The organism is Burkholderia sp. SRS-25 (genome assembly GCF_004343765.1).
Classification (GTDB): Bacteria; Pseudomonadota; Gammaproteobacteria; order Burkholderiales; family Burkholderiaceae; genus Burkholderia; species Burkholderia contaminans.
Genome location: NZ_PTXM01000014.1, coordinates 1 through 55,332 on the forward strand (window position 1 = coordinate 1; position 55,332 = coordinate 55,332).

54 protein-coding genes and 2 pseudogenes are annotated in these 55,332 nt (G+C 66.9%); 31 read left to right on the forward strand and 25 right to left on the reverse strand.

What is annotated here, in order from left to right:
- Positions 1-24: 24 nt before the first annotated feature.
- The 6 genes from C5O79_RS19400 to C5O79_RS19425 all read right to left on the reverse strand — a co-directional run bounded on the left by C5O79_RS19400 (position 25) and on the right by C5O79_RS19425 (position 7,328).
- Positions 25-237 (reverse strand): hypothetical protein, encoded by a 213-nt coding sequence (locus tag C5O79_RS19400; RefSeq protein WP_034180511.1) that lies wholly within the window; start codon positions 235-237, stop codon positions 25-27.
- Positions 238-378: 141 nt separating this feature from the next.
- A complete protein-coding gene (gene sctD, locus C5O79_RS19405) occupies positions 379-1,743 on the reverse strand; it encodes a type III secretion system inner membrane ring subunit SctD (RefSeq protein ID WP_131931574.1) in 1,365 nt (454 codons plus the stop codon).
- A complete protein-coding gene (gene sctC / locus C5O79_RS19410) occupies positions 1,724-3,763 on the reverse strand; it encodes a type III secretion system outer membrane ring subunit SctC (RefSeq protein ID WP_047849646.1) in 2,040 nt (679 codons plus the stop codon). The genes sctD and sctC overlap by 20 nt, the downstream gene beginning before the upstream one ends.
- On the reverse strand, positions 3,763-4,041 hold the full coding sequence (gene sctS, locus C5O79_RS19415; RefSeq protein ID WP_006480854.1) for a type III secretion system export apparatus subunit SctS: 279 nt from the start codon (positions 4,039-4,041) through the stop codon (positions 3,763-3,765). Before sctS ends, sctC begins: the two co-directional genes overlap by 1 nt.
- A complete protein-coding gene (gene sctV / locus C5O79_RS19420) occupies positions 4,038-6,245 on the reverse strand; it encodes a type III secretion system export apparatus subunit SctV (protein WP_122476388.1) in 2,208 nt (735 codons plus the stop codon). The genes sctS and sctV overlap by 4 nt, the downstream gene beginning before the upstream one ends.
- A 234-nt stretch (positions 6,246-6,479) precedes the next feature.
- Positions 6,480-7,328, reverse strand: coding sequence for an autoinducer binding domain-containing protein (locus tag C5O79_RS19425; protein WP_039360863.1), 849 nt, complete (start codon positions 7,326-7,328; stop codon positions 6,480-6,482).
- A gap of 283 nt (positions 7,329-7,611) precedes the next feature.
- Here C5O79_RS19425 and C5O79_RS19430 point away from each other — a divergent pair, with 283 nt between their 5' ends.
- Positions 7,612-8,517, forward strand: a complete 906-nt coding sequence (locus tag C5O79_RS19430) for a LuxR family transcriptional regulator (protein WP_046548602.1) — start codon at positions 7,612-7,614, stop codon at positions 8,515-8,517.
- Between the two features lie 127 nt (positions 8,518-8,644).
- Here C5O79_RS19430 and C5O79_RS19435 read toward each other — a convergent pair whose 3' ends face one another.
- Both C5O79_RS19435 and C5O79_RS38150 read right to left on the reverse strand, forming a co-directional pair.
- Complete coding sequence (locus tag C5O79_RS19435) at positions 8,645-10,291, reverse strand: Nramp family divalent metal transporter (protein ID WP_131931576.1); 1,647 nt, start codon at positions 10,289-10,291, stop codon at positions 8,645-8,647.
- Positions 10,292-10,412: 121 nt separating this feature from the next.
- Positions 10,413-10,550 (reverse strand): hypothetical protein, encoded by a 138-nt coding sequence (locus C5O79_RS38150; RefSeq protein WP_165935644.1) that lies wholly within the window; start codon positions 10,548-10,550, stop codon positions 10,413-10,415.
- Between the two features lie 1,069 nt (positions 10,551-11,619).
- Here C5O79_RS38150 and C5O79_RS19445 point away from each other — a divergent pair.
- Together C5O79_RS19445 and C5O79_RS19450 are read left to right on the forward strand one after the other, a co-directional pair.
- Complete coding sequence (locus tag C5O79_RS19445; protein ID WP_047849644.1) at positions 11,620-11,889, forward strand: hypothetical protein; 270 nt, start codon at positions 11,620-11,622, stop codon at positions 11,887-11,889.
- Positions 11,890-12,013: 124 nt separating this feature from the next.
- The gene (locus tag C5O79_RS19450) at positions 12,014-13,501 is read left to right on the forward strand and encodes a carbohydrate porin (protein WP_122476390.1); all 1,488 of its coding nucleotides are present in this window, start codon (positions 12,014-12,016) and stop codon (positions 13,499-13,501) included.
- A 97-nt stretch (positions 13,502-13,598) separates the two neighbouring features.
- Here C5O79_RS19450 and treA read toward each other — a convergent pair whose 3' ends face one another.
- Positions 13,599-15,350, reverse strand: coding sequence for an alpha,alpha-trehalase TreA (treA, locus tag C5O79_RS19455; RefSeq protein WP_046548335.1), 1,752 nt, complete (start codon positions 15,348-15,350; stop codon positions 13,599-13,601).
- A 469-nt stretch (positions 15,351-15,819) separates the two neighbouring features.
- Between treA and C5O79_RS19460 the strand changes: the two genes are divergently transcribed.
- The 4 genes from C5O79_RS19460 (at position 15,820) to C5O79_RS19475 (ending at position 21,041) form a co-directional block, all read left to right on the forward strand.
- Positions 15,820-17,208 carry an MFS transporter gene (locus C5O79_RS19460; RefSeq protein WP_046196566.1) on the forward strand — a complete coding sequence of 463 codons (1,389 nt, stop codon included), beginning with the start codon at positions 15,820-15,822 and terminating at the stop codon, positions 17,206-17,208.
- A gap of 390 nt (positions 17,209-17,598) precedes the next feature.
- The gene (uppS, locus tag C5O79_RS19465; protein ID WP_047849641.1) at positions 17,599-18,369 is read left to right on the forward strand and encodes a polyprenyl diphosphate synthase; all 771 of its coding nucleotides are present in this window, start codon (positions 17,599-17,601) and stop codon (positions 18,367-18,369) included.
- A gap of 53 nt (positions 18,370-18,422) precedes the next feature.
- Complete coding sequence (locus C5O79_RS19470; protein WP_122476392.1) at positions 18,423-19,493, forward strand: terpene synthase; 1,071 nt, start codon at positions 18,423-18,425, stop codon at positions 19,491-19,493.
- A 333-nt stretch (positions 19,494-19,826) separates the two neighbouring features.
- Positions 19,827-21,041 carry a crosslink repair DNA glycosylase YcaQ family protein gene (locus tag C5O79_RS19475; RefSeq protein ID WP_122476394.1) on the forward strand — a complete coding sequence of 405 codons (1,215 nt, stop codon included), beginning with the start codon at positions 19,827-19,829 and terminating at the stop codon, positions 21,039-21,041.
- A 51-nt stretch (positions 21,042-21,092) separates the two neighbouring features.
- On the opposite strand, the gene C5O79_RS19480 is transcribed toward C5O79_RS19475, so the two are convergent.
- Positions 21,093-21,311 carry a DUF1653 domain-containing protein gene (locus C5O79_RS19480; protein ID WP_006480837.1) on the reverse strand — a complete coding sequence of 73 codons (219 nt, stop codon included), beginning with the start codon at positions 21,309-21,311 and terminating at the stop codon, positions 21,093-21,095.
- Between the two features lie 57 nt (positions 21,312-21,368).
- Entirely contained in the window at positions 21,369-21,812 is a 444-nt protein-coding gene (locus C5O79_RS19485) for a GNAT family N-acetyltransferase (protein WP_039360818.1), read from the reverse strand.
- A 69-nt stretch (positions 21,813-21,881) separates the two neighbouring features.
- Here C5O79_RS19485 and C5O79_RS38595 point away from each other — a divergent pair.
- The 3 genes and pseudogenes from C5O79_RS38595 to C5O79_RS19500 form a co-directional block, all read left to right on the forward strand.
- Positions 21,882-21,998: pseudogene (locus C5O79_RS38595) on the forward strand (ABC transporter substrate-binding protein); the annotation flags it as partial.
- Positions 21,999-22,015: 17 nt separating this feature from the next.
- Complete coding sequence (locus C5O79_RS19495) at positions 22,016-22,639, forward strand: HAD hydrolase-like protein (protein WP_122476396.1); 624 nt, start codon at positions 22,016-22,018, stop codon at positions 22,637-22,639.
- Between the two features lie 394 nt (positions 22,640-23,033).
- The gene (locus C5O79_RS19500) at positions 23,034-23,612 is read left to right on the forward strand and encodes a DUF4142 domain-containing protein (protein WP_039360813.1); all 579 of its coding nucleotides are present in this window, start codon (positions 23,034-23,036) and stop codon (positions 23,610-23,612) included.
- A gap of 111 nt (positions 23,613-23,723) precedes the next feature.
- On the opposite strand, the gene C5O79_RS19505 is transcribed toward C5O79_RS19500, so the two are convergent.
- Entirely contained in the window at positions 23,724-24,323 is a 600-nt protein-coding gene (locus C5O79_RS19505; protein WP_122476399.1) for a GNAT family protein, read from the reverse strand.
- A 68-nt stretch (positions 24,324-24,391) separates the two neighbouring features.
- The gene (locus C5O79_RS19510) at positions 24,392-25,306 is read right to left on the reverse strand and encodes a LysR family transcriptional regulator (protein ID WP_046548342.1); all 915 of its coding nucleotides are present in this window, start codon (positions 25,304-25,306) and stop codon (positions 24,392-24,394) included.
- Between the two features lie 109 nt (positions 25,307-25,415).
- Here C5O79_RS19510 and lysA point away from each other — a divergent pair, with 109 nt between their 5' ends.
- The 6 genes from lysA to C5O79_RS19540 all read left to right on the forward strand — a co-directional run bounded on the left by lysA (position 25,416) and on the right by C5O79_RS19540 (position 31,200).
- A complete protein-coding gene (lysA, locus tag C5O79_RS19515; RefSeq protein WP_046548343.1) occupies positions 25,416-26,654 on the forward strand; it encodes a diaminopimelate decarboxylase in 1,239 nt (412 codons plus the stop codon).
- A gap of 589 nt (positions 26,655-27,243) precedes the next feature.
- Complete coding sequence (locus C5O79_RS19520) at positions 27,244-28,044, forward strand: transporter substrate-binding domain-containing protein (RefSeq protein WP_122476401.1); 801 nt, start codon at positions 27,244-27,246, stop codon at positions 28,042-28,044.
- A gap of 76 nt (positions 28,045-28,120) precedes the next feature.
- On the forward strand, positions 28,121-28,780 hold the full coding sequence (locus tag C5O79_RS19525) for an amino acid ABC transporter permease (protein ID WP_122476403.1): 660 nt from the start codon (positions 28,121-28,123) through the stop codon (positions 28,778-28,780).
- A 41-nt stretch (positions 28,781-28,821) separates the two neighbouring features.
- Entirely contained in the window at positions 28,822-29,547 is a 726-nt protein-coding gene (locus C5O79_RS19530) for an amino acid ABC transporter ATP-binding protein (protein WP_122477484.1), read from the forward strand.
- A gap of 50 nt (positions 29,548-29,597) precedes the next feature.
- Positions 29,598-30,779: a cystathionine beta-lyase gene (gene metC / locus C5O79_RS19535; RefSeq protein ID WP_122476406.1), complete on the forward strand. Its 1,182-nt coding sequence runs from the start codon at positions 29,598-29,600 to the stop codon at positions 30,777-30,779.
- A 76-nt stretch (positions 30,780-30,855) separates the two neighbouring features.
- A complete protein-coding gene (locus C5O79_RS19540; protein WP_122476409.1) occupies positions 30,856-31,200 on the forward strand; it encodes a DUF3088 domain-containing protein in 345 nt (114 codons plus the stop codon).
- 86 nt (positions 31,201-31,286) lie between these two features.
- Here C5O79_RS19540 and C5O79_RS19545 read toward each other — a convergent pair whose 3' ends face one another.
- The gene (locus C5O79_RS19545) at positions 31,287-31,988 is read right to left on the reverse strand and encodes a YafY family protein (RefSeq protein ID WP_122476411.1); all 702 of its coding nucleotides are present in this window, start codon (positions 31,986-31,988) and stop codon (positions 31,287-31,289) included.
- 77 nt (positions 31,989-32,065) lie between these two features.
- On the opposite strand from C5O79_RS19545, the gene C5O79_RS19550 reads away from it, so the two are divergent.
- Positions 32,066-32,434 (forward strand): VOC family protein, encoded by a 369-nt coding sequence (locus C5O79_RS19550; RefSeq protein WP_122476413.1) that lies wholly within the window; start codon positions 32,066-32,068, stop codon positions 32,432-32,434.
- A 58-nt stretch (positions 32,435-32,492) separates the two neighbouring features.
- Here C5O79_RS19550 and C5O79_RS19555 read toward each other — a convergent pair whose 3' ends face one another.
- Positions 32,493-33,380, reverse strand: a complete 888-nt coding sequence (locus tag C5O79_RS19555) for a DMT family transporter (RefSeq protein ID WP_047849637.1) — start codon at positions 33,378-33,380, stop codon at positions 32,493-32,495.
- Between the two features lie 126 nt (positions 33,381-33,506).
- Here C5O79_RS19555 and C5O79_RS19560 point away from each other — a divergent pair, with 126 nt between their 5' ends.
- A complete protein-coding gene (locus C5O79_RS19560) occupies positions 33,507-34,964 on the forward strand; it encodes a PLP-dependent aminotransferase family protein (RefSeq protein ID WP_122476415.1) in 1,458 nt (485 codons plus the stop codon).
- Between the two features lie 13 nt (positions 34,965-34,977).
- Here C5O79_RS19560 and C5O79_RS19565 read toward each other — a convergent pair whose 3' ends face one another.
- A complete protein-coding gene (locus C5O79_RS19565) occupies positions 34,978-35,886 on the reverse strand; it encodes a LysR family transcriptional regulator (RefSeq protein ID WP_071333576.1) in 909 nt (302 codons plus the stop codon).
- A 154-nt stretch (positions 35,887-36,040) separates the two neighbouring features.
- Between C5O79_RS19565 and C5O79_RS19570 the strand changes: the two genes are divergently transcribed.
- The 4 genes and pseudogenes from C5O79_RS19570 to C5O79_RS19585 all read left to right on the forward strand — a co-directional run bounded on the left by C5O79_RS19570 (position 36,041) and on the right by C5O79_RS19585 (position 38,734).
- Positions 36,041-36,907 carry an NmrA family NAD(P)-binding protein gene (locus tag C5O79_RS19570; RefSeq protein ID WP_122476418.1) on the forward strand — a complete coding sequence of 289 codons (867 nt, stop codon included), beginning with the start codon at positions 36,041-36,043 and terminating at the stop codon, positions 36,905-36,907.
- Between the two features lie 38 nt (positions 36,908-36,945).
- A pseudogene (locus C5O79_RS19575) lies at positions 36,946-37,323 on the forward strand (aminotransferase class I/II-fold pyridoxal phosphate-dependent enzyme); the annotation flags it as partial.
- 233 nt (positions 37,324-37,556) lie between these two features.
- Entirely contained in the window at positions 37,557-38,261 is a 705-nt protein-coding gene (locus tag C5O79_RS19580; protein WP_046548349.1) for a M35 family metallo-endopeptidase, read from the forward strand.
- Positions 38,258-38,734, forward strand: a complete 477-nt coding sequence (locus C5O79_RS19585) for a hypothetical protein (protein ID WP_046548350.1) — start codon at positions 38,258-38,260, stop codon at positions 38,732-38,734. The genes C5O79_RS19580 and C5O79_RS19585 overlap by 4 nt, the downstream gene beginning before the upstream one ends.
- An 84-nt stretch (positions 38,735-38,818) precedes the next feature.
- Here C5O79_RS19585 and C5O79_RS19590 read toward each other — a convergent pair whose 3' ends face one another.
- Entirely contained in the window at positions 38,819-40,252 is a 1,434-nt protein-coding gene (locus C5O79_RS19590) for a nicotinate phosphoribosyltransferase (RefSeq protein ID WP_122476424.1), read from the reverse strand.
- Between the two features lie 73 nt (positions 40,253-40,325).
- Complete coding sequence (locus tag C5O79_RS19595) at positions 40,326-41,366, reverse strand: bifunctional nicotinamide-nucleotide adenylyltransferase/Nudix hydroxylase (protein ID WP_122476426.1); 1,041 nt, start codon at positions 41,364-41,366, stop codon at positions 40,326-40,328.
- 191 nt (positions 41,367-41,557) lie between these two features.
- Between C5O79_RS19595 and C5O79_RS19600 the strand changes: the two genes are divergently transcribed.
- The 3 genes from C5O79_RS19600 to C5O79_RS19610 all read left to right on the forward strand — a co-directional run bounded on the left by C5O79_RS19600 (position 41,558) and on the right by C5O79_RS19610 (position 44,020).
- On the forward strand, positions 41,558-42,010 hold the full coding sequence (locus tag C5O79_RS19600) for an SRPBCC family protein (RefSeq protein ID WP_122477487.1): 453 nt from the start codon (positions 41,558-41,560) through the stop codon (positions 42,008-42,010).
- A gap of 214 nt (positions 42,011-42,224) precedes the next feature.
- Entirely contained in the window at positions 42,225-43,112 is an 888-nt protein-coding gene (locus tag C5O79_RS19605) for a DUF4261 domain-containing protein (protein WP_122476429.1), read from the forward strand.
- A 119-nt stretch (positions 43,113-43,231) separates the two neighbouring features.
- Positions 43,232-44,020: a lysozyme inhibitor LprI family protein gene (locus tag C5O79_RS19610; RefSeq protein ID WP_052759329.1), complete on the forward strand. Its 789-nt coding sequence runs from the start codon at positions 43,232-43,234 to the stop codon at positions 44,018-44,020.
- Positions 44,021-44,187: 167 nt separating this feature from the next.
- Here C5O79_RS19610 and C5O79_RS19615 read toward each other — a convergent pair whose 3' ends face one another.
- The 6 genes from C5O79_RS19615 to C5O79_RS19635 are packed head-to-tail and all read right to left on the reverse strand — an operon-like array spanning position 44,188 to position 48,120.
- Positions 44,188-44,574: a hypothetical protein gene (locus C5O79_RS19615; protein ID WP_122476432.1), complete on the reverse strand. Its 387-nt coding sequence runs from the start codon at positions 44,572-44,574 to the stop codon at positions 44,188-44,190.
- 26 nt (positions 44,575-44,600) lie between these two features.
- Positions 44,601-44,984 carry an adenosylmethionine decarboxylase gene (speD, locus tag C5O79_RS19620; protein WP_046548355.1) on the reverse strand — a complete coding sequence of 128 codons (384 nt, stop codon included), beginning with the start codon at positions 44,982-44,984 and terminating at the stop codon, positions 44,601-44,603.
- Entirely contained in the window at positions 44,981-45,130 is a 150-nt protein-coding gene (locus tag C5O79_RS38155) for a hypothetical protein (RefSeq protein ID WP_155291822.1), read from the reverse strand. The genes speD and C5O79_RS38155 overlap by 4 nt, the downstream gene beginning before the upstream one ends.
- Positions 45,127-46,644 (reverse strand): DUF4178 domain-containing protein, encoded by a 1,518-nt coding sequence (locus C5O79_RS19625; RefSeq protein WP_122476434.1) that lies wholly within the window; start codon positions 46,642-46,644, stop codon positions 45,127-45,129. The genes C5O79_RS38155 and C5O79_RS19625 overlap by 4 nt, the downstream gene beginning before the upstream one ends.
- Before the next feature lie 9 nt (positions 46,645-46,653).
- Complete coding sequence (locus C5O79_RS19630) at positions 46,654-47,706, reverse strand: SPFH domain-containing protein (RefSeq protein WP_047849628.1); 1,053 nt, start codon at positions 47,704-47,706, stop codon at positions 46,654-46,656.
- Positions 47,707-47,733: 27 nt separating this feature from the next.
- A complete protein-coding gene (locus C5O79_RS19635) occupies positions 47,734-48,120 on the reverse strand; it encodes a DUF350 domain-containing protein (RefSeq protein WP_011354425.1) in 387 nt (128 codons plus the stop codon).
- Positions 48,121-48,241: 121 nt separating this feature from the next.
- Between C5O79_RS19635 and C5O79_RS19640 the strand changes: the two genes are divergently transcribed.
- The 6 genes from C5O79_RS19640 to C5O79_RS19665 all read left to right on the forward strand — a co-directional run bounded on the left by C5O79_RS19640 (position 48,242) and on the right by C5O79_RS19665 (position 53,956).
- Positions 48,242-49,756 carry a polyamine aminopropyltransferase gene (locus C5O79_RS19640; RefSeq protein WP_046548358.1) on the forward strand — a complete coding sequence of 505 codons (1,515 nt, stop codon included), beginning with the start codon at positions 48,242-48,244 and terminating at the stop codon, positions 49,754-49,756.
- Positions 49,756-51,375, forward strand: coding sequence for an FAD-dependent oxidoreductase (locus C5O79_RS19645; protein ID WP_047849627.1), 1,620 nt, complete (start codon positions 49,756-49,758; stop codon positions 51,373-51,375). Before C5O79_RS19640 ends, C5O79_RS19645 begins: the two co-directional genes overlap by 1 nt.
- A 119-nt stretch (positions 51,376-51,494) precedes the next feature.
- Positions 51,495-52,259, forward strand: a complete 765-nt coding sequence (locus C5O79_RS19650; RefSeq protein WP_122476436.1) for an N-acetylmuramoyl-L-alanine amidase — start codon at positions 51,495-51,497, stop codon at positions 52,257-52,259.
- Between the two features lie 54 nt (positions 52,260-52,313).
- Positions 52,314-52,703 (forward strand): lysozyme inhibitor LprI family protein, encoded by a 390-nt coding sequence (locus C5O79_RS19655; protein ID WP_047849625.1) that lies wholly within the window; start codon positions 52,314-52,316, stop codon positions 52,701-52,703.
- 60 nt (positions 52,704-52,763) lie between these two features.
- Positions 52,764-53,375 (forward strand): hypothetical protein, encoded by a 612-nt coding sequence (locus C5O79_RS19660; RefSeq protein ID WP_236862338.1) that lies wholly within the window; start codon positions 52,764-52,766, stop codon positions 53,373-53,375.
- 50 nt (positions 53,376-53,425) lie between these two features.
- Positions 53,426-53,956 carry a GNAT family N-acetyltransferase gene (locus C5O79_RS19665; RefSeq protein ID WP_122477492.1) on the forward strand — a complete coding sequence of 177 codons (531 nt, stop codon included), beginning with the start codon at positions 53,426-53,428 and terminating at the stop codon, positions 53,954-53,956.
- Between the two features lie 21 nt (positions 53,957-53,977).
- Here the strand turns inward: C5O79_RS19665 and C5O79_RS19670 are convergent, their stop codons facing one another.
- Positions 53,978-55,324 carry a glutamine synthetase family protein gene (locus C5O79_RS19670; RefSeq protein ID WP_046548367.1) on the reverse strand — a complete coding sequence of 449 codons (1,347 nt, stop codon included), beginning with the start codon at positions 55,322-55,324 and terminating at the stop codon, positions 53,978-53,980.
- Positions 55,325-55,332 lie beyond the last annotated feature (8 nt).

Sequence of the window (55,332 nt, forward strand, 5' to 3'; positions counted from 1 at the left end):
CGCAACACCTGAGCTCGGCCGGCGTCATGCGCGGCCGGCCGAGCTCAGGTGTTGCGCGACCTGGGCGTTCGCCGTCCCCTCCTGCGCGGTCACGGCGTTGCTGGTTTCGAACGTCGCGGTCGACTGCTGGACCTGGAAGTTGATCTTCGTCAGTTCGAGCTGCGTCTTCGTCAGGTCGTCCGCCTGTTGCTGGACCTGGTTCGTGTTGGTTGCACCACCTGCTGCCTGCGTACCCATGTTGCGCTCCTTTACGTGAACTGCATCCACCCGGCGACGGGAGCCCCATGCTCCGCCGTCGACGTGAGCCGCCGCAAGTTCGCGACGCCCCGCGTACTGCGCGCACCGCGCGCCGCGCGATGCGCATGACCTGTCGCGGCGCTAGTGCGCCGCGTCCTTCGATGCGCGTGCCGCCATGGCACCGGCCGCCGAGGCACCGGTCGCCGAACCATCCGTCAACTGCATCGGCACCGGCTGCGCGATCCCGGCCGCCGCACCGCTCGCGAGCGGCGCCACGGGCGGCGCCGGCACCGGCTCGGGCGCATTCGCCTGCGGCCCGCCGAGCGGCATCGTGATGCGCTGGCCGTTGCGCTCGAACACGACTTCGTCAGGGCCGATCGACACGACCGTCGCGCCTTCCTTCAGCCGTGCACCTTCGAAATAGCGGCTGCCGTCGGCCGTCTCGATGTAGCGCTGGTCGCCGTCTCCGGCGAACACGGTCGTGATCTCCGGAATCCCGGCCGTCCCGCCCAGCGTCGTCGCCGTGCGCGGTGCGGCCGGATCGGCATCGCGCACGTGATCGACCACTTCGAGCGCCGGACGCGCGTCCTTCATGTAGTTGCGGATGCGCGGCTCGATCTGCGCGCGCGCGGCCGTGCCGGTCACCTCGATCCGGCCGCGGCCGAGATACGCGACCGTCAGTGCCGTGTCGCTGAAATAGGTCTGCGCGGTCGCGACCAGGTCGCTGACCACGTAGATATTGCCGAGCGCCGCGTTGTCGACGCCTGCGACGATCTGCGCGACGCGTTCGCGCGCGGCCGGATCGCTCACGTAGCCCGACACGATCACGCCGTCGTCGCGCGGCGCGACGGCCAGCTCCGGGTACGCGCGCAGCAGTTGCTGCAGCCGGTGCGTGCGCGCGAGCACCGATTCGTGCTGCCACGGCAGGCGCCCCGACCAGGTGACGAAGCCGTAGCCGAGCGCGCCGAGCAGCACGCCGAGCCACAGCGCCACCAGCGCGATCACGAGCCGCCGGCTGCCGAGGCGGCGCAGCCCGCCCGCGAGCCAGCCGAGCCACGCGGCCTCGCGCGCGGTGTCCGGCGCGCCGGCTTCATCCGGCAGCGCGACGCTCGCCTGCGCATGCCGCGCGATGCCGAGCCGGATCGAGCCGACCGTCACGACGTCCTGCGGCGTCAGCGAGCGGCGGCCCGCGCCGAGCGGCTCGTCGTTGAACAGCACCGGCGCGCCGGCGTCGCCGCCGTGGTTCTGCACCGTCACCGCGAGCGCACCGACCTGCAGGCACACCTGTTTCGCGCCGATCTCGCGATCGGGCAGGATCACCTCGCAGTCGGCCGCGGTGCCGACCCAGTTCGCGCCGCGCGCGAGCGACATCGTGCGGCCGTACATCGGCCCGCTCAGGAAGCACAGGTTCCACGGCGACGCGGGCGCGGCCGAACCGGCCCCGGCGCCTCCCGCGCCGCCGGGCAATGCGCCGTCGCCGTGCGGATCAATGATGCTCGTCGACATGCGTGGTGGCTCCTGCGGTCGTCGCCGCCGGCCGCGCCGCCGAATCGGACGGCGGCGGCAATGCGGGCGGCCCGAACTTCGTGCCGGGCAGCGGCTTCGGCGTCAGCGGCACCGCGACGTCGTTGTCCGGCGGGCGGTACATCGACATCCCTTCCGGGTTGGCCGGCCCGTCGGCGCCCGGGTTCACCGGCGAGCCGTCGGGCGCATACATCGACGCGGTCGTCACCACGCGCGGCGTCAACAGGTAGAACCGCTCCATGTGGTTGCCCGACTTGTCGGTGTACTTGAACAGGTTGCCGATCAGCGGAATGTCGGACAGCCAGGGCACGCCGCTCTTGTTCAGCCTCACCTCATCGTCGTTGAAGCCCGCGATCAGCAGGCTCTTGCCTTCGTCGATCATCGTCTTGGTGACGATGTTGCGCTGCTGGATCACCGGCACGTTCGACACGGCCTGCCCCGGCACGATGTTGCCGTCCTGGATGTCGATCGACATCATCACGCTCTGCGGATTGCCGGACACGGCGGCCGCGTTGCGGATCGCCTCGTCGACGATCATCGGCGTCACCTTGATGCTGGTGCCGGTCGTCACACTGTACAGCGACGAATCCTGGTAGCCGGGCACCTGCACGTAGAACTGCGTGAGGTTCTCGAGGATCGCCTCGGTATTGTCGAGCGCGAGCACCTTCGGCTTCGATCGCAGTTGCGCCTGCCCTTTCTGCGCGAGCGCGTTCACGCGCGTGAGCAGGTAGTTGCGCAGCGACCCGCCGATCGACGCGGTGAGCGCGATGCCGGTCGGCATGAAGGTGCCCGTCTGCCCGGTTTCCGACGTGCCGATCCCGAACGTCAGCGGCGGATTGCCGGTGCCGTTGTACTGCGTGTTGCCGTTCAGCGGGTTCTGGCCGTTGCCGATCTGCACGTCGCCGTGCGTCGTGTGCAGCCGCCAGTCGATCCCGAGGCTGTCGAGCGAATCCTCGTTGATGTCGATGATCGTCACGTTGATCTCGACGATGCGCGGCCGCTCGTCGAGCTGGCTGATCAGCGACTGGTAGCGGTACATGTTCTCCGGCAGGTCGCGCACGATCACCGCGTTGATCGCCGGGTCGGCGACGATCTGCGGCAGCGTGTCGCCGCCGCTGTTCGAGAACGGCGAGAACCCGCCGCCCATGCTGCCGTCCGCACCGCCATAGCCGCCCTGCCGCGGGCCGCCGGAGATATCGGGGAAGTCGAGCCGCGGCACCGCGATCGTCAGCCCGGAGCCGAGTTTCACCTGGCGTGCCGCCTGCCCGAGCGACGGGCTCGACGGCGCCGCGGTCGTGTCGCCCACCTTGCCGAACAGCCGCCGCAGGATCGTCGCCACGCCCGGCACCGTCACTTCCTTGCCCGAGCGGTTGATCGTGAAATCCGACGCCCAGCCGTACTTGAGCCGGAACGCGCGAATATCCGCATGCGCGCCGTTCGCCGACGGATCGCCGACCGAGCCCACCGCCTGCCGCACGAGCTCGACATAGCGGCGCGGGCCGGCCACGTACACGCTGTTCGCGCGGTCGTTGATCACCAGCGTGTAGCGCTTGTCGGGGATCTGCATCGCCTGCAGCGCGCGGCCGATTTCACCGGAGGCATTCGGCGGAATCGGGATCATCTGCGTCTGCGACTGGTCGGCCGGATCGACGTACAGGAACGAACCGTCGTAGTACCACGTCAGGCCGTAGGTCGAGCAGATCGTGTCGAGCGTCTGCTGCGGCGTGCCGGAGAACCGGCCGCTGATCACGCCGTCGACCTTCGGGTCGACCACCGCCGTCACGCCCTGCGACGACGCGAGCTCGCGGATGAAGTCGCCGATCTTCTTGCCGTTCGCGACGATCGTGAACGGCTTGTTGCGCCAGCGCAGGTCCGCGGCGCGCGCAGGCTGGGCGGGCGCCATGCACAGCGATGCCGCGAGCAGCGCGGTCGCGCACACGGCAAGCGCGGCCCGTTGCAGGCTGCGCGGTTGAAACCGGATCGAGGCGACGCGTCGACGCATCAAAGGACTCCTGTTGAAGAAACGAACATGCGTTCCAGCGCCTGCTGCGCGAAGCGCAGCACTTCGCCGCCGAGCCAGCCCGACAGCAGCACGAGGGCAACCATCACGGCGATCAGCCGCACCGCGATGCCGATATTGGCGTCCTGCACCTGCGTGACGGCCTGCAGGATCGCGACGACGAGGCCGGTCACGGTGGCGATCAGCACGATCGGCAGCGACAGCAGCAGCACGAGCATCAGCGCCTGGCGCGTCAGGTCGAGGATCGTCGAGCTCGTCATTGCACGGCTCCCGGCACGCGCACGTCGGCGCCCGCGCCGACCGTGCCGTCGTCCGGCGGGTTCTTGACCCAGCCGACCGTGTGCAACTGCACGTCCTCCTCGACTTCCTGGTACGACAGCACCGCGAGGTCGGGCAGCACCGGCTGCAGGATCGTCTTCACGTAGCGGCGCGCGCCGAGCGCGACCATCACTGCGAGCCGCGCGGCGCCCTGCGCCGTGCCGTGGCCGCCCGGGCCGGCCGCCTGCGCGGCCTGCACGATCGCGCGCACCTGCTCGCCGATGTCCTGCTTGACCGCGCTCGACAGCGCGAGGAAATTGCCCTGCTTCGTGCGCATCACTGCACGCTCGATCCGCTCCTGCAGGTTCTGCTCGAACAGCACGACCCGCAGCTGGCGCGTCGTGCCCGCGTGGCGGTCGGTGATCATCCGGCGCAGGTCGACACGCACGAGCTCGACCAGCGCGATCACGTCGTCGGGCTCGTTCGGCGCCCAGGTGATCAGGCTCTCGAAGATCACGCGCAAATTGCGGATCGGCACCTGTTCCGCCAGCAGCCGGCGCAACACCTCGGTCACGCGCTGCAGCGGCACGAGCCGCGTCAGTTCGCCGACGAGCTCCGGATGGTCGCGGCGCACCAGATGCACGAGCGCCTGCGTCTCCTGGATGCCGAGCAATTCGTCCGCGTGCTGGCGCACGATCTGCTCGACGTGCGCGGCGAGCGCGCTTTCGCTCGACAGCCATTTGCCGTCGGGCGCGGCGCCGTCGGGCTTGATCCACAGCGCGGTCGCGAACGGGCCGAACGCTTCGGCCGGCTGGCGCTCCGCGCGCTCGGGCAGCGGCGCGACGCCGTCCCACAGCAGCCAGCCCGGCTTCAGCGCGCCTTGCGCGGCGAGCACGTCCTGCAGGTAGATCCGGTACGTGCCGGCCGCCGCCCCTTCGTCGTCGTTCAGCGTGATGCGCGGGAATACCGTGCCGATGTCCGCGTCGACGCGCGCCTTCGCGCTCGACAGTGCGGCCTGCAGGTGCGCGAGGTTCAGGTTCGTGCGCAGGTCGTCGGACAACGACACCGCGATCAGCGACGTGACGCCGGCCGCCTGCGACACCTTCGCGGGCTGGCCGTCGTCGGCCGCGCCGGCGCGCCCCGCGACATGGATCAGGTTGAAGCTCGGCGCGGCCGTCTTGCGCCTGAGCTGCGAGAACGCGAACGCGCCGAGGCCGAGCGCGATCAGCGCGAACGACCATTTCGGAAAACCGGGCACGACGAGGAAGCCGCTCAGCACGAACGCCGCGATCAGCAATGCGCGCGGATGCGCGCCCAGTTGCTCGCCGAGCTGTTCGCCGAGCTGGCGCTGCCGCGCATCGCGCGTCGCGACGCGCGTCGTGACGATGCCGGCCGCGATCGACACGAGCAGCGACGGGATCTGCGACGCCATCCCGTCGCCGACCGTCAGGATCGCGTAACGTTGCAGCGCGTCGCCGATATCCATCCCGTGCATCAGCGTGCCGACCGCGATCCCCGCGACGATGTTGATGAAGGCGATCACGAGGCCCGCGATCGCGTCGCCCTTCACGAACTTCATCGCGCCGTCCATCGCGCCGTGCATCTGCGATTCCTGCTCGAGCTTCTCGCGGCGTTCGCGCGCTTCGTCGGCGCTGATGATGCCCGCGCGCAGGTCCGCGTCGATGCTCATCTGCTTGCCCGGCATCGCATCGAGCGAGAAGCGCGCGCCGACCTCGGCCACGCGCTCCGACCCTTTCGCGATCACGATGAACTGCACGACGGCGATCACGAGGAACACCACGCCGCCCACCACGACGTTGTTGCCGACCACGAGCCGCCCGAACGCGTCGATCACGTGACCCGCGTTCGCGTGCAGCAGGATCAGCTTGCACGACGCGATGTTCAGCGCGAGCCGGAACAGCGTCGTGAACAGCAGCAGCGCGGGAAACGACGAGAAGCTGACCGCCGACGGCACGTAGGTCGACACCGTCAGCAACACGACGCTCGCGGCGAGATTCAGCGAGATCATGCCGTCGAGCGCGGCCTGCGGCAGCGGCAGGATGAACAGCGCGACGACGGCGACGATGAACGTCGCGAGGAACAGGTCGGCGCGCGGCGACGCGCCCCCGAGGCGCCGCCCGGACACGCCGCGGCCAGCGGAAAACAACCGCTGCCAGTCGCGGGGGAGCGCCTTCGGTTCTGCCATCGTGCCGTTGTCCTGTCGTCGTTGCCGGCTCGCACGGGCAACCCTGCCCCATGTCGCACGGACCGTTGAATGGGACGAGTGTAGCGACGGGGAACGACGGAAAAAGAGAGGCGCCTCGTAGCGTGAAAGCGCGTTTCCCGGCGACGATCGAATCGGACTACGAAACCCGGCGGCGCGTTTCGGCACGCGCCGCCGGAACCGCTTCCATCGCGCGCCGGGCCGCCGGCGCGCGCGTCACGCGGACGTCAGGTCGGACGGCAGGCGCCGTGCGGCGAGGTACGCGAGCTGCGCGCGGTTCTGCACGTTGAAGAGCTTTTCGAGCGAGCGGATGTGGTGACCGACCTTGTGCAGCGACGTGCGCAGCGCGCTCGCGATCTCCTGGTCGGACAGCCCGTGCACGAGCCGGTCGAGCACCTGCTGCTGCTCGTCGCCGAGCGCGAAGCCGCGCATGCGCGCGATGCGCGCCTCGAGGAACGGCAGCGCGACGCGATGCACGGCGAGGCTCACCGACAGCGCGCCGCCGATCACGCGATCGTCGATCCAGTCGGTGCCGTGCGTCTCCGACGTCACGTTCACCGCGACACGCAAGTCGAGGCGCGGCGCCGACAGGCCGAAGATCACGCCGCTGTTCATCGCATGCGCGCGCAGATGGCCGGCAAGCGCCAGCACCTTGCGATCGCCGCTGCCCTGCGCGGCCGCCTCGATCTCGTCGAGCCGCCACGCGACCGGAAAGCCGCTCTGCCGCACCTGCGCGAACCGCGGGTCGCTTTCGTAGAGCATGCCCTCGATAAACGGCTGCATGAACGTCGCGGGAGCGAGATCGCGCAACAGGTGCGCGCACAGGATGCGCCGCCCGATCATTTCATACGCACCGTAACCGAGCGTGCTGAATCCGATTTGCCGCAATCGCGCATGGCATTGCGCGAAATCGACGGGCGCGAAGTCGGATTTACCGGGCGCAATTGAGATGCCGGTAAAAAAGTCGCGTTCGATCGCCTGATATTCGCTCGAATAAGCGGCAGCCGCCGTTATATCGGCTTGTGAGAACCATTCGACGCGTGGTGCGCCGTCAGCATGTGTCATGAGGAGCCCGCCCTTTCCCAATATGTGAAACTGCGCCCCGTCACGATCTGGTCTTTTCTTTATGATTTTCTGGTCGTCGTTATATGCGTGCGAGTATGGATCTTTCGCCGCCATTCGTATTACGGCATATTACGCAGATACGAGCATTTTTGTACAATGCCCCCGCGTTTCGTCAGGGATGACGATCGGCGCATATCAAAACGATGCTCGATCGCACCGCCGTGAATGCCGTACACGATACGGCCGCCGCCAGGCGATGCGCGTCGATTCCGAGGGATGGCTCATGTCCGATATTGCATTGCATGAAGAAGCGGTCGCCCCCACCATGTCCCGCCCGTCGCGTGGGTTGAACGCATGCGCGGATGCGCTGCGGGAGCGCGCCGTGCAGGTCGTCTGGTGCGACGACGTGAAACGCGGCGACGTCGCGCAGCCGCACGCGCCGAAGCTCGGCGTCGCCGATACGCTCGCGCACGCGCAGAGCACGGCCGAGCGCAACCGGATCGTCACGAGCCTGCTGCATCTGACGGGCTTCTCGACGTTCGCGTACTTCGCGCTCGAATTCGCGCGCGAGCGGGTCGAAAGCCTGTACCTGCACGAAGCGTTCACGCCGGCCACCTATCGCGGCGACTACGTGCGGCACCACCACCACGACATCGATCCGCGCACGCTCGGCGCACGCGTATGCAACATGCCGATCGTGTGGGACCTGCAGCAGTTGCGTCGCGAACACCGCGAGCGCGACGACGGCCCGCGCGTGACGCCGGCCGCGCTCGACGGCTTCCTGCAGACGATGCAGGACGACGGGATGTGCAGCGGCATCATGTATTCGATGGCCGTGCCCGGCACGCGGCTGCATGCGTTCATGAGCTTCACCGCGCCCCGCCGCACGCGCGAATGGATCACGCCGGCGACGATCGAGCAGGCGTTGTCGATCGGGCTGTCGGTGCACAAGTTCGCGTCGCCGCAGCTGATCTCGACGTCGCGCGAGCGCGCTGTGAACGGGCTCACGCCGTTCGAGCAGGAACTGCTGCTCGGCATCGCCGAAGGCGCCTCCGACAAGGAGATCGGCCGGCGCCTCGACACCAGCGCACACAACGTCGACTACCACCTGCGCAAGCTGCGCAAGCGCTTCGGCGTCGCGAACCGGATCCAGCTCACGTACCTGACGTCGAAGCTCGAGCTGATCTGACGGCCGCTCAACGCGTGCGGCGTGCCGCAAGCCGGCGCGTAAACGCACATGCCGGCCACGAAGGCCGGCATGTGCGGGTTGCGGCGCGGTGCCGGGTCCGGCGCCGCTTCCTGGGAGACGACCTGCGTTACTTCAGCAGCGTCATCTGCACGACCTTGACGATCACCAGGCCGACCGCGATCACGAGATAGCCGCGCAGCACGGCCATCCAGATTCGCGTCGCCACCGTCATGTTCTGCGGCTCGAGCGTGTCGAGCGGCGGCATGCGCCACGTGTCGCGCAGCGAGCGATCGACGGCCGGCTCGACCACGCGCTTGTTGCGGCGGATCAATACCGTCGCGATATAGCCCGTGATCGCGAGCACGGTGCCGCCAACCAGCACGTCGACGATCGCTTCGCCGCTGATATCCGGATACATCACCGATGCCGTGAGGATGATCGACAGCAGCACGAGCACCCAGATCACCGCGCCGGTGAACACGTTGAGCTTCGTCGAGTTGACCCACGGGCCGAGCACCTGGCGGTCATTGCACAGCACCAGCAGGAACACCGTCGCGCTCGGCAGCAGCACGCCCGCGAGCGTCTGCACGGCTTCGGTCAGCAGGCCGAGCGGGCTGCCCGGAATCAGCACGAGCGTGGCCGCGGCCGCGACGATGCCGAAATACACGAGATAGAAGCCCTTAGCATCCGACACGCCGCGATGCAGCGAGTGGCGGATCTTGAACACGTCGCCGATCGCATAGGCCGTCGACAGCGATACGGCCGCCGCGCCGATGATGCACGCGTCGAGCAGCGCCACCGCGAACAGCGTCGCGCTGGTGCGGCCTGCATATTTCTCGAGGCCGGCGATGATGCCGCCCGCATCGGTGAAGTTGCCTGCTTCCGGATGCCCGTTGAACAGCGCGGCGCTGAACCCGATCATCGCAACCGCGCCGATCAGCACGAATACGATGCCGATCCACAGGTCGGCCTTCTCATACTTCATGAAGCGCGGCGTGATGCGCTTGTCGATCACGTAGCTCTGCTGGAAGAACAGCTGCCACGGCGCGACGGTCGTACCGACGATGCCGATCACGAGCAGCATCACGTCCGACAGCTTCGCGTGCGTGGGCCAGTTCGGCACGAAGAAATCGCGCGACATCTGCGCGACGGGCGGATGGATCGACACGAGCACCGGCACGAGCAGCAGGCTGAGCACGCACAGCCCGATCGCAAACCGCTCGAAGCGCCTGAAATCCCCGGTACTCACCGCGGCCATGGTCAACGCCGCGGCCACGCACACGCCGGCCACCTTTGGCAGCCCGAAGAAATCCAGCACGAACGTGATGCCGACGAACTCGGTGACGATGGTGAGCGCATTGAGCAGGAACAGGTCGATCACGCTGAACGCACCCCAGAACTTGCCGAAGCGCTCGAAGATCAGGCGTGCATGGCCGACACCCGTGACCGCGCCGAGGCGCAGCACCATTTCCTGGTTCACGTACAGCACGGGCACGAGCAGCAGCAGCGTCCACAGCAGCGTCGTGCCGTAGTTCTGGCCGGCTTGCGTGTAGGTGCCGAATGCGCCGGCGTCGTTGTCGCCCACCATCACGATGAGGCCGGGCCCGATGATCGCGAGCAGCGTGCGCAGGCGCGCCCACCACGTGCCGCGCGAGCCGGTGTCGTGGTGCGCGATCGTACCGAGCGCACCGCGGATGTCGCCCAGGTGAGCTTCGTCGAGCACGGCGCTGCGTTCGACGGCGATCGGTGGAGAAACGTTGGATGGCGTGGACATGATGTGTTCCGTACGGCTAATGGTTATTCGATGCGATGAGCGTGTGGCCTTGGAATGCGCACGCGGCGCCTGCCCGCAGGCAGTTGCGCGTGCGCATGCCGAGACGCGCTCGGCGCGTCTTTCAGCGGATCAACGCTTTCAGCTGGTTCAACAGGCGGGAGAACAGCCGCGGACGGGCGTCGAGCATCAGCATCGCGTCGTAGTGGTTGCGCGATTCCGTGACGTGCGGGAGATTCGACAGCAGAAGGCCGAAGTTCATGGTCTGGCTCCGTGCGGCGACGGCAGGCTGCCGGCCGCGTGTGGGGCGCGGGGCCAGTCCGGGGCCTGAACGATGCGTCAGGCTAGTCGGCCGGATTGTCCCTGCGACCCGGGTTCAAAAAGGGTCTGTGTGTGCAACGGACATAAGGGACAACTGTCACTGTCGTTCATGGCGGCTCCTGTGCGGTGTTCCGGAGAACACGGTTGACCGCCGTCAGGCATGCGGGCCGGGATTCGCGAGCCGACGAAAGGCGTGCGCGAACGCGGCCGCCTGCCAGGCGGCGGTGAAACCGGCGGGCGCATGCGAAAACGCATCACGCTAACCGGCGCGAATCAGGGTGCACGTAGGAATTTGCTGCGGAATACTGCTGCGCGCACCGTTTGCCCGGGAGACAAACGGCGGCTTCGATGAGGCGCGGACGTCGGTCGCTCAGGCGGAAATTTCGTTCGAAGATCGACTACTGCAGGCGTCCAAGGCGGCGGCCCCAAGAGTGAAGATGCCGGATTCTATGGACGGCCCGAAAATGAAGTCAACCCCTCCCAACCCCATTTCTCGAAATAAATTTCCTGCCTTGCGGCACTGAAAGATTTGCCCTTGAAAACACGTGGCGCAACCTTTCAGGACATGTCGCGCGGCCGGGTAGCGATGCGTATGAACAACGGGGCGGCGCCTCCCGTCGTGTGCATTCGTTGCCCGTCCCGCTCGGTCGCGAGCCGCCGAGGCGCCCGCGCAACGTGCGCCACTTTTATGCGTTTTTTACTTGCGCCGCAGCAAACGACACGAATACAATCCGCCGCAATTCATCAAGGGAGTCCCTCCGTGGACACATGCTCTAGTTGCAGTTCGATGCCGGTCCAGGCCGGCCACGCCATCGCGAGATAGCAGCCAGACGCATGTCTTACGCCGCTAGCTCGCATTCGTCGGGTTAGCGCGCTTCCTTCCGGGCCGGCCATCGCCGGTTCGTCCGTTGCACGCTCCATTACGTTCCACCCTCCGATCGCAGGCCGCGTCTCGCGCCCGCGCTCGATCACGTCGTCCGGCCCGAGCCGGACCAGACGGAGGCAGCGTCATGCATCTTCAATCGTTCGCGGTCAGACTCAAGCGCATCGTGTATCTCGCATGCGAGCGCTCGTTCGTATCCGGCCTCTCGCCGCTCGCCCATGCATTCAGCAACTGGCGCGGCACGGCGCTCGCCCACGTGCCGGCAGCGCCCCGCCCGCTCGACTGCCTGCTGTTCGCGATGATGGCCGCCGCGGTCGCGCTCGTCGCGCTGCTGTGCTCGGCCGCGTCGCACCTCGGCTTCGCGCAGGTGGGACGCATCGGCGGCTGGCTGCCGTAACGCCTCGGTCGCGCCGCAGCGCCACGCACCAAGTGCCAAGTGCCGCCGCGACCGCCTCGCCACGCATCCCGCATCACGACTTCGTTTCTTCAGCTTGACTAATCAAACCGACAACGGAACCCACATGAAGAACTACCTGGAACCCGTCCCGCGCAAGCTCCGCGTCAATGCGCTCGCCACGCTGCTGCTGTCGCTCGCCGCCGCGCCCGCGTTCGCGCAAGCGTCGTCACCGGCCGCGGCCGAACCGGCGGCCGGCGCCAGCGACGACGCCGCGCCCGCACAACAGGCCGCCGATGCTGCCGCGCCCGCTCCCACCGGCTTCTGGGAACGCTCGAACCTGCTCGGCAACATGGGCGGCCTGCGCGACGTGCTCGGCGATCACGGCATCACGCTGAGCCTGCAGGAAACCAGCGAGTACCTGTACAACACGTCGGGCGGCACGAATCGCGGCGGCGCGTACCAGGGGCTCACGCAATTCGGTTTCAACGTCGACACGGGCAAGGCGGTCGGGCTGCCGGGCGGCACGTTCAACGTGTCGGCGCTGCAGATTCACGGCACCAACCTCACGCAGCGCTATCTGCAGACGCTGCAGACCGCGACCGGTATCGAGGCGAATTCGACCACGCGCCTGTGGGAACTCTGGTACCAGCAGTCGCTGCTCGACGGCAAGGTCGACGTGAAGGTCGGCCAGCAAAGCGTCGACCAGGAATTCATGGTGAGCCAGAACGCGGCGACGTTCATGAACGCCACGTTCGGCTGGCCCGTGCTGCCGTCGACCGACCTGCCGGCCGGTGGCCCCGCGTATCCGCTGTCGTCGCTCGGCGTGCGGCTGCGCGTGAAACCGTCCGATGCGTGGACGGCGATGGTCGGCGTGTTCGACGGCAACCCGGCCGGCCGCACCGACGGCGATGCGCAGGTGCTGAATGCGCACGGCACCAACTTCAACCTGCGCAGCGGCGCGTTCGTGATCGGCGAAGTGCAGTACGCGCTGAACGCGCCGCCCGCCGATCCAAAGGCGCCGCAGCCGGTTGGCCTGCCGGGCACGTACAAGCTCGGCTTCTGGTATCAGTCGCAGCATGCGAACGATCCGCGCTACGGCACCGACGGCCTGTCGCTCGCGAATCCGGAAAGCAACGGCATCGCCGCCACCCATCGCGGCAACTACGGGTTCTACGCGGTCGCGGACCAGATGGTGTGGCGGCCGTCGGCCGACAGCCCGCGCTCGGTCAACGTGTTCGCGCGCGTGATGGGCGCGCCGGGCGATCGCAACATCGTCGATTTCGCGACCAACGCCGGCGTGACGCTGAAGGCGCCGTTCAAGGGGCGCGACAACGACGTCGCGGGCATCGCGGTCGGCTACGCGAAGATCGGCTCGCATGCGCGCGGCCTCGACGGCGACACCGGCGTCTACACGACGCCCGGCTACCCGGTGCGCCGCGCGGAGACGGTCGTCGAAGCGACGTACCAGTACCAGGTCGCGCCGTGGTGGCAACTGCAGGCCGACCTGCAGCACTTCTTCCGCCCGGGCGGCGGCATCCCGAACCCGAACGCGGCCGGTGCGCGCATCGGCGACGAAACGGTGGTCGGCGTGCGCACGACGATCACGTTCTGAAGCAAGGCCAGAAGCAAACACGGGCCGGACGGCCGCTTGCGCGACCGTCCGGCCCGTGGGTTCTCTTGCAACACCGGCGCGCGGCGCGCGCCGCGCGTCACTCGCCGTACAGTCCGAGCAGTTTCAGCGTGACGCCGTTGGTCCAGCCGAAGCCGTCCTGCAGCGGATATTCACCGCCCCCACCGCCGCCCGTGCCGGCGCCTTCGACCACGTACTTCTCGACGAGCTTGCCTTCGGTCGCATACACGTGCTTCACGTCGGACAGGAAACGCGTGCCGATGTCCTTCGCGAGCGCCGGTTCGCCATAGCGGCGCAGCCCGTCGATCGCGATCCACTGCAACGGCGCCCAGCCGTTCGGCGCATCCCACTGCTGCCCGGTGTTCTCGGTGGTCGTCGCGAGGCCGCCCGGCTGCAGCAGCGTCTTGCGCACCTCGCGCGCGGTCGCCTTCGCGCGCTCGGGCCACGCCACGCCCGCGAACAACGGATACAGCGCAGCGGCCGTCACGGCGTCGCGCGGCTTGCGCAGTTGCCAGTCATAGTCGCCGTAGTAGCCTTTGCGGTTCCACAGATATCGGTTGATCGCGGCCGCGCGCCGCGCCGCGCGCGCGGAAAAATCGGTCACGCACGCAACGTCGCGCGTGACCGCGCAGCCCTTCACGATCGTCGTCTCGAGATGGAACATCAGGCTGTTCAGGTCGACCGGCACGATCGACGTCGTGCGGATCGTCGCGAGCGTCTTGCCGTCGCCGAACCAGCGCGAACTGTAGTCCCAGCCGCTTTCGGCGCCCGCGCGCAGGTCGCGATAGACCTCGTTCGCCGGACGCCCCGGCACCGACTTCGCGGTCGTCACGTCCTCGAGATACGACTCGTCGCGCGGCGTATCGCTCGCGTCCCAGTAGCGGTTCAGCACCGCGCCGTCGGGCATCGCGACTACATTGCGCGTGGCCTGCCCGCGCGGCGTCGTGGCTTCGCCCTGCATCCAGTACGCATGTTCCTTGCGCAGTTCCGGCAGGTATTTCTGGTAGACCTTGTCGCCTTCGGCCTGCGCGGCGAGCGTGACCATGTACGCGAAGAACGGCGGCTGCGAGCGGCTCGCGTAGTACGTGCGGTTGCCGTTCGGGATGTGCCCGATCGTATCGATCAGGTGGGCGAAGTTGTCGAGCATGTCGTCGACGAGATCCTCGCGGCCTGACACCTGCAACCCGAGCATCGTGAAATAGGTATCCCAGTAGTAGCCTTCGCGGAAGCGGCCGCCGGGCACGACATACGGCTTCGGCAGCGGGATCAGCGAGCTGTACGGCGGTACCGTCGTGCTCGTGCGCGTGAGCTGCGGCCACAGCCAGTCGATGTGCTGGCGCAGCGTCTGGTTCGGCGGGGGCGTCACGCCGCCTTCCGGCGGCGGCGTGAAATGCTGGGCAACGAATGCCTTCAGCGAGAAGCCCGGCTGCGATTTCTGTTGCTGATACAACTGCACGATCGTCGCGGGATCGCTATCGGGCGTTGCGTCGACGAAGGTCTTCTGGTCGGGATAGATCTGCGCGGTCTGCACCGCGACGAACAGGTCGCCATAGAGCTGGCTCGGCGGCGGCAGCAGCGTGCCCGATGCGGCGGTGGCAATTGCAGCTGTTGCCGGCGGTGCCGACTGGGCAGCCGCCTGCGCGGCGGCCTGGTTCGCGTTGTCGGCCTGCGCGGCGCAGCCGGCAACGGCGAGATACGCGACGGCCAGTGCGGCGGCCCAGCGAAGACGCGGCGTAGGCGGCGCGGGTGGCGATGAGAGTCGGGCTGCGGAACGACTTGAGAAGCGACTCGAGATGCGCGATGCGATCGATGCGACACGACGTGACGTCATGACGTGTCCCCTCCTTTCGATGGTGAGTGGGTCGGCACGAGGTCTCGTTCGCGCGCGCGCTCGTCTCGATGGCCTTCGATCGATGCGCGTCGTTTTGTGGTGCGAGTGGGCCCGACTTTCGCACGAAACGTGCACATCGAGCAAGTTTCGATTCGGGCGACTCGCGCAGAAAACCGCACCTGGCTCGCCCCGCGTGCGTAGCGGGCGCATCCGCATCGGTCTCGCCGGACGCCCCGCTGCATCGACGCGCACTTTCACGATCGCGAGCAGAGCATGCGCGACGACGTCGGGCGCGGCGCACCGCACGGCCCGAGCCCGAATCTGAACCCGTGCAGCAGCGACGCGCAGTCGTTCTTTCCACGCCACCGCCAACCAGGATGACTGTTGCAACATGCGGAACAACTGTTGTCGTACGTGACTCAACGGTCACATTGTGGGCATAATGGCGTCTTTACCGCGCGCCCAGCCCATGTCGCCCGTCTTTCTAGCACCGCTCATCGTTGCCTGTGCGTTGTTCATGGAAAGCGTCGACGCGAACATCATCGTCACTGCCCTCCCCGCGATGGCGAGGGACTTCGGGCACAACCCCGTCACGTTGAACATTGCGATCACGGCCTACGTGGTCGGGCTCGGCGTATTCATCCCGATCTGCGGCTGGCTGGCCGACCGCTTCAGCGCACGCTCCGTATTCCGCACCGCGATCGGCATCTTCGTCGTCGGCTCGCTGATGTGCGCGGCATCCAATTCGCTCGGCGTGCTCACGTTCGCGCGCTTCATCCAGGGCGTGGGCGGCGCGATGATGGTGCCCGTCGGCCGCATCATCATCTTCCGCGCCGTGCCGCGCTCGGATCTCGTGCGCGCGATGAACTACCTCGCGATTCCAGCGCTGTTCGGGCCCACGGTCGGGCCGCTCGTCGGCGGCTTCATCACGACCTACCTGCACTGGCGGATGATCTTCTTCATCAACGTGCCGATCGGCATCTACGGGATCTACCTCGCGAGCAAGCACATCGCGAACACGCGCGAGCCCGATCCCGGCCCGCTCGACTGGTTCGGATTCCTGCTGTCGGCCAGCGGCGCCGCGCTGCTGCTGATGGGCCTCACGCTGATCGACGGCTCGCTCACGTCACGCTCGAACGCGCTCGTCATGTGCGTGGCCGGCACCGTCCTGCTCGCGCTGTACGTACCGTATGCACGCCGCAAGGAGCGCCCGGTGCTCGACCTCAGCTTCCTCAAGATCCCGACGTATCACGCGAGCGTCGTCGGCGGGTCGCTGTTCCGTATCGGCCTCGGCGCGGTGCCGTTCCTGCTGCCGCTCGCGCTGCAGGAAGGGCTTGGCATGAGCGCGTTCCATTCGGGGCTCATCACGTGCGCGTCCGCGTTCGGCGGCGCGATGAGCCGCTCGACGGCCACCCACACGCTGCGCCGCTTCGGCTTCCGCACGGTGCTGATCTACAACGCGGCCTTCGCGGGGCTCGCGATCGCCGCGTACGGCGTGTTCCATCCCGGCATGGCGACCTGGGCGATCTGGCTGATCGTGCTCGTCGGCGGCATCTTCCCGGCGCTGCAATTCACGAGCCTGAACTCGATGATCTACGCGGACATCTCGCCGCGCGACGCGGGCCGCGCGACGAGCCTCGGCAGCGTCGTGCAGCAGATGTCGCTCGGCCTCGGCGTGACGGTCGCCGGCCTCGTGTTGCACATTTCGCACTGGCTGCAGGGCCATCAGAAGATGATGTGGTCGGATTTCTGGCCCGCGTTCCTCGTGGTCGGGCTCTGCTCGTTCGCGTCGATTCCGATCACGCGGCGGCTGCCGCCCGGCGCCGGCGACGAAGTCGCGCGCGGCAAGCGGCAATAAGCGGCGGGCACAGCGAAATCATTTTCGCCGCCGTCGCGCTGCCGGCAAATTGCATCGCTTTTTATTTTCGAACGCCGGATTTATTCAAAAAATAGAAACGCCGAAAACGCAGGCCGAAAGCGCAATCTGAAAACGGCACCGATCTGAAAACGCGGCTGTCCGGAATCCCCCCGGGTCTCGCATTGTCCAGCGCAACGCCTGCCCGGCTGCGCGTCCGGCGCGCCGCGGCATCGCATACGCGGATAACTTGAAAATCCGGAATAAATGGCCCAATAATGAGCGGGCGCGTCGGCGCGAACATTATCCCCACGCCGACATTCGGGTAGCCGGCATAACAATCCCATCCGCTGTTTCACGTTTCGATCGCTTCCTCGCCTCGAAGGAGTCTCCATGACTCGAGAGTTGATTTTGCGCGCGCCGGAACCATTCGCCGCCAACTCGCCTGTCGCGCCGGGCGTTGTACCGCATCCGTTACCCACGCATCTCGCCGTCATTCTCGATGGCAACCGGCGCTGGGCAGACCGGCTCGGCCTGCCGGCCGCCGAGGGCTACCGGGCCGGCGGTCGCAACGTGCATGCGCTGCTGTCGTGGTGCGAGGAAGCCGGCATCCCGTTCGTCACGCTGTGGCCACTGTCCACCGAAAACCTCGGTCGCGACGCGGGGGAATTGCACGACCTGCTCGCGGTGATCGCCGACGTCTTCGATGAACTCGCCGCCAGCCGCCGCTGGCGCCTGAATGTGATCGGCGACCTGACGAAGCTCCCGCCCGCCACCGCCGAGCGCATCGGCGCCGCGCAACGACGCACGGCCCACACGCGCGGGCTCGACGTGAACATCGCAGTCGCGTACAGCGGCCGCCTCGACGTGCTGCACGCGATCCGGTCGCTGATCGAGGAACACGTCGCGGCCGGCACCGTCGATCAGTTGCTCGCGCAGCTCAGCCCCGAGCTGATCGAGAGCCGGCTCTATACGGCCGGCCAGCCGGAGCCCGATCTCGTGATCCGCACATCGGGCGAGCAGCGCCTGTCGAATTTCATGCTCTGGCAAACCGCTTTCTCGGAGTTCTATTTCACGCCGACGTGCTGGCCGGATTTCGGACGCGACGATTTCGAACAGGCCATCGCTGCCTACGGCAAACGCGCGCGCCGGTTCGGCAAGTAGGCCGCGCCGCCCTTCACGACATCCATCGTCACCCGCCGTCCGCGAGATACATCATGCCCCCCGTCGAAACCGTTGCCGCCGCGCCCGCGCTGACGCTGCCGCACCTGTTCCATCCGTTCGAAACGCCCGTGCATCCCGATGCCGACCGTGCTGAAGCCGACCTGCATGCGTGGATGAACGGCCACGGTCTGCTCGACGATCCGCGCTGGGCCAGCGGCATCCGCCACGGCAAGGTCGGCGAATACTGCGCGCGCGTCTATCCCCATTCGACCTTCGACGGCCTGTGCACGACGACCCGCGCATACGGCTGGATCTTCTCGATCGACGACGGCCTATGCAGCCTGCACGGCGCCGCGCGCTCCCCTGGCGACCTCGGCGCGCTCTACCTGTGGCTGTACGAGATGATCGCCGATCCGGCCGGCCATGATCCGGTGCCGCTGCGTACCGCGCTGGCAGCACGGCTGCCGCACATGGCCGCGTTCCTGCCTGCATTGCAACGGGCAACACAGGACATCTGCACGCGTATCGCGGCCACGTCCACGCGCGCGCAATACGCACGCTGGACGGCCGGCATGATGACGTTCCTGTTCTCGACGCTGTGGGAAGCCGGCCGGTACGCGACGGACGTCGTGCCGAGTGAAGCCGAATACCTTTCCGGACGCACGTACAACGGATGCGGTGAAGGTGCGTTTGCGCTGATCGACATCGCCGCGGCCTACGAAGCGCCTGCCGCGTTCTATGCCGACGAAGAGGTTCAGCGCCTGCGCAAGCTGTCCGGCCTGATCCTGTGCCTGTGCAACGACATCTTTTCGTATCCGAAGGAGGCCGGCGAATCGAGCAGCAATCTCGTCTGCGTCCTGATGCACGAAAGAGGGCTCGCACCGCAAGCCGCGCTCGACGAGGCGGCCGGGATCCACAACGGATATCTGGCTGAGTATCTGGATCTGGAAACACGGGTGCGGCCACGCACCGGCGACCGGACGTCGCTACGCCTGCTTGACGATGCTCGCGCGTACATTCGCGGCAACTACAACTGGCATTTCGGCTCGCCGCGTTACGGCGCGGCTCGGCACTACGACCTGTCGCGCGCGCTGCGGCCGGGAGAAACGAGTGTCGCGATCTGACGGGTCGCAACAGAGGGGAAAACCGGAAAATACAAAAAAATCAGCGGACATCCACACGGGGCCGGTGCACAGCCGCATGGATGTCCGCTCAGGGCTCCGGGTCTCCCGATGGGGGTTGAGAATCCCGGATTCGCTTCCTGCGTGCCATGGACATATGTGCGTCGGAAGCAAAATCGTTGCGCGTATTTATCGTCGCGCCATGAAGTGCACTATAGGGAAACTTGCAAAACGCGTCTGTCAAGCATTGTCAGACGCGGCGCATCGGCACGTCGCACGCGCGCGCCGCTTTCGCGCTAAAGTGGTTCCCGACCATCACTCCCGGCCGCCCTTCCGATGCTGACGCTCTCGACCGCCGCCGCCCGCGCGCTGCATCTCGCCGCGCAAGGCCTGCTGACGCCGCCCCGCCGCAAGGCAACCAAATCCGACGTGCTCGACGCGATCCGCCGGATGGCGCAGTTGCAGATCGATACCATTCACGTCGTCGCGCGCAGCCCGTATCTCGTGCTGTTCAGCCGTCTTGGCGATTTCTCGCCGCAGTGGCTCGACGAACATCTCGCCGAGGCGCGCCTGTTCGAATACTGGTCGCACGAAGCGTGCTTCCTGCCGGTCGAGCAGTTCGGCCTGATGCGCTACAAGATGCTCGATCCGTCGGGAATGGGCTGGAAGTACGCGGCCGAGTGGCATGAGCAGAATCGCCCCGACATCGAGCGGCTGCTCGCGCGGATTCGCGCCGAGGGCCCGGTACGGTCGGCCGATTTCACTCGCGAGGATGGCGTGAAAGGCAACGGCTGGTGGGATCGCAAGCCCGAGAAGCGGCACCTGGAAGTGCTGTTTACGACGGGCGACCTGATGGTGTCGGAACGCCGCAATTTCAAGCGCGTGTACGACGTGCGCGAGCGCGTGCTGCCCGACTGGGACGATACGCGCGACCTGCCGCCGCGCAGTGCCGTGCTGCCCGCGCTGCTCGACTACACGTGCCGGGCGCTCGGCGTCGTGCGCGCGGACTGGGTAGCCGACTACTATCGGCTGCCGCGCCGCTCGTACCGCGCCGAACTCGAGCAGCTCGCCGGCGCGGGCGACCTGATCCCGGTGGCGATCGACGACTGGAAGGAGCCGGCCTACGTGCATCGCTCGCTCGAAGCGCTGCTGCCGGCCGCGGAGGCCGACACGCTGCGCTCGACGGTCACGACGCTGCTGTCGCCGTTCGATCCGGTGGTATGGGACCGGCGGCGTGCGTCGACCCTGTTCGGTTTCGACTACACGATCGAATGCTATACGCCCGGGCACAAGCGGCGTTACGGTTATTTCTGCCTGCCGGTGCTGCATCGCGGGCGGCTGGTCGGGCGCATCGACGCGAAGGCGCATCGCACGCTCGGCACGTTCGAACTGAAGGCCGTGCATGTCGAGCCGGGCGTGCGGTTCGGTACGGGGCTCGCAGCCGATGTCGCGAAGGCAGTGAAGAAGCTCGCGGCGTGGCACGGCACGCCGGAAGTCACGGTCGGGCAGCAGGCCCCGCCGGAACTGGTGAAGGCGCTGGCCGGCGCGTAGACGCCTGCGCAACCGGCTGGCACGGCGGCGGCGCGCGCCGCCGGCCGTCAATCAGTCGCGCAGCTTGCGGAAACGCGGCGTGCCGTCTTCGAGGTTCCCGTTGAACATCGCTTCCGGTCGGACCCACAGCCCGCGCGCATGCGGCCACAGGTGTTCGTACACGACCACCGATTCCTCGGTTTCGGAGTGGCGGGCAACGCCGATGTAGCGATACAGCCCGCCCTTGTAATGGCGATGCGTCGCGAGCTGTTCGGCTTCCTGTTCGGTCATGATGGGCTTCTCTTCGGCAAAAACGGAAAGCGCGTATTGTATGCGCTGCGCCGGGCGTCAGCGTTTCGCGTAGATGTCAGGGCGGCGGATCTCCATCACGCGCTCCGGATTCGCGCACGGCTCGAAGCCGACCGGCCGGTACAGCGCGTGCGCATCGGACGTCACGAGCATGATGCGGCGCAGCCCCTGCACCCACTCCTGCGCGAACACGTGGTCGATCAGCGCGCGGCCGTAGCCGTTGCCGCGTTCGGCCGGCAGCACGAACACGTCGCACAGGTACGCGAACGTCGCGTGATCGGTCACGAGCCGCGCGAAACCGACGAGCCTGTCGCCCACGTAGGCGCCGAAACACAGCGAGCCCTCGATCGCCCGCTCGACCACGTCGCGCGGAATGCCCTGCGACCAGTACGCGTCGCGATGCAGGAAGTCGAAGATCGCGTCGACGTCGAGTTCGCGCTTGTCGGTGGAAAATCTCAGCGTGGCGGGGGTGGCAGCGGGCACGTCGGTCTCCAGTCGGGATGGCGGAAGGCGAGACGCTGACGATACCGCGCGGCGCGGCGGGGTACAAGCGGCGCCGACCATCCTGACGAAGCGAAGAAGCTGCTCAACTACCTCGCGTCGCCGCAGGCGCAACCGACCATACAGGCGACGAGCGTCGATTCGGTGACAATATCGCCTGCCCCATAAACCCGCCACGCCGCTTCATGCCCTACCGCCTCATCGCATTCGACTTCGACGGCACGCTCGCCGATTCGCTCGACAGCTTTCTCGCCGCGCTGTCGGAAGCGTCGCGCCTGCACGGCTTTCGCGACGCCACGCCCGAGCTGCGCCCGGCGCTGCGCGGCATGTCGGCGCGCGACATCATTCGCGCGCTCGACGTGCCGATGTGGAAGGTGCCGCGCGTGACGATCGACATGCGCCGCCTGATGCAGCCGCGCGTCGCGCAAGTGGCGCTGTTCCCCGGCGTCGCCGAAACGTTCGACGCACTCGCCGCGCGCGGCATTCGCATCGCGATCGCCACGTCGAACACCGAGGCGATCGTGCGCGACCGGCTCGGCCCGCACGCCAGCAGCCGTGTCGAACACTTCGCGTGCGGCATTCCGCTGTTCGGCAAGGCACGCCGCCTGCGCGCACTCGTTCATGAGGCCGGCGTGCGCAGCGACGAAGCGCTGTACGTCGGCGACGAAATCCGCGACGCCGACGCGGCACGACGCGCGCGCATCGCATTCCAGGGCGTCGCGTGGGGCTACACCGCGCCGGACGCGCTGCAGGCGCATTGCGCGACACCGTTGCTGCCTCGCCTCGACGCATTGCTCGATCGCGTGTGACGCATTCGGGCGCCACGCGCATCCGGTTCGCCCCGTCGATCGACGCACACGTCATCGCACGACACAACGGCACGAAGATGAAAAGCCGATGACACACGCGCGCATCCCGCGCGCCTCATGCGCGCAAAAATTGCCGCCGACGCACACGCAACAGGTACGCACTACCTGTCGCCACGCTTGCTCATCGATTCGTCTTACCAACCGTTACACAAACCACAGCGCGGTTGCACCTGCTACCGGATCGCTCTCCTAGAATCAGTCGGGCCGGGAAACACTTCGACCGGCGCCGCGGCAGAGCGGCGGTCGAATCCGGCCCGGGCGCGCCCGGTCTCTCGCACAGCGACGGATCATATGATCCGTTTTTCAACCAGAGCCCCGATCGAAAGGAGGTCCCATGAACCGCTTTCCCCCCATCTCGCGCCTTGCTTTGTCTGCCGCTGGCCTGCTTCTCGTCGCCGTGACGGCGACCGCGCAAACCGCACAACCGGCACCGGCCGCACCGAACGCACCGGCCGCCGCCGCGACGCGTATCCACGAAGCCGACCAGGCCTTCATCACCGACGGCACGAAGACCGTGTCGACGCAGCACGACGCGGCACGCATCGCCGATTCGCGCACGTCGGACAGCCAGGTCAAGGCGTTCGCGCAACGCGTGTCGACCGACGATGAAAAGATCATCCAGGCGATGCGCGCAGCCAGCCCGCGCGGCGTCGACGTGCCGGCCAACGACCCCGACACGGCCGTGCTGAGCAGCATCAAGAACCTGCGCGGCGCCGAGTTCGACAAGGCGTATATCGAGCAGGTCGCGCTCGCCGGCCAGCAGAAGGCGATCTCGGCATTCCAGGCCGAAATCGCGTCGGGCCGCGACACGAAGCTGAAGGAAGTCGCACGCCAGTCGCTGCCGATCCTGCAGAAGCACTACGCCGACGCGCAGAAGCTCGCGGAGCGCCACCACCTCGCATCGGCGCAGTAACGCGCCGCAGCGCCGCGCATCACGCGCGGCGCACCGCTTCCCCTGTCGTCGCGTCGCCTCCCCTTCCGGCGGCGCGACGCACGTCAAACCCCACGCTTCACGCGTTACACGTCACGTCGCGAGCTTCGCCAACAGCCACGCACGTACTTCCGGCCATTCATCGTCGATGATGCTGAAGCGCACCGAATTGCGCTTGCGGCCATCCGGCATGATCCGTTCGTGCCGTACGATACCTTCCTGCTTCGCACCGAGCCGCAGGATCGCCGCGCGCGATTTCTCGTTCAGCTCGTCGGTCGTGAACTGCACGCGCACGCATTGCAGCACGTCGAACGCATAGCCCAGCAACAGCCATTTCGCCTCGGTATTCGCACGCGTGCGCTGCGCCGATTCGCTCAGCCACGTATGGCCGATCTCGAGCTTGCGGTTCTTGCGATCGATCTTCCAGAAACGCGTGCTGCCGATCACGCGGCCCGATGCGCGATCGACGATCGCAAACGGCATCACGGTGCCGGCCGAGCGCCCCTGCAATGCGGTGTCGATATACGCGTCGATCGTCTGGGGGCCTGGCACGACCGTGACCTTCAGGTTCCACAACTGGCCATCCGCGGCAGCGTCCAGCAGCGCCTGCCGGTCGGATGAATCGAGCGGCCTCAGTTCGACGCGTTCGCCGCTGAGGATCGGTGGTTCGAGTGAAGCAGAAGCGTCGGTCATGAAGGGTTCCGATGAAGGGTTCCGGAAAGAGGCGGCGATGGCGGCGAAACACCGATCATACGGCCGCGTCAGCCGAGGAGCGCGGCCAACCGGCGGCGAATCGCCTTCGCCTCGCTGCGCAATGCGTCGGCAAACGCATCGACGAGCAGGCTCTTGGGCCGGTGCTCGGGCACGATCACGCTGACCCGGTACGGAAACGATCGCGTGAGCGGCCGCACGTGCAGGTCGCGCCCGACGAAATCGAGCGCGGTCAGCGGATTGACGATCGCGGCACCGAGCCCCTGCCGCACGAACGCGCACACCGACACGGCCGACGGGGTTTCGACGACCGAGCGCGGCGCCACGCCGAGCTGCGCGAACGCCTCGTCGATCAGGATGCGGTACGGATCGTTCAGCGACAGGCTCACGAACGGGCGATCCGCGAGATCCAGCAGATCGATCGCGTCCTGCGCGAGGAGCGGATGGCCGTCGGGCAGCACGCACACTTCATCGAATTCGAGCAGCGGCGTGAGCACCGTGCCGGCCGGCGCGACGTCGCGCTCGGTCAACCCGAGGTCGTAACGCTGCGCGGTCAGCCACTCTTCGATCACCGGCGATTCCTGCGTCGCCACCGACACGCTGACACCCGCGTGCTTCTCGCTGAAACGCCGGCATGCACCGGGCAGGATCGCGTGCGAGAACGCCGGCAGCGCGATCACCGACAACTGACCGTCGCGAAACTCGCGCAGGCGCGCGGCGGTTGCCGCGACGCGCTCAAGCCCCACATACGCGAGCCGCACGTCGTCGAACAGCGTCAGCGCGGCCATCGTCGGCCGCAGCCGGCCGTGCGCGCGCTCGAACAGCGCGAAGCCGACGACCTGCTCCATGCGCGCAAGCTCGCGGCTGATCGTCGGTTGCGACGTATAGAGCATCTCGGCCGCGCGCGTCGTGCTGCCGGTGACCATCAGCGCGCGAAAGACCTCGATATGGCGGTGCGTGAGCATGATCGTCTATATCAAATGTGAATCGATTGTCGATATTCAGGCATTTTACTGTATAGCCGATCAGGTGCATCATTCCCGTTATCCGTTCATTCGACCCGATTCATCCGCCATGTCCCTCGATTCCCGCCAGCTCGCGACGCTCGCGCAGCAATACGGCACCCCGCTGTGGGTGTACGACGCCGACGTCATCCGCGACCGCATCGCCCAACTGCGCCAGTTCGACGTGATCCGCTACGCGCAGAAGGCGAACTCGAACGTCCATATCCTGAAGCTGATGCGCGAGGAAGGCGCGTGCGTCGACGCGGTATCGCTCGGCGAGATCGAGCGCAGCCTCGCGGCCGGCTTCAGCCCGGCAGGCGAACCGGAAGGCGTCGTGTTCACGGCCGACCTGATCGACCGACCGACGCTCGCGGCCGTGCTGAAGCATGGCGTGACCGTGAACGCCGGTTCGCTCGACATGCTCGCGCGCATCGGCGAGCATGCGCCGGGCCACCGCGTGTGGCTGCGCGTCAACCCCGGTTTCGGCCACGGCCACAGCAACAAGACCAACACCGGCGGCCCGCAGAGCAAGCACGGCATCTGGATCGACGACGTGCCGCGCGCGATCGAGATCGTGCGTCAGTACGGGCTGAAGCTCGTCGGCATTCACATGCACATCGGTTCGGGCGTCGACTACGGCCATCTGTCGCAGGTGTGCGATGCGATGGTCGATCTCGTCACGTCGCTCGGCCACGACATCGACGCGATCTCGGCCGGCGGCGGCCTGTCGATCCCGTATCGCGACGGCGAGCCGCGCGTCGACGTCGGTCATTACTTCAGCCAGTGGGACGCCGCGCGCAAGCGGATCGAGCGTCATCTCGGCCACCCGGTGCGCATCGAAATCGAGCCGGGCCGCTTCCTCGTCGCCGAAGCCGGCACGCTCGTCACCGAAGTGCAGGCCGTCAACCGCCGGCCGAAGCACGACTTCGTGCTGATCGACGCGGGCTTCAACGACCTGATGCGCCCGTCGATGTACGGCAGCTACCACGCGGTGTCGGTGCACACGCACGATGGCGCGCTGCCCGCCGGACGGCCGCTCGTCGATCTCGCGATCGCGGGGCCGCTGTGCGAATCGGGCGACGTGTTCACGCAGGACGCGGGCGGCGTGGTCACGCACCGCAAGCTGGCGCAGCCGCAAATCGGCGACCTGCTGTTCCTGCACGATGCAGGTGCTTACGGCGCGTCGATGTCATCGAACTACAACAGCCGGCCGCTCGCGCCGGAAGTGCTCGTCGATCGCGGCGCGCCGCGGCTGATCCGCCGCCGGCAGACGATCGACGAATTGCTCGCGCTCGAAACGTTCGAGTAACGCGTAACCCGCGTAGCGACGGCCAACGGCCAGGCTTGCCCCTCACGGCAGCCTGGCCGTTTTGCTTTTCGACGTCGTCCGGATAACAACCTGGAGCAACCGTCGGCCCGTACCGTAGCACCTGATCCTTCTCATCGCGCGCAACCGCAGCAGATCGCATGCGCCACCTCTCGCGCGCAGAGAAAAACATTCCACGCCGCGTGAAAAGTGCACGCAACTTTGGAAACACATTCCCTTTTGACAAAACTAAGATTGCCCTCAGTCGCACCGCATTCCTGTCGCCGGATACGCATCGACGATGCATCCGGTCCACCACACTCGCAATGCTGCACGGGCAATCATGAATCGCACGCTTGAACGCTTCGCCGCGCACGCCGGCCTTCGCTGCTGCTCACGCGCCTGTGTCATCCATCCGTACGCGCACCCGTCCTTCGTCGCCCACGAACGCATGCCGTAACGCACGGCATCGCGCACGGCGGACAGCCGCGCCCGCCACCTCACGCTTCACCGACTTTCCGCTCACGGCGACGCCGCCTGTCGCCGCGGCGTCGTACACCCTGAATTTTCTAAAACAACCCCGGAGACAACCATGAAGCACTTCATCCCGACGTTCAAGCAAGGCATCGCGGCCGCCCTCCTCTGCATCGCGACCGCGACATCGCACGCCGCTGACCTGCTCGACACCGTCAAGCAGGCCGGTGTGCTGAAGATCGCGCTGGAAGGCACCTACCCGCCGTTCGACTACCGCAATGCCGACGGCCATCTCGAGGGTTTCGACGTCGACGTCGCGAAGGCGGTTGCCGGCCGCCTCGGCGTGAAACCGCAGTTCGTGACGACCGAATGGAGCGGGATTCTTGCCGGTCTGCAGGCCGGCAAGTTCGACGTGATCGTCAACCAGGTCGCGATCACCCCGTCGCGCCAGCAGGCGCTCGACTTCAGCGCGCCGTACGTGTATTCGTCCGCGCAGTTGCTGCAACGGCAAAACGATGCGCGCACATTCAAGTCGCTCGACGAACTGAAGGGCAAGAAGGTCGGCGTGACGATGGGCAGCAACTACGTCGATCTGGTCAAGACCGTGCCCGCGATCGACCTGCAGGTCTACCCCGGTACGCCGGAAAACCTGCGTGACCTCGCGGCCGGCCGGATCGACGCGGCGGTCAACGATCGCCTGATGCTCAGCTACCTGGTCAAGAACTCGCACCTGCCGCTGCGCCCGGGCTCCGTGCTCGCGGGCGGCGAGGACCGGATGGGCATCCCGTTCCGCAAGGGCAATCCGAAATTCGCGAAGGCGATCGACGACGCAGTGACATCGCTGCAGCAGGACGGCACGCTGAAGAAGATCTCGATGCAGTGGTTCGGCGCGGACACGACCAAGCCGGTGACGCAATAACGCAGCCCGCCCCACGCCCGCGCGCACGGAATGCACGAACGCGCGGGGCGTCCGGCACACAATCAGGAGACACGCAATGGAAGCACTCCAACTGGTCGTACATACGCTGCCCGTGATGGTCAAGGGCGCCATGCTCACGCTGAAGTTCGCCGTCGCGTCGATGGCGCTGGGTCTCGTCGTCGGGCTCGTGATCGCGATCATGCGCATCGGCAGCAACCGGCTTGCCGCCAGCCTCGCGCAAGGCTACGTCAGCCTGATGCGCGGCACCCCGCTGCTCGTGCAGATGTTCGTCGTCTACTACGGGCTGCCCGATCTCGGCATCACGCTCGATCCCACGACGGCCGGCATCTTCACGCTGACGCTCAACGCAGGCGCCTACCTGTCCGAGAGCATGCGCGGCGCGATTCTCGGCATCGGCCGCGGGCAATGGGCGGCCGCCCACAGTCTCGGTCTCACGCACATGCAGACGCTGCGCTACATCGTCTGTCCGCAAGCGCTGCGCCTCGCGGTGCCGAGCCTCGGCAACACGCTGATCAGCCTGATCAAGGACACGTCGCTGGTCTCCGTGATCACCGTCACCGAATTGCTGCGCTCGACGCAGGAGGTGATCGCCGCGACGTTCCAGCCGCTGCCGCTCTATCTCGCCGCAGCCGCGATCTACTGGGTCCTCAGCACGCTGCTCACGCGGCTTCAGGGTCGCGTCGAGACGCGCCTCGCGCTGCCGTCCACGCATTGAACGCGACCGACCTTCACATGAACTCCATCGACGGACAGAACATGATTACGCTCGACAACGTATCGAAATGGTATGGCAAGCACCAGGTGCTCTCGGCATGCAGCGCGGCGGTTTCGAAGGGCGAAGTGGTCGTCGTGTGCGGGCCGTCGGGCTCCGGAAAATCGACGCTGATCAAGACGATCAACGGTCTCGAACCGTTCCAGAAAGGCAGCATCACCGTCGACGGCACGCGGCTCGGCGATCCCGCCGCGAAGCTTGCGCAATTGCGCGCCCGAGTCGGCATGGTGTTCCAGCATTTCGAGCTGTTCCCGCACCTGTCGATCACCGACAACCTGACGCTTGCGCAGATCAAGGTACTCGGCCGCCGCAAGGACGAGGCCGTCGAGAACGCCATGAAGCTGCTCGACCGTGTCGGCCTGAAGGCGCACGCGCACAAGTATCCGGGGCAGTTGTCCGGCGGGCAGCAGCAGCGCGTCGCGATTGCGCGCGCCCTGTCGATGAACCCGGTCGCGATGCTGTTCGACGAGCCGACCTCCGCGCTCGACCCCGAGATGATCAACGAGGTGCTCGACGTGATGGTCGAACTCGCGCGCGACGGTATGACGATGGTATGCGTCACGCATGAAATGGGCTTTGCGCGGAAGGTCGCGCATCGCGTGATCTTCATGGACCAGGGCGCGGTGGTCGAGGACGCGGCCAGCGACCGGTTCTTCGCGGCGCCGCGCTCCGACCGCGCGCGCGACTTCCTCGACAAGATCCTGCATTGACCGCGCGACAGTTGCCCCGCTTCGATTGATCGACACCCAAAGGAGACATCTTGAACCACCTGCATTCGCCCGACACCGTTCTCGCCCATGAAGGCCGCTCGCACGGCCAGCCCGGCTCGCCGGTCAACCCGCCGGTCTATCGCCAGTCGACGCTGCTCTTTCACGGCACCGACGCGCTCGACGCCGTACGCGGCACGCCGCTTGCGTACGGGCGCCATGGCAGCCCGACCACGCGCGCGCTCGAGAAAGCGCTCGCGCGGCTCGAAGGCGCGCACACCGCCTTGCTGACACCCAGCGGCCTGAGCGCGATCACGACCGCCCTGCTCGCGGTGCTGAATCCGGGCGACCATCTGCTGATGGCCGACTCGGTGTACGACCCAACCCGGTCGTTTTGCGACGAAACGCTGGCGCGTCTCGGTATCGCGACGACGTACTACGATCCGACGATCGGCCCGGACATCGCGTCGCTGATGCAGCCGAACACGCGCGCGGTATTCGCAGAATCGCCGGGCTCGCTGACCTTCGAAGTGCAGGATATTCCGGCCATCTGCCGCGTCGCGCACCGGCACGGCGCGGTCGTGCTGCTCGACAACACATGGGGCACGCCACTGAATTTCCGCTCGTTTTCGCATGGCGTCGACGTGTCGATTCACGCCGCGACCAAGTACATCGCCGGGCACTCGGACGTACTGATGGGAGCGATTCTGACGACCGAGGCACTCGCGCCGAAGGTCACGCGCTTCTACCGGCAGCTCGGCATGACCGTCAGCGGCGACGACGCGTATCTCGCGCTGCGCGGCCTGCGTACGCTGTCGGTCCGGCTCGAACGGCATCAGCGCAACGCGCAAGTGTTGACCGACTGGCTGTCGCAGCAGCCGGAAGTCGCGCAGATCCTGTATCCGGCGCGCCCCGGCGACGCCGGCCATGCGCTGTGGCAGCGCGATTTCACGGGCGCATGCGGGCTGTTCGGCGTGGTGCTGCATCCGCAGGCCGACGAGGCCGTGCGCGCCCTGCTCGACGGCATGACGTGCTTTGGCATGGGGTACAGCTGGGGCGGCTTCGAAAGCCTGATCATCCCGTCCAATCCGGCTCGTAACCGCACCGCCACCCAATGGGCGGCGTCCGGCCCGCTGCTGCGGATTCATGCGGGGCTCGAGCATCCCGACGACATGACTGCCGACCTCGCCGCCGGCTTCACGAGAATGCGCGCCACCACGCTCTCGGAAGCGTGACGTCCGGCGACGTCCCGCAGGCCACCCCGCATCACGTTTTCTTCGACGTTTTTTCCCCTGTCATAGCGAGACCATCATGAAAGACACACTGTTCATTCTCCGTCCGGGTTTCTTCAAGGACTCCGAAGGTCCTTTCTACTGCGGCGATTCGGTTTCCGTCGAAGGGCTGCTGAGCTTCTATCCGCAGTTGCGCGACGCCGTCGACGTCGAATACATCGACGCACCGCGTCCGCGCCAGCCGATCGTCACGCTGATCGGTGCGGATAACCAGTCGGCACCCGTGCTCGTGCTCGGCGACGGACAGGTGCCGGACGACGACACGCTCGCGATTCGGGAGCACAACGGCAGGCGCTTCATCGATTCGCCTGCCGATATCCGGCGGTACCTGTCCGCGCAATACGGCGTGGCGCACGTCGCCTGAGCACACTGGCGCGTGCGGTCGAGCGGCCGCATGGAACGGGGCGCGCGATGCGCGGCCCTTTCTCCGTCCCGCCGCCGACGTGCGCGCTACTTCACCGTCACGCGCACGTCGGCACCCGCCTCGCGCCACGCCTTCAGCAACGCCGCGCGTCGCCGTGGATAGCGCTCGTCCAGCGGTTCAAGCGCGACGATGCGATCCGTCCGGAAATGCCGGAAATCGTTCCGGTCTTCGCACCACGCCGCCAGGATACGCACGTCATTGAAATAGCCGAGCGCGAACGGCCACACGATCCGTTCGCCGATCGTTTTCCGACCCTCGCCCGCGTAGCGGATCCCGAGCTTGCTTTCGGTACGGATCGCCGCGCGCACGCCCCCCATGTCGACCGTTTCCCGATCCACGATCGTGCGCGGGCCGACGAGCAGCGTCGTGCATTCCATCTCGCGGCGCAGCTCGGCCGGCAGCACGGCTGAAATCTTCGCGAGTGCATCGGAAGCAGCCGCCGTGAGCTGCGCATCCGCAAACTTCCCGACCCAGCGAAAACCGAGCATCAGCGCTTCCAGTTCCATCTGCGAAAACATCAGCGGCGGCAGCATGAACCCCGCACGCAGCACATAGCCGACACCGGGCTCGCCTTCGATGTCCGCGCCCTGTGCCTGCAGCGACGCGATATCGCGATAGACCGTACGGAGGCTGATGCCGAGCTCCCCGGCCAGCACGCGGCCGCTCACCGGGCGGCGGTGACGCCGCAGCACCTGCAGCAGCGAGAGCAATCGTTCGGCACGCGTCATCGTTTCATGCTGCCACTTTCTGGCAGTATCCGTTCATAGAATGACACGCATCTTAATCGAACCCAGGATGGCTCCGCATGACTTCCCCGAATCTCGTTCTTCTGTATGTCGAGGACCCGGCGCGCAGTGCGCAGTTCTACGAGCGCCTGTTCGGGCGCCCGCCCGTCGCCGCATTTCCTACCTATGCGGCATTCACGTTCGACAGCGGCCTGCATCTGGGGCTGTGGTCGACCAGCGCGCGCGACTTCGTGTCGGGCGGCACCGGCCACCGGTCGGAACTGGCATTCATGGTCGACGACGATCGCGAAGTCAGGCGGCTGCATGAAGCGTGGAAGGCGCTCGGCGTGCCGTTCGAGCAGGAGCCGATGACGGCCGTGTTCGGCCTGACGTTCGTCGCGCTCGATCCGGACGGCCACCGCTTGCGCGTGTGCACGCCGGACAATTGAGGGCGCGCAGGCGCGACCTTCGACCGGTCGCGCCCGCGCATCGGTTCAGGCTTGTACGTCAGCCCACGCGCCGCACGGGCGCCATTTTCGAGAAGTATTTCGCGCCGGCCACGCAGCCGACCACGACGACCGTCACCACCACCATCGACGACGGCACTGCCTCGTGCAGGAGCCCGGCCGCCAGCAGCAGGCCGAAGAACGGCTGCAGCAGCTGCAGCTGGCCGACGCCTGCGATCCCGCCGAGCGCGAGCCCGCGATACCAGAACACGAAGCCGATCAGCATGCTGAACAGCGACACGTACGCGAGCCCCCACAGCGCGGCGGAATCGACGCCGTCGAACGATACGGGCCGGGTGAGCCACGCGAGCGGCAGCATCAGTGGCAGCGACAGCACGAGCGCCCACGAGATCACCTGCCACCCACCGAGCTCGCGCGACAGGCGTGCACCCTCCGCGTAACCCAGCCCGCATGCGACGATCGCAGCCAGCATCAGCGCATCGCCCGCTACCGACGCCTGGCCGCCATTGCGCAGCGCAAACGCGGCCACCGCGCCGCTGCCGATGATCGAAAAAATCCAGAACGGCAGCTGCGGCCGTTCGCCGCCGCGCCACACGCCGAACAGCGCGGTCGCGAGCGGCAGCAACCCGACGAACACGATCGCGTGCGCCGATGTCACGTGCTTCAGCGCGAGCGCCGTCAGCAGCGGAAAGCCGATCACGACCCCGAGCGCGACGATGGCCAGCGACACGGCCTCGGCACGCGTCGGCCGCCGCTGCTTCAGCACGACGAGCAGCAGCAGGCCGAGCGCGCCGGCGATCGTCGCGCGCGCAAAGGTGAGGAACAGCGGGTCGAGCCCCTGCACCGCGATACGCGTCGCGGGCAGCGAGCCACTGAAGATGATCACGCCCAGCAGGCCGCTGAGCCATCCGTCGGTCGTCTTTTGCACGGGAAATCCTGAACGGGGAAGGTGGATGACCGATGATCCGCCGCCCGCGAAAAGCGCGTAAGCTACAGCCCAATACAATCCCGACAAACTGTACTGGACAACCGGCCGTACAGTTCGATCTTCACCATGAGCCAGGCCGCCCCGCTTCCCGTTCCGCCCACCCCGTCGCGCACGCGCGTGGAAACCGTGATGGATACGTTGCGCGCACGAATCGCGAGCCGCGCGCTGGTGCCCGGCGCGCGCGTGCCGTCGATCCGGATGATGGCGGACGCGCTCGGCGTGTCGAAATCGACCGTCGTCGATGCGTACGAGCGGCTCGCGAGCGAAGGCGTGCTCGTCGCGCGGCGCGGCTCGGGATTCTACGTGTCGGGGCACGCGCCGCCGCTCGCGCTCGCCGATCTCGGCCCGCAGCTCGATCGCGGGCTCGATCCGCTGTGGCTGTCGCGCCAGTCGCTCGAAGCGGCGCCCAGGTCGGTCAAGCCCGGTTGCGGATGGCTGCCGCCGTCGTGGCTGCCGGACGAGAGCCTGCGCCGCGCACTGCGCGCCGCGTCGCGCGACGAATCCGATGCACTGACCGACTACGCGACACCGCTCGGCCTGCCCGCGATGCGCCAGCAGCTCGCCTGGCGGCTCGCGCAGCACGGCGTTCAGGCCGAACCCACGCAGATCATGCTGACCGACGGCGGCTCGCACGCGCTCGATCTCGTCTGCCGGCTGCTGCTGGAGCCGGGCGACACGGTCGTGCTCGACGATCCGTGCTATTTCAACTTCCAGGCACTGCTGCGCGCGCACCGTGCGCGGATCGTCAGCGTCCCGTACACGCCGACCGGCCCCGATCTCGCGCGCTTCGAGCAGGTGCTCGCCGAGCACCGGCCGCGTCTTTACATCACCAACGCCGCGCTGCACAACCCGACAGGCGCAACGCTCTCGGCACCCATCGCGCACCGGCTGCTGACGCTCGCGGCCGAGCATGGCCTGCTGATCGTCGAGGACGACATCTTCGCGGATTTCGAGAGCACGCCCGCGCCGCGCCTCGCGGCCTTCGACGGGCTGTCGCGGGTCGTGTCGATCGGCAGCTTCTCGAAGACGCTGTCGGCCGCGATCCGCTGCGGTTACGTCGCCGCGCGCCCGGAATGGATCGAGGCGCTCGTCGACCTGAAGCTCGCAACGTCGTTCGGCCATGCGCAGATCGGTGCGAACGTCGTCCACCGGTTGCTCGTCGACGGCACGTACCGGCGCCACGTCGACAGCCTGCGTGCGCGCCTCGCGGACGCGATGGGCGAAACGCTCCGGCGCGTCACGCGCGCCGGGCTCCGGATCTGGACGGAGCCGCGCGGCGGCCTGTTCGTGTGGGCGGAGCTGCCCGACGGGCTCGACGCCGCGCGCGTCGCGCGCCATGCGCTGGATCACGACGTGGTGCTCGCGCCCGGCAACGTGTTCAGCGCGTCGCACAATGCAACGTCGTACCTGCGCTTCAACGTGTCGCGCTGCAAGGGGCCGGCGGTGTTCGATGCGCTGGCGCGGGCGATGGAGGCGGTGCGGGCGGCGGACACGACCGGGCGCATGCTCGCCCGCGAATCGTGACGGCGGGCGCGCGCTAGCTGCCGGGCGCCACGATCTCCGCGACGAAATCGACGAACGCCCGCACCTTCGCGGGCGGCAAGTGGCGCGACGGGTAGTACGCGAACAGCGGGAACGCCTCGCCGCGCCAATCCGCAAGCAGCTCGACGAGCCGCCCCTGTTCGATCAGGCCCGCCACCCCGCTCGCCTTGAAGCGTGCAATGCCGACGCCGGCCAGGCATGCGCCGAGCATCGTGCCGGCGTCGTTGACGAGCAGCCTGCCCGTCGTCTTCACCGGCACGCGCTTGCGGCCGAGCTGATAGACCCATTCGAGCGGCTGGCCGGTCAGCGTGTTGCGCATCTGGATGCACGCATGGCCGACGAGGTCGGCTGGCGCCTCGGGACGCCCGTATCGTTTCACGTACGCGGGTGCGGCGACCGTCACCGCGCGCGTCTCCAGCAGCTTGCGCGCCACCAGCGACGACGACGGCGGTTCGCCGAACCGCACCGCGACGTCGAATCCTTCTGCAACCAGATCGCCGAGTTGCTCGCGCGCCGCCAGTTCAAGCGACAGATCGGGATGGCGCGCCAGGAACGCGGGGAGATGCGGGGCCAGCACCCGCCGGGAAAAATACGCGTCGACATTCACGCGCAGCCTGCCGCGCACCGCCGCGGCCGAACCGGCGGCCAGCGTGACCGCGTCGCCGATGCCGGCGAGCAGCGGGCCGATGTCCTCGTACAGGCGACGCCCCTCGTCCGTCAGCGTGACCGACCGCGTCGTGCGGTCGAGCAGCCGCACACCGACCCGCGCCTCCAGCCGGCCCACGGCCCGGCTGACACCCGACGGCGACAGGCCGAGCGCATCGGCCGCACGCGCGAAGCTGCCGCTTTCGACGATCGCGGCGAGCACGCCCACGTTCGCCAGGATCCGCCCGTCGATGCTCATGATTTCACTCATGACAAAAGATCACCAATCAAATGACATGGATTCGATTCCATCAGGAATCACCGATCCCTATCATGCAACCCGATGCATCGCGACGGCAACCCCGATCGTTCCGGCATCCGTCTTCTCCACTTCTCGATGAGGATTTCGAATCATGTACGCCATTACCGGCATCACCGGACAGGTCGGCGGCACGCTCGCCCGGGCATTGCTCACCGCGGGCCAGCCCGTACGGGCCGTTGCGCGCGACGCCAATCGCGCCGCGCCGTGGGCCGCGCGCGGCTGCGACATCGCACTCGCCGACATGACCGACGCCGCCGCGCTGACAACGGCCTTCTCGAACACGGCCGGCGTATTCGTGCTGCTGCCGCCTTGCTTCGATCCGTCGCCCGGATTCCCTGAAACGCGCGCGGTCATCGACGCCGTCGGCGCGGCGTTGCGCGCCGCTCGGCCGCGCAAGGTCGTTTGCCTGTCGACGATCGGCGCGCAGGCGACGCAGGTGAACCTGTTGACGCAGTTGACGATGATCGAGCAAGCGTTCCGCGACCTGCCGATGCCCGTCGCGTTCCTGCGTCCCGCATGGTTCCTCGAAAACGCCGCATGGGACGTCTCGACCGCGCGCGACGTCGGCGTGATCCGCAGCTTTCTCCAGCCGCTCGACCGGCCGGTACCGATGGTTGCCACCGAAGACGTTGGCCGCACCGCGGCGGCCCTGCTGCAGGATGAATGGTCCGGTGCACGCATCGTCGAACTCGAAGGACCGCGACGCGTCAGCCCGAACGACCTGGCCGCCGCGTTCGCCCGCGTGCTCGGGCGCCCCGTACAAGCCGAGGCCGTCCCCCGCGACACATGGGCCGGCCTGTTCGATGGGCAGCAGATGCGCTACCCCGAACCGCGCATGCGCATGCTCGACGGCTTCAATGAAGGCTGGATCGACTTCGCGTCGGCGCCTGCGGATGTCCTGAAAGGGGACCTCGACGCAGACGCCGTGCTGCGCACGCTCGTCACGCGCGCCGCCTGATTGGCAACGAGGCGGCGGGCAGCTTCGTCGTCCGATACGAACATGGCCTGCTGATCGTCGAGGACGACATCTTCGCGGATTTCGAGAGCACGCCCGCGCCGCGCCTCGCGGCCTTCGACGGGTTGTCGCGGGTCGTGTCGATCGGCAGCTTCTCGAAGACGCTGTCGGCCGCGATCCGCTGCGGCTACGTCGCCGAGCGCCCGGAATGGATCGAGGCGCTCGTCGACCTGAAGCTCGCGACGTCGTTCGGCCATGCGCAGATCGGTGCGAACGTCGTCCACCGGTTGCTCGTCGACGGCACGTACCGGCGCCACGTCGACAGCCTGCGTGCGCGCCTCGCGGACGCGATGGGCGAAACGCTCCGGCGCATCACGCACGCCGGGCTCCGGATCTGGACGGAGCCGCGCGGCGGCGTGCGGATGGACGCGAGCCACCGTATCCATGCTGGAGAATGATGAAACCCGGCAATCGGGCGGACAACCACGGAATGAATCGGCAATCTGCCGTCGTCATCTGCAGCCAAGCAGGCCGACCACCGATAGAGCATGTCATTGGGGTTACCTCGTTTTGCAATTCGTACACGTCCAATAGACGAGCATGCCTCCGTCAGTCGATAGTTTTCCTCCTCTTCCGGATAACTATCGAATCAATGAGCGAAAACTTCGATTCACACGGCACCACGCATCAAGAAGACTGCGACGAATGGATATGCGTCGGAACCACTTATACAAACACAACACCGGGATCCACTCACACCATCGAACTCGACATGGCGCAAATCTGCGAAAACATGTCGAACAAAGCATTCAGGCGCCTGATTGCTCGGCTGCGCGATGCTGCAATTGTCCTGATTCGTGAGCGAATTCATGGTCTCGCCACTTGGGATCAGGAAGAACAGCGCCGCGTCCAGACGTGGTTTGGCCGATCAGATGACATAGTCCGTCGAAGGCTCAACACCGGATTACCCCAACTTCTGCACGTCATGCAGGAGTTGAAACCTGAGAATGTCATCAGGTGGGACGAGCAAACGAAGAGAAACATAACGTGCACAGTGTTTCCCGACAACGGAATCACGGATGCTGCAGTATGCAAACCCGATTCGCACCGGCGGATAATCGCGATCTATCCACACTTCTGCACACTTCCCGATGCTCGGCTTTCTACCAACTGCAAGCTGAAGGTCCTGATTCATGAATGCACACACTATGTCGACACATTCAACTCGGAAGATGAAATCTATGGGTTCGGCACCGGCCTGAAGTACTGGGCTCAAACGCATCCGGATATAGCGATCGACAATGCAGACAGCCTTGCCTGCTACATTTCATTTTTCGACGACAGGATTCTGTGGTGACATTTCTTGCACGTGCGATCAGCATCGCGGTCTGGTCCTGCCTCTCGTTTTCGATTTCATCCACGGCTTGTACCGTTTCCGAAGACATGCTCGACAGCGTCCCGCTCAATTCCGACGCGATCCCTAACGAGGATCGCGTCAAGATTGCAGAGATGGTCATTCGCGCGCGTCAATGGCAGGGCGCGGAGATTCGAGGCATCGTCACTGCCGGCGCTTACATCGGGGAAGTCAATCCACGGGCGCTTGCGCTGCGACGAGCGGCGAACCTGAAGGAATACCTGATACAACTCGGCGTCAAGCGCGAGAACATCTGGTCGGATACCCACATCATCTCGAAACCGTATCCGAAAGACAGCGCCGGCTATGAGGGGTATCTTCAGATCGGACTGACACTGGTGCCGCTTTGCAACGATGGATGTCGGCACCTATGCAGCGACCCGCGCATCACGCCGACATCCAGGGCACTTCACTGAGGTGGCACGCAGTGAAACGACATCGCGATCACGTCGTATCGGCAATGAAGTGACCCGAGCCACTTGCGCCGTCCCCCGCCCGCCTCACACCTCCCCCGCATGCGCCCTCGCCCGCACTTGCGCAAACGACGTATCGACGAGCAGGCGCCCCGTATCGAACACCGTTTCCAGCGCGTCCTCCCACTCGCCTTCCAGCATCCGGTCGTCCCACGCGGCGGGCAGCGTCGTCGTCCGATACTCACCGGTGCGGAAATGGCGCAGCAACGTGAGCCGCCCCTTCTTCGAGCGCTTGCCCTGATCGGTGACCGGATCCTTGCAGACGTCGTGCCACACGCCGCCACGCCGGATCGCCGAGCACTTCATCGCGAAACGCTGCGTATCGCGGTTCACCTGCTGCAGCAGCCCGCCGCCCATGCCGAACACGACGTTGCCAGCCGCATAGCCTGCGTCGTCGAGCGCGGACAGAATCGCTTCGATCGACAGTTCGTCGACACCGTCGCCCTGGATCACGCGCACGCGATTCAGCACACGCCGCCCCTTGCCGTTCACGGTCGAGCCGAACGATGCGTCGAGCGCGCGCACGGTCTGCAGCACGATCGCCACCGGGTGGCCCGAATCGGGCCGCACGACCAGGGTCGCGCCCGAATCGAGCACGGCCTGCCGAAGCTCGCCGCCCCACAGATCGAGCGCCGCGAACAGATCGTAGGAGTCCGACACGACCGACACGATCGCGCCGGGCAGGCCGAAGCGGCGAATCATGTTCCGGTACGCATCGGCTTCGTGTTCGCGGCCCCACGATGTAATCGTGCTGTGCTCGGCAGCCGGCACCGAGTACGCGGCCATCGGCTCCCGGTAGAAACGGTTCGCGGCCAGCACGCCGAGCACCGTATCCGAACCCATGAAGTTCACGAGATGCGCGGCACCGCCGATCGCGGCCGACTCCGCGCTCGATACACCGCGCGCGCCGAAGTCGTGCAGCTTGAACGGCAGTTGCGCGAGATCGTCGTCGGTCTTTTCGAGGAAGCGGCGGATCGTCTGCCTCAGGTGCCAGCTGCGCGTCGCGACCGTCACCGGATACCACACGCGCAGCAGCATCGTCTCGAGATACGACGCGAGCCAGAACACCTGCGGGTCGTCGCATTCGACCGTCATCAGCACGTTGTGCACCGGCACGACCGAGCCCTCGGGCACCGCGCGGATCTTCACCGGCAGGTAGCCGTCGTAGCGTTCGACGATATAGCGCCACCCTGCTTCGTTGAACGGCTCGCCGTGCACCGTGAAGAAATCGCGCGCTTCGTCGATCATCGCGTGCGTGATCGGCTTGCACAGATATTCCTTCAGCAGCATCTGCAGGCCGAAGAACACCGTGCGGTCATAGCGGCCGCCGCGCGATTCGACGTACGAGAACATCGCCGACGCGTCGGGCGGATATTGCAGGAAGTGGGAAGCCTTGTACGAATCCGTGTTGAGGATCGGATTGGCGAGAACCGCGGCAAAGCCGCCGAGATCGTTTTGCATGGCTAGAGCTCCTCTAGGCCGTTGAAGTGCCGCCGCGTCTGTCGCGGCGGACGGAATGCGGGGAATCAGCGGATCACAGCTTCCCCAGGAAGTGATACGCGATGTCGAAGTGATCCTCGAACATCACGCTGCGCATCTGCGCGAATTCGTTGAGCGGCACCCAGCGCGCCTTGTCGGCATCGTCGCTGCCCTTCACGCGCGGCAGCTCGCCGGTCGGGAAGTTGAACAGGCACGCATGCGTGATCGTGCGGCCGCGCAGCGAACGCGTCGGGTGATCGAACACCTGGCTATCCTTGATCGAGCCGCGCAGCACGGGCTCCGGCAGCTTCAGGCCGGTTTCTTCGCGCAGCTCGCGAATACAGGCCGCATCGAGCCGCTCGTCCTGGTTCACGAACCCGCCGGGCAGCGCCCACAGGCCGCGGCCCGGCTCGCTGCGGCGGCGCACGAGCAGGATATGGCCCGAGTGCACGACCACCGCGTCGACCGTCACGAACGTGACCGGATACGGCGCCGCCGCCCATGCCTTGCGATACCCGGCGATGAATTCGGCTTCCGACTTCAGTTGCGCGAATTCCGGCTGCGTGCGGAAACGCTCGAGCCAGCCGAACACGGGTTCCGGCACGGCCCACTGCACGAAGCTGTTGGTGCGTTCGGCGAAATACTGGTCCCGGATCTCGGTGGCGGAAATGTCTTCCGTCGCGTCGACGTCGACGAGCTCCCATTGCGGGAACATCCGCAGGTAATACGAAGTTGCGTCCTTCTCGTGGCCGATCAGCCCGACCTTGCGCTGCGCGATGTCGCCGAGCGCGGACGCGACGGCGTCCTGCACCCAGCGCACCCAGTCGCCGTCGTTGTAGGTCGAATCCTGCAACGGCGCGACGGTGACGCGGTCGCGCTCGGACGCGTCGAGCAGCGAAGCCAGCATCTGGCGGCGCTCGTCGAACGAGAACGGATCCTTGATGGTGCGGGGCTTGTCGGTCGATCCGATCAGCACGCACACGCGCTCGGCCCGGCTCAGTGCCGACTTCAGCACGTTCAGGTGACCACGATGCGGAGGCTGGAAACGACCAATGAAAACGAGCGCGTCGAAGCGCCGGTTCTGTTGCGTACTCATGAGGCTCCCTCAAGAGATTGAAACGCTTCGGGTCTTTCCCGAAGGATTGAAACGAATCCTAGGGGAAATCCCGAGGTGCGTCAATCGGCCTTGTTCGAGCACACGCTCGACTTGACGAAGTCTGACGAAACGCGCGTTATTGGCGGGTTACACTCGATTCCATCCCAATCCGCGCCATGGCGCCCGCCATCATGAGGATCTCAGTCAGCCGCACCGTCGGCGTCGATCGCAGACGCCTCTTCACGTGGTCGCAGGATTACGCGCGGCGGCTCGTGTGGGACAGCTTCCTCACCGACGCCTATCTGCTCGACGGCATGACGGCCGACGTCGGCGTCGACGCGTTCTGCCGCAGCCAGTCGGGCGCGACGATGGTGTCGCGCTACATCTCGTACCGTCCGCCGCAGGTTGCCGCCGTCGAAATGGTCGACGGGCCGAAAGTGCTCGAACGCTTCAGCGGCAGCTGGAACTTCACCGAGCACACGCCCGGCACGACCGAAGTGAAATTCACGTACCACTTCCGCGCCCAGCCGGCCTGGCTGCGCTGGCTGCTCGAACCGCTGATCGGCGCGTTCTACCTCGCGCAGACGCGCCGGCGTCTCGATTCGTTCAAGCGCTGGGCCGAAGCCGAAGCGCTGCCGCACTGACAGGCGACGCGGGCCGCACGGCCCGGCTCGTCTGCGTCACCGCCTCCCGAATGCGTCCGAACGCGCCATCGCCGCGCCGTCCCGGCATGCACCGCGCATTTGCCAGATTCGCCGAACCCGGGGAAACTACGGGCGGCCGTCACCCTGACGGCGCGCCCCGACCGAGAGAACGGGGCCCTCCTCCCTGAACCGGCTTCGACACGAACATAATCCGATGAGCCTGATATCCCGATTCTTTGGCCGCAAGGAAGAACCCGAAAACCCGGTCGCGCTGGTCGCGGCGCCCGACGTCGAGAATCCGCTGAGCGTGACGGTCGTCTTCGACGGCCCGCTGCAGGTCGATATCGCCGCGCTGACGGCCGCGCTGCGCGCGTACCACCCGAGCATGAAGCAGGCGCGCGTCGAAACCGAGCCGACGCTCGAGCAGGTATTCGGGCTCGCCGGCTGGGGCAACCACGTCGTCCGGCTCGTCGGCTTCGACGCGCCCTATCCGTCCGAAGCCCTGGAAGCGTGTGTCGCGCCGGCCCACTACGGGCAGGACCTGAAGCAACAGGTGCGTGCGAGCCGCAGCCACGTGATCCTCTACTACGCCGGGCACGAAGCGAATCCGCTCGACCAGTACGTCGCGCTGGCGGCCGTCGCCGGCGCGCTGGCCGAACAGAACGGCCTTGCGGTGCTGAACGAGCACGCGCACACGTCGCTGCCGGCCGGCGTCTTCAATGCGAAGGAACTCGGCGAGGAAAGCCTCGAAGTGCTGCGTGACATCCCGTTGAACCTGTTCTTCTGCGGCTTCGTGAAATACGAAGTCGAAGACGTCGAAGGCGTGTGGATGCGCACCTATGGCGCCGACGTGTTCGGCCTGCCCGATTTCGCCGCGCTCGCGGAAGGCCATCACGAAGGCGAACGCTATTCGGGCATCTTCAACAACGTGATGCATTACCTGCTGGAAAGCGGCGCGCGCATGCATGCGGGCGAAACGATGCAGATCGGCGCGGAAACGTTCATGAAGCTGCGTGAACCGCTCGAGCACGAGTATTACCTGCAAGGGCCCGCGCAGGTGCTAGTGGCCGAGCTGATCTCGGCGGATCAGATCAATCGCTGATCTCGCCTCGCCGCATCTTTGCACGGCGCACGGGTTCAAGGCTTCGTGAACCGCGTGCGCCACTGCGTCACATGACGGCGGCGTGACAGCCGCCGCTCGAACCCGATGAGGAGCGCTCCGTGTTCGGTATTCGCCTGGGTCTCACGCTGGCCGCCATCGGCCTCTCGTTGTCGGCGCACGCCGACAGCATCGACTGCTCGCGCGCGAAGGCGCGCACCGATCGCCTGATCTGCAGCGACAAGACGCTCGTGTCGGCCGACAGCGCATTGGCAAGCGCCTACGACGGCGCGATCGACGTTGCAGCCGACCAGCAGGCCGTCGTCCGATCGCAACGCGCATGGCTCGCGCAACGCGATGCGTGCGCCGATGCGGCCTGCATCGCCAACGCTTATCGCGACCGTACGGCAGCGCTGAAGCAGGTGAAGCACGCCGGCTGGAAAACCTATCGCGATCCGGCGCTGGGCATCTCGTTCGAGTACCTCGGGAACCGCCAGATCAAGAAGCCGTGCCCTGAAATCGGCGGCGACCGCTGTGTCGCGGTCGTCGGCCGCAACATGACGAACAGCAGCTACTTCATCGCGTTCGAGATCGTCGATGGCGCGCTCGAACCCGTTGCGGAAAAGGAAGCCGGATTCGAGCGGCAGGACGACGGCAAATGGATGTCGACGTACGGCCGCGGCACGCCGCAAGAGGTCGAACGCTTCTCCGGCGCCGGCTGGCGCGGCATGCGCGCAACGATCACGTGCGGCATCAGCGATCCGGAAACCGGCTTCCACGCGGCCGGCGGCGAATGCTACTGGGCCGTGCTGAGCAACGGCAAGCGCGCGGCCGTCGCGAATACGCAGGGTATCGTCGGCACCGACGACGCGACATTGCGCAGCGTGTCGACGTTCCGGTTCGAGCGTTAGCGGGAACGTCGTGACGCGCGATCGCCCGGGCATGAATCGGCGTGCGATGCGTGATCGCAACGAAGCCTCGGCAGCCTGTCGCCAACATCCGCACGGGTAAAAGCGCACTGCCTGACCCGATCCGCAACGGTCGCTCCATCAACCGCGCCGTTCGAGCCGCATCCGCGCTAACGTGCGCCGCCCCCGCGCAACGGGAACGTTTCCGCCCCCGTATCGCGGCGCAACGTGACCTCCGTGCCGGTCAGCCATCCTGACGATTGAAGGATCGGGCGCGCGATCGCGTACAAGCGGTCGGCGCTCGCACCATGGAAGTACAGGTAACCGTCGTTGCCGTCGCGATGCAGTTCGGTCTCGCCCAGCTCGCCGGCGCCTGCCTGCTTCACCGCCCGATCCAGCCGTTGCTCCAGCGCGTGAAGGCGCGCCTTGTCCTTCTCGTAGTAATCGAAGTGAACCATCACGACCGGCCCAGGCGGCTTCGGCGGCACATCGGCGGCAGCGTTGGCGGCGAGCAGCACCCAGCCGAGCCACGCAGCGAATCGGTTTCGGTTACGCATATCGATAAAGGAAGTGAATCGCCCGCTCACGTCGGCGCGCCGCCGCGCGCAACCTGCTGCCGGACTTGCGCCTGCGTGCCGAGCGCCGCGGCGATCGCATCGACCGCGTCGGCCGCACGCGCCGCGCCGCACATGAACGCGTCGACGGCCGCGAAGCGATGCTCGGGCCACGTGTGGATCGTGATGTGCGATTCGGCGAGCAGCACGACGCCCGTCACGCCATGCTCACCGCCGAAATGATGGAAATGCGCGCCGATCACGCGTGCGCCCGCCTGCTGCGCTGCTTCGGTGAGGATCGACTCGAGCCGAGCGGCGTCGCGCAGCAGCACCGCGTCGATGCCGGCCAGGTCGGCCAGCACGTGCGAGCCGAACGTCGCGCGCGGTGGCGCGATCCCGTCGCGTGCGGTCATTTGTGCGACCCGTACGACGAGTAGCCGCTGCGGGCCGACGAACTGCCCCAGCCGCTGCCGCCCGACCCGCTGCCGCCGATCGATGCGCAGCTGAACAGCGTGACGACGATCAGGCCGTAGATGCCGTAGAGGATGTACCGGATCACGCGTTGCCCCCGTCCGACGCGAAGCTCTTCCACAGCCACTCAGGCAGCCACAGCACCAGCAGGCCGATCAGCACGTAGACGGAGCGGCCGCTGAACGAGAACAGCGAGCCCATGTTCAGGATGACGAGCAACGCGCTGAACACGAGCGGCAGCGGCGCGAAACTGTGCGGGCCCTTCCGGCCGAACAGGCCCGTCGACGCGGTTGCGCCCGTTGCCGCCGCAGCTGCGGCGGTCGCGAGCGCCGGCGTGCCGAAGCGTTCGGCGAGCGTGCTGCCCGACAGCGGCCGCGCACGCGACCAGACGATCTCCGCGTCGCTGCGCTCGCGCGTCAGCTTGTCCTTCTGCCAGCCGTAGTCGATGATCGACGTGCGATCGCCGACCTGCACGCGCCAGTTGAACGCACCGACCACGTAGACGACCTCCGAGTCGTATTCCTCGCGCAGGCGGTAGGTCTTGTCGCCGTCGGTCACGTCGGCATCGCCGCCGATCGTCGGCCATTGGTCGAGCACCTGCACGCGCTCCCAGCGCCCTTCGCTGTGCACGAGCCACAGGAACCCGCGCTTCGGGTTCAGCAGCAGGTATTCGTCCCACGTCTCTTCGTCGCCCGGCACGCGGCAACGCATCATCCCGATCACCGTGTACTTCACGCCGTCGAACGTGCCGATCGCGCCGAGCTCCAGCGCCCCCTTCACCGCTTCGAGCTTGCGCTGCGCCGCGAACACGGTCTGCTGCTCGGCCGTGCACTGCACGCCCGCATGACAACTGCCGCACACCACGTAGTCGGCGACGTTCGGCGCATACGACAGCGGCGCGCCGCAGCTCGGGCACGCGAACGGCACCATCTCCGCACCGCGCTTCTCGCGCGTGTCGTGGTCGGTATCGCGCAACCCGGTGAATGCGAGCGCATCGAATTCGAGCGCTTCGCCCGTATAGACGGCCGGGCTCCCGCCGTTCGAATCGGCGTCGGAATAGTCGTAGGTCGCGAATGCGTTGCCGGTGCGCAGGTCGACGACGCGCGCCTCCCAGCCGGCATCGACGCGGAACGGCAACTCGCCGTCGCCGCCCGTGCAGCGCGCGGTGCGCACGTCCGACACGAGAAACGCGCGACCGCCATGGTCGATCCGCATGCCCGGTTCCAGCGTGCCGAACGCAGGCCACGCGCCGCCGGACGCATCGTCGGGCTCGCGCACCGTGATCGCATACTGGCCCGACGCATCCGACAGCCAGCCGAACGTGCCGTCGTCGAACACGACGTACCACTCGCTCCACGCGCCGGCGTCGTAGGTCATCTGGATGCGCCCGAGCACCGTGAACGCACGCTTGCCGTAGCGACCGGCCGTGCCGATCTGGATCGGCGATGCATCGTCGAGCACCGTGGCCAGTTCGCCGATGCGTTCGACGTCGGTGCCGCGCTTGAGCAGCGTGCTGCGACAGAACGCGCAGACGGCCATCACCGCCGCCGCCGAGCGAAACTCGACCGGCGCGCCGCACTGGGGGCACGAGGTACTGAACATGCGCGACGCTTACCGGGTGAGCTTCGCGAGGATCTCGGCCTTCGCGCGCGAATATTCGTCTTCGGTCACGAGGCCCTTGTCGAACAGCGCCTTCAACTGTTCGAGCCGCTGCACGTAATCGGTGCCTTCCGCCGGCGCGGCAGTCGGTGCGGCGCCCACCGGTGCCGCGGCGGGCGCAGGCGGTGCGGCCGGCGCCGGTTGCGCGGCGCCCGCCATCTGGCCGGCCATCGCCTGCCCGATCGCCGCACCCGCGGCAAGCCCCGCGCCGATTCCGGCGATGCCGCCCGGGTTCTGCGCGGCGAGCGGAATCGCTTGCGCGGTCTGGTATTGCGTGGCGCGCGCGAGATCGCCGGCCATCCCCGCGCCGATCCGCAGGTCGAGCGCCTTCTGCAATTCGGCCGGCAGCGACACGCTTTCAACCGCGAACGCGTCGAGCGCGAGGCCGTAGCGCGTGAACACCGGCACCAATGCCTCGGCGACGCGCTGCGACAACAGCGACTGGTTGGCAGCCATGTCGACGAACGGTACATCGGCCGAGCCGAACGTCGTGCTCATCGCGGTGACGACCAGGTTGCGCAGTTGCTGTTCGAGATCGTCGACCGTGTACTGCGCGCGCGTGCCGCTCACTTCCCGATGGAACGCGCCCGCATCGACGATCCGGTACGAGTAGATGCCGAACGCCCGCACCTGCACGAAGCCGAATTCGCGATCGCGGATCGTCACCGGCTGCGCGGTGCCCCAGCGGCGGCCGAGCTGCAGCCGCGTGCTGAAGAAATAGACGTCCGATTTGAAAGGCGACTGAAAGAATTTGTCCCAGTTCTTCAGGTACGTGAGCACCGGGAGCGTGTTCGTTTCCAGCGTGTACAGCCCCGGCTGGAACACGTCGGCGACCTTGCCTTCGTTCACGAAGACCGCGACCTGCGTTTCGCGCACGGTCAGCTTGCCGCCGTACTGGATTTCCTGGTCTTCCATCGGATAGCGCCAGGCCAGCACGCCGTCGGTGTCTTCCGTCCATTGCAGGACGTCGATGAACTGCTTGCGGATGAATGAACCCAGACTCATGTCGGTCTCCTCGAAACGCGTGGCGCGTCAGGTCAGGCAGGCGGCATTGATGATGCCGACGACGAGCGACGCGGTGCCCATCAGGCCGCCCATCGCGACGTTGCGATCCTCGATCGCATGATTCATGCCGGGCATCAGGCGCGTGAGCGCCGCGTAGGTGATCAGCTGCACGGCCATCGCGCCGACGGCCCAGATCACGACTTCGCCGAGCGTGGAATTGTGCGCGATGCTGGAGGCGAGCGTCAGGCAAAAGCCGATCAGCGCACCGCCGAACGACAGCGTCGCGGCCGCGTTGCCGTCGCGGATCAGCGCCAGTTCGTCGAACGGGGTGACCTTCAGGTACACTGCCGCGAACACGAGAAGCAGCACGAACGCCGACAGTAAATGAACCGCATAGAGATAGGCACTATTCATTCTTTCCCTCGGATTTTGTGCTCGGTTCGCCGCCCCGTCGCCGGCCGGCCCGCGCAGGGCCAGCCGACAAAATTCCGCGCCAGTATATCCACATTGCCGAGCGCTGCACAACGGACGCACCATGCTGCATAGGCGCGCGCTCGTCCTGTCGATTCTCGTGCTCGCGTCGTGCGGGCTCGGCTACGAACTGATCAGCAGCGCGCTGTCCAGCTACCTGCTCGGCGATTCGATCCTGCAGTTCTCGTCGGTGATCGGCTGCTACCTGTTTGCGATGGGGATCGGCTCGTGGCTCGCGAAGTTCGTCGAGGACGACGACGTGCTCGACCGCTTCGTCGACATCGAGCTGCTCGTCGGCCTGCTCGGCGGCGTGTCGGCCGCGCTGCTGTTCGTGGTGTTCGCGTGGCTGGCCGCGCCGTTCCGCGCGGCGCTCTATGCGTTGGTGCTGGCGCTCGGCCTGCTGATCGGGATGGAGATCCCGCTCGTGATGCGCGCGTTCCAGCAGCGGCGCCAGGCGTTTCGCCATACCGTCAGCGAAGTGCTGACCTTCGACTATCTCGGCTCGCTTGCCGTGTCGCTGATCTTCCCGCTGGTACTCGCGCCGCGTCTCGGCCTGCTGCGCACCAGCTTCCTGTTCGGGCTCCTGAATGCATTCGTCGCGCTGTGGACGACGCACCTGTTCCGCGACGAGATCCGCAACGTGCGCGGCAAGCTGATGCGCGCGTCGCTCGTGATCGGGCTGCTCGTCGCCGGCTTCGCGCTGTCGGACCGCATCACGCACTGGGCCGAACACGGCGTGTACGGCGACGAGACGATCTATTCGGAAACGACGCCGTACCAGCGCATCGTGCTCACGCAGTGGCACGACGACATGCGGCTGTACCTGAACGGCAACCTGCAGTTCTCGTCGCGCGACGAGCATCGCTATCACGAGGCGCTGATCCACCCGACGATCGAGGCGCTGCCGTGGGCGAAGCGCGTGCTCGTGCTCGGCGGCGGCGACGGCCTCGCGGTGCGCGAGCTGCTCAAGCACCGCAACCTCGAACAGATCACGCTCGTCGATCTCGATCCCGCGATGACGAAGCTGTTCTCCACGTCCGCCCCGCTCGTCAAGCTGAACCAGGGTTCGCTGAAGGACCCGCGCGTGCACGTGATCAACGACGACGCGGTGCGCTGGCTCGAATCGAATGCCGACGTGTACGACGCGATCGTCGTCGACTTCCCCGACCCGACCAACTTCGGGCTCGGCCGGCTGTATTCGGTGCCCGTGTTCCGGCTGCTCGCGCGCCACCTGTCGGAGAACGGCTACGCGGTGATCCAGTCGACCTCGCCGTATTTCGCGCCGCACGCGTACTGGACCATCATCGCGACGCTGCACGAAGCCGGGCTCAACACGTGGCCGTACCACTGCTATGTGCCGTCGTTCGGCGACTGGGGCTTCGTGATCGCCGGCAAGCGCCGCGACTTCACGGTGCCGACGCACTACTCGGTGCCCACGCGCTGGCTCGACGCGCAGACGGCCGCCGAGATGTTCCACTTCCCGGCCGACATGCCGGCGCTGCCGATGTCGCCGAACGAACTCAACGACCAGCCGCTCGTGCGCCGTTTCGACGACGACTGGAAACACGTGCTGCGCTGATGGACCGCCGCACGTTCCTCGTCGCGTCGGCGGCCGCGTCGCTCGCCGCCTGCGGGCGCACCGGCTGGATCGAGACGACGCCGCATGTCGGCTACCCCGGCATGCGCGAAGGCCATGCGCTGCGCGACCATGCGACGCTGCCGCCGCCGTCCGGCACGATCGAGACCGACGTCGCGATCCTCGGCGCGGGCGCGGCCGGGCTGTCGTGCGCGTGGCAGCTCGCACGCGCGGGGCACAAGCGCTTCGCGGTGCTCGCCGGGCCAGAATTCGGCGGTAACGCGGCCGGCGGCCGCTTCGGCGAGCTCGGCTATCCGAAAGGCGCGCACTACCTGCCGCTGCCGTCGCTCGAATCCGCGCACCTGCGCGACATGCTCGCCGATCTCGGCGTGATCGAAGCGTCGCCGTTTTCCGCGCGCCCGGTGTACGACGAGCGCGTGCTCGTCCATGCACCCGACGAACGGCTCTTCATCGCCGGGCAATGGCAGGACGGCATCGTGCCGACGGCCGGCCTCGGCGCCGACGAACTCGCGCAGCAGGCACGCTTCTTCGCGTACACGGACGGGCTGCGCACCGCGCGCGGCGCCGATGGCCGCAAGGTGTTCTGCATCCCGATCGCGGAATCGTCGCGCGACCCGCGCTGGCGCGCGCTGGACCGGCGCTCGTTCCGCCAGTGGCTGCTCGACGAGGGCTACACCGCGAAGGCGCTGCACTGGTATCTGAATTACTGCTGCCGCGACGACTATGGCGCAGGCTACGAGCATGTTTCGGCATGGGCCGGCCTGCACTATTTCTCGTCGCGCGGCGGCCATGCGGGCGACGCGAGCGACGGCGCGGTGCTGACCTGGCCCGACGGGCTGCACACGATGGTGACGAAGCTCGCCGATTCGATCACCGCACGCACCGGCTCGAACGCGTGGTCGCGCGACGGCTTCGCGGTGCGCGCGACCGAACGCGCGGGCGGGGTCGACGTGCTGTGCGCACGCGTCGGCAACGACGGCGCGCTGTCGACGTTCACGCTGAAGGCGCGACGCGTCGTCTGCGCGATGCCGCTGTTCGTCGCGGCGCGCGTGTTTCCGCAACTTGCCGCGTACGGCTTCGATCCCGCACGCGACCTGCCGCCGCGTGCGCCGTGGCTCGTGTCCAACTTTCTGCTCGACGGCATGCCGGCCGAGGAAGCGGGCGTGCCGCTCGCGTGGGACAACGTCGTCTACGGCGGCGCGGGCCTCGGCTATGTCGTGTCGACGCACCAGTTGATCCGCATGTCGCCGCCGGCGCGCTCGGTGTTCTCCGCATACCAGGCATTGAGCGCGCAAGCACCGGACGACACGCGCCGCTGGCTCGCGCAGGCCAGCCCCGACGCGTTGCGCGAACAGGCGGCGATCGACCTGCAGGCCGTCTACGGGCGCAATCTGTGGAAACACGCGACGGCGCTCGAGATCACCGTGCGCGGTCACGCGATGGCAACGCCCGATGTCGGCTTCCTGAGCCGCCCGGGGCTGCTCGCGCTACGCGATGCCGACGGCCCCGTCGTGTTCGCGCATGCCGATCTGTCCGGGCTGTCGCTGTTCGAGGAAGCATCGTACTGGGGCGTGCTCGCCGCCCGGCGCGTGCTGGCCTGACGGTCGTCATCGGTCATTGCGGCGCCACCGCCACCCGCTATAATCGCCCGACATTCCGACTGCATTGAGCAGGCCGACGGTGCTGCGCCACGCGCCGTATGCCCTCCTCGACAACAACAATGACGAACCGAACCATCCGACGCCTTCGCCCGCTCGTGTGCGCCGCCGCGCGCGTGCTCGCTTGCGCCCCGCTGCTCGGCGCACCGCTGGCGCTGCATGCGGCCGACACCTCGGCCGCCACCGGCACCGCACCCGCCTCCGGGCGCTACATCGTCGTCGACACCGGCCATACGCCGGCGCACCCGGGCTCCACCGGTGCGAGCGGCCGCGTCGAATACCTGTACAACCTCGACCTGTCCGCGGCGGTCGCCGAGAAACTCGCCGCGCATGGCGACCGCGTGCTGCGCACGTCGGCCGACGGCCGCGAGATCGCGCTCGACCAGCGTTCGACGCAGGCGCCCGACGCGAACCTGTTCGTGTCGATCCATCACGACTCGATGCAGCAGCAGTTCATCGACGCGGGCCGGCAGCGAGAATTCCGCGGCTTCTCGGTGTTCGTGTCGGAACGCAATCCGCACTACGCGGAAAGCCTGCGTTGCGCGAACGCGATCGCCGAGCGGCTGGTCGCGTCCGGCGAGCGGCCGTCGCTGTATCACGCGCAGCCGATCCGCGGCGAGAATCGCCCGCTGATCGATCCGCAACTCGGTATCCACCGCTTCGACGATCTCATCGTGCTGCGCACCGCGCCGATTCCGGCCGTGCTCGTCGAAGCCGGCGTGATCGTCAATCCGGACGAGGAAGCACGGCTTGCGCGACGCGAGACGATCCAGAAGCTGTCCACTGCGATCGCGGGCGGGATCGACGCGTGCACGGCACCGCTATAAACAACGATAACGCCCGTCGGGCCCAACGGTTTTCACCCAGTCAGGAGCATCACCATGAAAATGAAGAATCTGCTCGCATCCTGCGCGCTGCTCGCGCTTGCCGTTCCGTTCGCCGCGCACGCGGCCGGCTGTGCGAAGCCGCACAGCGCGTTCGACCAGGTGTACTGCAGCAGCACGCAGTTCTCGCAAACCGACCGCGACCTCAACGACGAATACGGCCGCCTGCGCAAGCAACTGAGCAGCGACCAGCAGGCGACGCTGAAGGCCGGCCAGCTCGCGTGGCTGAAGCAGCGCGACGCCCAGTGCAGCGAGACGCGCAACAACGGCTACCTCGTGGATCTCCAGTGCGCGACCGACATGACGCAGTCGCGGCTGTCGTTCCTGCGCGAGCGTGAGCGCGAATGCTCGAGCACGGGCTGCGTGACGTCGAAGCTCGGCGAGTAAGGACGGTGAGCGTGCCGCGCCGCGAAGCGTTTCGCGACGCGGCGCTTCATGCCCTTGCGAATGCTGCGCATCGGCACCGCGAAAGGAGCAGCGATGCGACATGAATTCTCCGAAGTCCTCAACGATCTGGTCGACTATTTTCTCGTCGGCGATCTCCTGCTGCTGAAACGCTTCAAGGAACGGCACGGGCTGCCGGATGACGTCGCGACAGCGTTCACCACGAGCGACAGCGGCGACCGCGCCGTGCTGGAAGGTGTCGTCATTCCGCTGGCCGGCATCGAGAACCATCCGTACACGATCATCTTCACGCTGGACGACGCGACACCCGAATTGCTGAAGGCGGAAAGCCGCCTGCAGCATCGACGCGGCGGGTACGTGCTGCGCGTCGAACACCGCTTGGTCATGCTCTACACGTGGCGGATTCTCGAACGCTTCAACGACACAACGGTCGATGCGCTGCTCGCGCGTTACCGCGAACCGGGCAGGCCCATGATCGAAATCGACAACGGCTGGTATGACGTCGAGATCCTCGGTGGCGAAGTGCCGCGCGACGGCTGGTTCGAGCCTGCGTTCGAATTCGTGCTGAAGAGAACCGACGTGCGTGGCGATGCATCACAGGCAGATATCAACTACCGCTTTACGATAGAAGGCACTCTGGATCCGGCGAATTGAATCCCGCGCGCGACGGCGCGGCATACGGCAACCGATCAGGCGGCGCACACATGACACCGAACACGATGAACATCGACATCCGCCCTGCCACGCCCGCCGATGCCCCCGCCATCGCCGCCATCCACGTCGCATCGTGGCAGGCCACCTACCCGGGCATCATGCCGGCCGCGTTCCTCGCCGGCCTGTCGGTCGAAAAGCGCACCGCTTCGTGGCGCCATGCGCTCGACGCAGGACGGCCGCGTGTCGCGCTCGCGTTCGCGGAAGGCGAGCCCACGGGCTGGATCGCCTATGGTCCGACCCGCGACACCGACAAGGATCGCACCTGGGGCGAAATCGAAGCGATCTACCTGCATCCCGCGCATTGCGGGAAAGGCGTCGGCGCGGCGCTCGTCGACCATGCATGCCGTGCGCTGCACGACGCGGGCCACGAATGGGTGTCGCTCTGGGTGCTGTTCAAAAACCATCGTGCGCGGGCGTTCTATGAGCGCGAGGGCTTCGTCGCCGAAGACGACGTCAAGACGTTCGAGATCGAAGGTACGCTAATCGAGGAAGTGCGCTACTGGCGCGTACTTCCCTGGTGATCCGCCTCGGCTCGCCGACGATCACAAAAACCACCGATACTCCCGCGCCCCGATCTCATTGCGAAAATCCAGCTCCTCCTGCCGCTTGTTCTCGCAATAGACCATCACGAACTCGCTGCCGAGCCCTTCGCGCACGGCCGCATGATCCTGCATCGCCGCGACCGCCGACAGCATCTCCTTCGGAAAGTCGATCCCGCTGCCGCGATCCTCGTTGAGCGGCGCGATCGGCTCGCGCTTCGCGTCGAGGCCGTGCTCCATCCCGGTGAGAATCGCCGCAAGCACCAGATAAGGGTTCGCGTCCGCACTCGCGAGCCGGTGCTCGATCCGCAGGTTGCGCGCATCCGACTCGGGAATCCGGATGCACGCATCGCGATCCTCGAAGCCCCAGCTCGCTCGGCTCGCCGCATTCACCATCGATCCGTAGCGCCGGAACGCATTGTGATTCGGCGCGAATACGGGCATGCAATGCGGCAGCAGCGCGAGGCATCCGGCCACAGCGTGGCGCAACGGCCGCTGCCCGTCCGCCGCGAGCAGGTTGCGCCCCGCGTCGTCGTAGAAGCTCACGTGCACGTGCATCCCGCTGCCCGGCGCATGCAGGTACGGCTTGCCCATGAAGCTCGCGCGATAGCCGTGCTGCAATGCGACGCCGCGCGTGCTGCGGCAGAACATCGCAGACCAATCGGCCGCGCGCAGCCCGTCGTCGCAATGGCCGAAGTTGATCTCGAACTGGCCCGGCCCGAGCTCCGCGGTGATCACGGTCGCGTCGATCCCCTGCATGCACGCGACGTCGACCATCTCGTGCAGCACGTCGGAGAAGCGCGACAGGCGCTCGATATGCATGTTCGGCTGATCGTCGCGATCATCGGACAGGCGATCGCGCGGATACTTCGGCATCCCCGCTTCGAGCTGCGCGGCAAACAGGTAGAACTCGAGCTCGAACGCAACGACCGGCCGGATGCCGCGCCGCGCGAGCCGCGTCAGCACGCGCGCGAGCACCTCGCGCGGCTCGAATTCGACCGGCGCGTCGGTGCCGTCCGTCGTGATCAGCATCTGGCCGAGCGGCTGCTTCTCCCAGGTCACCGGCTTCAGCGTGCCGGGGATCAGCCGGCGCACGGCGTCCGGGTCGCCGTCGTTGAAACAGTAGTCGCCGATCTTGTAGAGGCCGCCCTGCGTGCCGAGCAGGATGCAGTTCTGCGGCAGCTTCAGCAGCGAGCCGGCCGCCACCTTTTCGAGCGCATCGATCGGGTAGCGCTTGCCGTAGAAATGCCCGGGCAGGTCGAGGCAGATCAGGTCGACATAACGGATCTCGGGGTGCGCCTGCCGGAATGCGCGAACTTCAGCGACCAGCGCGGGAACGACGTCAGCCATGTCTCATC

What these genes read in the sequence shown, in the direction of transcription:
- C5O79_RS19660 (WP_236862338.1), top strand. Translation starts at nt 52,764, where the DNA reads ATGCTGCGCATCGGCACCGCGAAAGGAGCAGCGATGCGACATGAATTC.
- C5O79_RS19640 (WP_046548358.1), top strand. Translation starts at nt 48,242, where the DNA reads ATGCTGCATAGGCGCGCGCTCGTCCTGTCGATTCTCGTGCTCGCGTCG.
- C5O79_RS19600 (WP_122477487.1), top strand. Translation starts at nt 41,558, where the DNA reads ATGAGGATCTCAGTCAGCCGCACCGTCGGCGTCGATCGCAGACGCCTC.
- C5O79_RS19630 (WP_047849628.1), bottom strand. Translation starts at nt 47,706, where the DNA reads ATGAGTCTGGGTTCATTCATCCGCAAGCAGTTCATCGACGTCCTGCAA.
- C5O79_RS19495 (WP_122476396.1), top strand. Translation starts at nt 22,016, where the DNA reads ATGCCCTACCGCCTCATCGCATTCGACTTCGACGGCACGCTCGCCGAT.
- C5O79_RS19580 (WP_046548349.1), top strand. Translation starts at nt 37,557, where the DNA reads ATGAGCGAAAACTTCGATTCACACGGCACCACGCATCAAGAAGACTGC.
- C5O79_RS38150 (WP_165935644.1), bottom strand. Translation starts at nt 10,550, where the DNA reads ATGAACTTCGGCCTTCTGCTGTCGAATCTCCCGCACGTCACGGAATCG.
- C5O79_RS19650 (WP_122476436.1), top strand. Translation starts at nt 51,495, where the DNA reads ATGACGAACCGAACCATCCGACGCCTTCGCCCGCTCGTGTGCGCCGCC.
- C5O79_RS19480 (WP_006480837.1), bottom strand. Translation starts at nt 21,311, where the DNA reads ATGACCGAACAGGAAGCCGAACAGCTCGCGACGCATCGCCATTACAAG.
- C5O79_RS19520 (WP_122476401.1), top strand. Translation starts at nt 27,244, where the DNA reads ATGAAGCACTTCATCCCGACGTTCAAGCAAGGCATCGCGGCCGCCCTC.
- treA (WP_046548335.1), bottom strand. Translation starts at nt 15,350, where the DNA reads ATGACGTCACGTCGTGTCGCATCGATCGCATCGCGCATCTCGAGTCGC.
- C5O79_RS19615 (WP_122476432.1), bottom strand. Translation starts at nt 44,574, where the DNA reads ATGCGTAACCGAAACCGATTCGCTGCGTGGCTCGGCTGGGTGCTGCTC.
- C5O79_RS19670 (WP_046548367.1), bottom strand. Translation starts at nt 55,324, where the DNA reads ATGGCTGACGTCGTTCCCGCGCTGGTCGCTGAAGTTCGCGCATTCCGG.
- C5O79_RS19510 (WP_046548342.1), bottom strand. Translation starts at nt 25,306, where the DNA reads ATGCTCACGCACCGCCATATCGAGGTCTTTCGCGCGCTGATGGTCACC.
- C5O79_RS19590 (WP_122476424.1), bottom strand. Translation starts at nt 40,252, where the DNA reads ATGCAAAACGATCTCGGCGGCTTTGCCGCGGTTCTCGCCAATCCGATC.
- C5O79_RS19430 (WP_046548602.1), top strand. Translation starts at nt 7,612, where the DNA reads ATGTCCGATATTGCATTGCATGAAGAAGCGGTCGCCCCCACCATGTCC.
- C5O79_RS19500 (WP_039360813.1), top strand. Translation starts at nt 23,034, where the DNA reads ATGAACCGCTTTCCCCCCATCTCGCGCCTTGCTTTGTCTGCCGCTGGC.
- C5O79_RS19545 (WP_122476411.1), bottom strand. Translation starts at nt 31,988, where the DNA reads ATGACGCGTGCCGAACGATTGCTCTCGCTGCTGCAGGTGCTGCGGCGT.
- C5O79_RS19505 (WP_122476399.1), bottom strand. Translation starts at nt 24,323, where the DNA reads ATGACCGACGCTTCTGCTTCACTCGAACCACCGATCCTCAGCGGCGAA.
- C5O79_RS19530 (WP_122477484.1), top strand. Translation starts at nt 28,822, where the DNA reads ATGATTACGCTCGACAACGTATCGAAATGGTATGGCAAGCACCAGGTG.
- C5O79_RS19595 (WP_122476426.1), bottom strand. Translation starts at nt 41,366, where the DNA reads ATGAGTACGCAACAGAACCGGCGCTTCGACGCGCTCGTTTTCATTGGT.
- C5O79_RS19625 (WP_122476434.1), bottom strand. Translation starts at nt 46,644, where the DNA reads ATGTTCAGTACCTCGTGCCCCCAGTGCGGCGCGCCGGTCGAGTTTCGC.
- C5O79_RS19460 (WP_046196566.1), top strand. Translation starts at nt 15,820, where the DNA reads ATGTCGCCCGTCTTTCTAGCACCGCTCATCGTTGCCTGTGCGTTGTTC.
- lysA (WP_046548343.1), top strand. Translation starts at nt 25,416, where the DNA reads ATGTCCCTCGATTCCCGCCAGCTCGCGACGCTCGCGCAGCAATACGGC.
- C5O79_RS19470 (WP_122476392.1), top strand. Translation starts at nt 18,423, where the DNA reads ATGCCCCCCGTCGAAACCGTTGCCGCCGCGCCCGCGCTGACGCTGCCG.
- C5O79_RS19525 (WP_122476403.1), top strand. Translation starts at nt 28,121, where the DNA reads ATGGAAGCACTCCAACTGGTCGTACATACGCTGCCCGTGATGGTCAAG.
- C5O79_RS19570 (WP_122476418.1), top strand. Translation starts at nt 36,041, where the DNA reads ATGTACGCCATTACCGGCATCACCGGACAGGTCGGCGGCACGCTCGCC.
- sctC (WP_047849646.1), bottom strand. Translation starts at nt 3,763, where the DNA reads ATGCGTCGACGCGTCGCCTCGATCCGGTTTCAACCGCGCAGCCTGCAA.
- C5O79_RS19635 (WP_011354425.1), bottom strand. Translation starts at nt 48,120, where the DNA reads ATGAATAGTGCCTATCTCTATGCGGTTCATTTACTGTCGGCGTTCGTG.
- C5O79_RS19450 (WP_122476390.1), top strand. Translation starts at nt 12,014, where the DNA reads ATGAAGAACTACCTGGAACCCGTCCCGCGCAAGCTCCGCGTCAATGCG.
- C5O79_RS19645 (WP_047849627.1), top strand. Translation starts at nt 49,756, where the DNA reads ATGGACCGCCGCACGTTCCTCGTCGCGTCGGCGGCCGCGTCGCTCGCC.
- C5O79_RS19550 (WP_122476413.1), top strand. Translation starts at nt 32,066, where the DNA reads ATGACTTCCCCGAATCTCGTTCTTCTGTATGTCGAGGACCCGGCGCGC.
- C5O79_RS19400 (WP_034180511.1), bottom strand. Translation starts at nt 237, where the DNA reads ATGGGTACGCAGGCAGCAGGTGGTGCAACCAACACGAACCAGGTCCAG.
- C5O79_RS19425 (WP_039360863.1), bottom strand. Translation starts at nt 7,328, where the DNA reads ATGACACATGCTGACGGCGCACCACGCGTCGAATGGTTCTCACAAGCC.
- sctV (WP_122476388.1), bottom strand. Translation starts at nt 6,245, where the DNA reads ATGGCAGAACCGAAGGCGCTCCCCCGCGACTGGCAGCGGTTGTTTTCC.
- C5O79_RS19605 (WP_122476429.1), top strand. Translation starts at nt 42,225, where the DNA reads ATGAGCCTGATATCCCGATTCTTTGGCCGCAAGGAAGAACCCGAAAAC.
- C5O79_RS19655 (WP_047849625.1), top strand. Translation starts at nt 52,314, where the DNA reads ATGAAAATGAAGAATCTGCTCGCATCCTGCGCGCTGCTCGCGCTTGCC.
- C5O79_RS19565 (WP_071333576.1), bottom strand. Translation starts at nt 35,886, where the DNA reads ATGAGCATCGACGGGCGGATCCTGGCGAACGTGGGCGTGCTCGCCGCG.
- C5O79_RS19540 (WP_122476409.1), top strand. Translation starts at nt 30,856, where the DNA reads ATGAAAGACACACTGTTCATTCTCCGTCCGGGTTTCTTCAAGGACTCC.
- sctD (WP_131931574.1), bottom strand. Translation starts at nt 1,743, where the DNA reads ATGTCGACGAGCATCATTGATCCGCACGGCGACGGCGCATTGCCCGGC.
- C5O79_RS19475 (WP_122476394.1), top strand. Translation starts at nt 19,827, where the DNA reads ATGCTGACGCTCTCGACCGCCGCCGCCCGCGCGCTGCATCTCGCCGCG.
- speD (WP_046548355.1), bottom strand. Translation starts at nt 44,984, where the DNA reads ATGACCGCACGCGACGGGATCGCGCCACCGCGCGCGACGTTCGGCTCG.
- C5O79_RS19445 (WP_047849644.1), top strand. Translation starts at nt 11,620, where the DNA reads ATGCATCTTCAATCGTTCGCGGTCAGACTCAAGCGCATCGTGTATCTC.
- C5O79_RS19665 (WP_122477492.1), top strand. Translation starts at nt 53,426, where the DNA reads ATGACACCGAACACGATGAACATCGACATCCGCCCTGCCACGCCCGCC.
- sctS (WP_006480854.1), bottom strand. Translation starts at nt 4,041, where the DNA reads ATGACGAGCTCGACGATCCTCGACCTGACGCGCCAGGCGCTGATGCTC.
- C5O79_RS19560 (WP_122476415.1), top strand. Translation starts at nt 33,507, where the DNA reads ATGAGCCAGGCCGCCCCGCTTCCCGTTCCGCCCACCCCGTCGCGCACG.
- uppS (WP_047849641.1), top strand. Translation starts at nt 17,599, where the DNA reads ATGACTCGAGAGTTGATTTTGCGCGCGCCGGAACCATTCGCCGCCAAC.
- C5O79_RS19435 (WP_131931576.1), bottom strand. Translation starts at nt 10,291, where the DNA reads ATGTCCACGCCATCCAACGTTTCTCCACCGATCGCCGTCGAACGCAGC.